The organism is Streptomyces gottesmaniae (assembly GCF_031845845.1).
Lineage (GTDB): Bacteria > Actinomycetota > Actinomycetes > Streptomycetales > Streptomycetaceae > Streptomyces > Streptomyces akebiae.
The window spans coordinates 115,344-172,518 of the sequence record NZ_JAVRFJ010000009.1; the positions used below are offsets into that span (position 1 = coordinate 115,344).

The 57,175-nt window shown below is 70.6% G+C and carries 51 protein-coding genes, 5 tRNA genes and 1 pseudogene (2 of these 57 only partly in view); 14 read left to right on the top strand and 43 right to left on the bottom strand.

The features are described 5' to 3' along the window. From rplS to proS, 7 genes are all read right to left on the bottom strand, one after another. Positions 1–94, bottom strand: partial view of a 50S ribosomal protein L19 gene (rplS, locus tag RM704_RS12765; protein WP_033526928.1) — the 5' end (the start) only. It extends 257 nt beyond the left edge of the window; the window shows 94 of its 351 coding nt (coding positions 1–94); its start codon is at positions 92–94; its stop codon lies beyond the left edge, outside the window. 134 nt (positions 95–228) lie between these two features. Further along, positions 229–1,062 (bottom strand): tRNA (guanosine(37)-N1)-methyltransferase TrmD, encoded by an 834-nt coding sequence (gene trmD / locus RM704_RS12770; protein ID WP_033526927.1) that lies wholly within the window; start codon positions 1,060–1,062, stop codon positions 229–231. Continuing rightward, positions 1,062–1,604 (bottom strand): ribosome maturation factor RimM, encoded by a 543-nt coding sequence (rimM, locus tag RM704_RS12775; RefSeq protein WP_033526926.1) that lies wholly within the window; start codon positions 1,602–1,604, stop codon positions 1,062–1,064. The genes trmD and rimM overlap by 1 nt, the downstream gene beginning before the upstream one ends. A 93-nt stretch (positions 1,605–1,697) precedes the next feature. Further along, positions 1,698–1,937 (bottom strand): RNA-binding protein, encoded by a 240-nt coding sequence (locus RM704_RS12780; RefSeq protein ID WP_033526925.1) that lies wholly within the window; start codon positions 1,935–1,937, stop codon positions 1,698–1,700. Positions 1,938–1,939: 2 nt separating this feature from the next. Then, on the bottom strand, positions 1,940–2,359 hold the full coding sequence (gene rpsP, locus RM704_RS12785) for a 30S ribosomal protein S16 (protein WP_033526924.1): 420 nt from the start codon (positions 2,357–2,359) through the stop codon (positions 1,940–1,942). Positions 2,360–2,770: 411 nt separating this feature from the next. After that, the gene (locus RM704_RS12790) at positions 2,771–3,367 is read right to left on the bottom strand and encodes a hypothetical protein (RefSeq protein WP_033526923.1); all 597 of its coding nucleotides are present in this window, start codon (positions 3,365–3,367) and stop codon (positions 2,771–2,773) included. Between the two features lie 260 nt (positions 3,368–3,627). Next, positions 3,628–5,043: a proline--tRNA ligase gene (gene proS, locus RM704_RS12795; RefSeq protein ID WP_033527025.1), complete on the bottom strand. Its 1,416-nt coding sequence runs from the start codon at positions 5,041–5,043 to the stop codon at positions 3,628–3,630. A 304-nt stretch (positions 5,044–5,347) separates the two neighbouring features. On the opposite strand from proS, the gene RM704_RS12800 reads away from it, so the two are divergent. Further along, a complete protein-coding gene (locus tag RM704_RS12800) occupies positions 5,348–6,106 on the top strand; it encodes a methyltransferase type 11 (RefSeq protein WP_033526922.1) in 759 nt (252 codons plus the stop codon). A gap of 358 nt (positions 6,107–6,464) precedes the next feature. Here RM704_RS12800 and ffh read toward each other — a convergent pair whose 3' ends face one another. The 5 genes from ffh to nsdA all read right to left on the bottom strand — a co-directional run bounded on the left by ffh (position 6,465) and on the right by nsdA (position 14,136). After that, positions 6,465–8,015, bottom strand: coding sequence for a signal recognition particle protein (gene ffh / locus RM704_RS12805; RefSeq protein WP_033526921.1), 1,551 nt, complete (start codon positions 8,013–8,015; stop codon positions 6,465–6,467). Between the two features lie 148 nt (positions 8,016–8,163). Further along, positions 8,164–10,614: a [protein-PII] uridylyltransferase gene (locus tag RM704_RS12810; protein WP_033526920.1), complete on the bottom strand. Its 2,451-nt coding sequence runs from the start codon at positions 10,612–10,614 to the stop codon at positions 8,164–8,166. Between the two features lie 26 nt (positions 10,615–10,640). Then, complete coding sequence (locus tag RM704_RS12815) at positions 10,641–10,979, bottom strand: P-II family nitrogen regulator (RefSeq protein WP_003997576.1); 339 nt, start codon at positions 10,977–10,979, stop codon at positions 10,641–10,643. Beyond that, positions 10,976–12,271: an ammonium transporter gene (locus RM704_RS12820; RefSeq protein WP_033526919.1), complete on the bottom strand. Its 1,296-nt coding sequence runs from the start codon at positions 12,269–12,271 to the stop codon at positions 10,976–10,978. The genes RM704_RS12815 and RM704_RS12820 overlap by 4 nt, the downstream gene beginning before the upstream one ends. Positions 12,272–12,660: 389 nt before the next feature. Further along, entirely contained in the window at positions 12,661–14,136 is a 1,476-nt protein-coding gene (gene nsdA / locus RM704_RS12825) for a transcriptional repressor NsdA (protein ID WP_033526918.1), read from the bottom strand. Positions 14,137–14,562: 426 nt separating this feature from the next. Between nsdA and RM704_RS12830 the strand changes: the two genes are divergently transcribed. After that, a complete protein-coding gene (locus RM704_RS12830) occupies positions 14,563–15,219 on the top strand; it encodes a bifunctional DNA primase/polymerase (RefSeq protein WP_033526917.1) in 657 nt (218 codons plus the stop codon). A gap of 102 nt (positions 15,220–15,321) precedes the next feature. On the opposite strand, the gene ftsY is transcribed toward RM704_RS12830, so the two are convergent. Beyond that, the gene (ftsY, locus tag RM704_RS12835; protein WP_033526916.1) at positions 15,322–16,521 is read right to left on the bottom strand and encodes a signal recognition particle-docking protein FtsY; all 1,200 of its coding nucleotides are present in this window, start codon (positions 16,519–16,521) and stop codon (positions 15,322–15,324) included. Positions 16,522–16,655: 134 nt separating this feature from the next. On the opposite strand from ftsY, the gene RM704_RS12840 reads away from it, so the two are divergent. Then, positions 16,656–17,627, top strand: coding sequence for an LLM class flavin-dependent oxidoreductase (locus RM704_RS12840; protein WP_033526915.1), 972 nt, complete (start codon positions 16,656–16,658; stop codon positions 17,625–17,627). 124 nt (positions 17,628–17,751) lie between these two features. On the opposite strand, the gene RM704_RS12845 is transcribed toward RM704_RS12840, so the two are convergent. From RM704_RS12845 to RM704_RS12860, 4 genes are all read right to left on the bottom strand, one after another. Next, entirely contained in the window at positions 17,752–19,077 is a 1,326-nt protein-coding gene (locus RM704_RS12845) for a sugar porter family MFS transporter (protein ID WP_438828914.1), read from the bottom strand. A gap of 308 nt (positions 19,078–19,385) precedes the next feature. Then, positions 19,386–23,039, bottom strand: a complete 3,654-nt coding sequence (locus tag RM704_RS12850) for an SMC hinge domain-related protein (protein WP_033526913.1) — start codon at positions 23,037–23,039, stop codon at positions 19,386–19,388. 232 nt (positions 23,040–23,271) lie between these two features. Further along, on the bottom strand, positions 23,272–23,472 hold the full coding sequence (locus RM704_RS12855) for a hypothetical protein (protein ID WP_005479841.1): 201 nt from the start codon (positions 23,470–23,472) through the stop codon (positions 23,272–23,274). Between the two features lie 402 nt (positions 23,473–23,874). After that, a complete protein-coding gene (locus RM704_RS12860) occupies positions 23,875–24,156 on the bottom strand; it encodes an acylphosphatase (RefSeq protein WP_033526912.1) in 282 nt (93 codons plus the stop codon). 190 nt (positions 24,157–24,346) lie between these two features. Here RM704_RS12860 and RM704_RS12865 point away from each other — a divergent pair, with 190 nt between their 5' ends. Beyond that, positions 24,347–25,327: a CAP domain-containing protein gene (locus RM704_RS12865; protein WP_033526911.1), complete on the top strand. Its 981-nt coding sequence runs from the start codon at positions 24,347–24,349 to the stop codon at positions 25,325–25,327. Between the two features lie 793 nt (positions 25,328–26,120). On the opposite strand, the gene RM704_RS12870 is transcribed toward RM704_RS12865, so the two are convergent. Further along, a complete protein-coding gene (locus RM704_RS12870) occupies positions 26,121–26,579 on the bottom strand; it encodes a hypothetical protein (RefSeq protein ID WP_157856680.1) in 459 nt (152 codons plus the stop codon). 515 nt (positions 26,580–27,094) lie between these two features. Here RM704_RS12870 and RM704_RS12875 point away from each other — a divergent pair. Then, complete coding sequence (locus RM704_RS12875) at positions 27,095–27,535, top strand: winged helix-turn-helix transcriptional regulator (RefSeq protein ID WP_078937082.1); 441 nt, start codon at positions 27,095–27,097, stop codon at positions 27,533–27,535. Here the strand turns inward: RM704_RS12875 and mutM are convergent. The 8 genes from mutM to RM704_RS12915 form a co-directional block, all read right to left on the bottom strand. Continuing rightward, on the bottom strand, positions 27,508–28,368 hold the full coding sequence (gene mutM, locus RM704_RS12880; RefSeq protein WP_033526910.1) for a bifunctional DNA-formamidopyrimidine glycosylase/DNA-(apurinic or apyrimidinic site) lyase: 861 nt from the start codon (positions 28,366–28,368) through the stop codon (positions 27,508–27,510). The genes RM704_RS12875 and mutM overlap by 28 nt on opposite strands. Positions 28,369–28,512: 144 nt before the next feature. Beyond that, positions 28,513–29,328 (bottom strand): ribonuclease III, encoded by an 816-nt coding sequence (rnc, locus tag RM704_RS12885; protein ID WP_033526909.1) that lies wholly within the window; start codon positions 29,326–29,328, stop codon positions 28,513–28,515. Positions 29,329–29,347: 19 nt separating this feature from the next. Further along, a complete protein-coding gene (gene rpmF / locus RM704_RS12890) occupies positions 29,348–29,521 on the bottom strand; it encodes a 50S ribosomal protein L32 (RefSeq protein WP_007493396.1) in 174 nt (57 codons plus the stop codon). A 2-nt stretch (positions 29,522–29,523) separates the two neighbouring features. Next, positions 29,524–30,168, bottom strand: coding sequence for a YceD family protein (locus RM704_RS12895; RefSeq protein WP_033526908.1), 645 nt, complete (start codon positions 30,166–30,168; stop codon positions 29,524–29,526). A gap of 125 nt (positions 30,169–30,293) precedes the next feature. Then, the gene (locus tag RM704_RS12900) at positions 30,294–31,379 is read right to left on the bottom strand and encodes a cell division initiation protein (RefSeq protein WP_192829642.1); all 1,086 of its coding nucleotides are present in this window, start codon (positions 31,377–31,379) and stop codon (positions 30,294–30,296) included. An 89-nt stretch (positions 31,380–31,468) separates the two neighbouring features. After that, complete coding sequence (gene coaD, locus RM704_RS12905) at positions 31,469–31,948, bottom strand: pantetheine-phosphate adenylyltransferase (protein ID WP_033526906.1); 480 nt, start codon at positions 31,946–31,948, stop codon at positions 31,469–31,471. A gap of 26 nt (positions 31,949–31,974) precedes the next feature. After that, positions 31,975–32,562, bottom strand: a complete 588-nt coding sequence (gene rsmD, locus RM704_RS12910; RefSeq protein ID WP_033526905.1) for a 16S rRNA (guanine(966)-N(2))-methyltransferase RsmD — start codon at positions 32,560–32,562, stop codon at positions 31,975–31,977. Positions 32,563–32,702: 140 nt separating this feature from the next. Further along, positions 32,703–35,933, bottom strand: coding sequence for a helicase-related protein (locus RM704_RS12915; RefSeq protein ID WP_033526904.1), 3,231 nt, complete (start codon positions 35,931–35,933; stop codon positions 32,703–32,705). 191 nt (positions 35,934–36,124) lie between these two features. Between RM704_RS12915 and RM704_RS12920 the strand changes: the two genes are divergently transcribed. Together RM704_RS12920 and RM704_RS12925 are read left to right on the top strand one after the other, a co-directional pair. Continuing rightward, on the top strand, positions 36,125–38,020 hold the full coding sequence (locus RM704_RS12920) for an HSP90 family protein (RefSeq protein WP_192829635.1): 1,896 nt from the start codon (positions 36,125–36,127) through the stop codon (positions 38,018–38,020). Between the two features lie 26 nt (positions 38,021–38,046). Continuing rightward, positions 38,047–40,977: a tetratricopeptide repeat protein gene (locus tag RM704_RS12925; RefSeq protein WP_033527022.1), complete on the top strand. Its 2,931-nt coding sequence runs from the start codon at positions 38,047–38,049 to the stop codon at positions 40,975–40,977. Positions 40,978–41,097: 120 nt separating this feature from the next. Here the strand turns inward: RM704_RS12925 and RM704_RS12930 are convergent, their stop codons facing one another. Next, the gene (locus tag RM704_RS12930) at positions 41,098–42,789 is read right to left on the bottom strand and encodes a DAK2 domain-containing protein (protein ID WP_033526903.1); all 1,692 of its coding nucleotides are present in this window, start codon (positions 42,787–42,789) and stop codon (positions 41,098–41,100) included. 257 nt (positions 42,790–43,046) lie between these two features. Here RM704_RS12930 and rpmB point away from each other — a divergent pair, with 257 nt between their 5' ends. Then, on the top strand, positions 43,047–43,232 hold the full coding sequence (rpmB, locus tag RM704_RS12935; RefSeq protein ID WP_003993230.1) for a 50S ribosomal protein L28: 186 nt from the start codon (positions 43,047–43,049) through the stop codon (positions 43,230–43,232). A 267-nt stretch (positions 43,233–43,499) separates the two neighbouring features. Then, positions 43,500–44,087, top strand: a pseudogene (locus RM704_RS12940) (Rossmann-fold NAD(P)-binding domain-containing protein); the annotation flags it as partial. On the opposite strand, the gene thiD reads toward RM704_RS12940, so the two are convergent. Beyond that, positions 44,062–44,871 (bottom strand): bifunctional hydroxymethylpyrimidine kinase/phosphomethylpyrimidine kinase, encoded by an 810-nt coding sequence (gene thiD, locus RM704_RS12945; RefSeq protein WP_033526902.1) that lies wholly within the window; start codon positions 44,869–44,871, stop codon positions 44,062–44,064. The pseudogene RM704_RS12940 and the gene thiD sit on opposite strands and share 26 nt — an antisense overlap. Before the next feature lie 20 nt (positions 44,872–44,891). Further along, the gene (locus tag RM704_RS12950; protein WP_033526901.1) at positions 44,892–45,857 is read right to left on the bottom strand and encodes a thiamine-phosphate kinase; all 966 of its coding nucleotides are present in this window, start codon (positions 45,855–45,857) and stop codon (positions 44,892–44,894) included. A 227-nt stretch (positions 45,858–46,084) separates the two neighbouring features. Between RM704_RS12950 and RM704_RS12955 the strand changes: the two genes are divergently transcribed. Together RM704_RS12955 and RM704_RS12960 are read left to right on the top strand one after the other, a co-directional pair. Next, positions 46,085–46,318, top strand: a complete 234-nt coding sequence (locus RM704_RS12955; protein WP_033526900.1) for an Lrp/AsnC family transcriptional regulator — start codon at positions 46,085–46,087, stop codon at positions 46,316–46,318. 20 nt (positions 46,319–46,338) lie between these two features. Beyond that, complete coding sequence (locus RM704_RS12960; RefSeq protein WP_033526899.1) at positions 46,339–46,860, top strand: DUF3515 domain-containing protein; 522 nt, start codon at positions 46,339–46,341, stop codon at positions 46,858–46,860. Positions 46,861–46,966: 106 nt separating this feature from the next. Here the strand turns inward: RM704_RS12960 and RM704_RS12965 are convergent, their stop codons facing one another. From RM704_RS12965 to RM704_RS12975, 3 genes are read right to left on the bottom strand one after another with little or no spacing between them, the layout of a single operon-like run. Next, a complete protein-coding gene (locus RM704_RS12965) occupies positions 46,967–48,124 on the bottom strand; it encodes a D-alanine--D-alanine ligase family protein (protein WP_033526898.1) in 1,158 nt (385 codons plus the stop codon). A 59-nt stretch (positions 48,125–48,183) separates the two neighbouring features. Then, positions 48,184–49,194, bottom strand: a complete 1,011-nt coding sequence (locus RM704_RS12970; protein WP_033526897.1) for an NAD(P)H-dependent glycerol-3-phosphate dehydrogenase — start codon at positions 49,192–49,194, stop codon at positions 48,184–48,186. After that, positions 49,191–50,006 carry a lysophospholipid acyltransferase family protein gene (locus RM704_RS12975; RefSeq protein WP_033526896.1) on the bottom strand — a complete coding sequence of 272 codons (816 nt, stop codon included), beginning with the start codon at positions 50,004–50,006 and terminating at the stop codon, positions 49,191–49,193. The genes RM704_RS12970 and RM704_RS12975 overlap by 4 nt, the downstream gene beginning before the upstream one ends. A gap of 165 nt (positions 50,007–50,171) precedes the next feature. Between RM704_RS12975 and cofC the strand changes: the two genes are divergently transcribed. Together cofC and RM704_RS12985 are read left to right on the top strand one after the other, a co-directional pair. Continuing rightward, complete coding sequence (gene cofC, locus RM704_RS12980) at positions 50,172–50,822, top strand: 2-phospho-L-lactate guanylyltransferase (RefSeq protein ID WP_033526895.1); 651 nt, start codon at positions 50,172–50,174, stop codon at positions 50,820–50,822. A 9-nt stretch (positions 50,823–50,831) separates the two neighbouring features. Then, positions 50,832–51,035: a hypothetical protein gene (locus tag RM704_RS12985; protein ID WP_033526894.1), complete on the top strand. Its 204-nt coding sequence runs from the start codon at positions 50,832–50,834 to the stop codon at positions 51,033–51,035. A gap of 121 nt (positions 51,036–51,156) precedes the next feature. Here RM704_RS12985 and RM704_RS12990 read toward each other — a convergent pair whose 3' ends face one another. The 4 genes from RM704_RS12990 to leuC form a co-directional block, all read right to left on the bottom strand. Then, positions 51,157–51,807 carry an HU family DNA-binding protein gene (locus RM704_RS12990; RefSeq protein ID WP_033526893.1) on the bottom strand — a complete coding sequence of 217 codons (651 nt, stop codon included), beginning with the start codon at positions 51,805–51,807 and terminating at the stop codon, positions 51,157–51,159. Positions 51,808–51,946: 139 nt separating this feature from the next. Next, positions 51,947–52,177: an SCO5555 family protein gene (locus RM704_RS12995; RefSeq protein WP_033526892.1), complete on the bottom strand. Its 231-nt coding sequence runs from the start codon at positions 52,175–52,177 to the stop codon at positions 51,947–51,949. Between the two features lie 286 nt (positions 52,178–52,463). Next, positions 52,464–53,057: a 3-isopropylmalate dehydratase small subunit gene (leuD, locus tag RM704_RS13000; protein WP_033526891.1), complete on the bottom strand. Its 594-nt coding sequence runs from the start codon at positions 53,055–53,057 to the stop codon at positions 52,464–52,466. A 6-nt stretch (positions 53,058–53,063) separates the two neighbouring features. Further along, positions 53,064–54,494 (bottom strand): 3-isopropylmalate dehydratase large subunit, encoded by a 1,431-nt coding sequence (gene leuC, locus RM704_RS13005; protein ID WP_033526890.1) that lies wholly within the window; start codon positions 54,492–54,494, stop codon positions 53,064–53,066. 198 nt (positions 54,495–54,692) lie between these two features. On the opposite strand from leuC, the gene ndgR reads away from it, so the two are divergent. Next, entirely contained in the window at positions 54,693–55,409 is a 717-nt protein-coding gene (gene ndgR, locus RM704_RS13010; protein ID WP_020270051.1) for an IclR family transcriptional regulator NdgR, read from the top strand. A gap of 264 nt (positions 55,410–55,673) precedes the next feature. On the opposite strand, the gene RM704_RS13015 is transcribed toward ndgR, so the two are convergent. From RM704_RS13015 to gltX, 7 genes are all read right to left on the bottom strand, one after another. Then, a tRNA-Glu gene (locus tag RM704_RS13015) sits at positions 55,674–55,746 on the bottom strand. A gap of 28 nt (positions 55,747–55,774) precedes the next feature. Further along, a tRNA-Gln gene (locus RM704_RS13020) sits at positions 55,775–55,846 on the bottom strand. Positions 55,847–55,866: 20 nt separating this feature from the next. Continuing rightward, positions 55,867–55,939 (bottom strand) — tRNA-Glu (locus RM704_RS13025). A gap of 62 nt (positions 55,940–56,001) precedes the next feature. Next, a tRNA-Glu gene (locus RM704_RS13030) sits at positions 56,002–56,074 on the bottom strand. A 40-nt stretch (positions 56,075–56,114) separates the two neighbouring features. Continuing rightward, positions 56,115–56,186, bottom strand: a tRNA-Gln gene (locus RM704_RS13035). Positions 56,187–56,276: 90 nt separating this feature from the next. Continuing rightward, positions 56,277–57,008, bottom strand: coding sequence for an HAD family hydrolase (locus RM704_RS13040; RefSeq protein WP_033526889.1), 732 nt, complete (start codon positions 57,006–57,008; stop codon positions 56,277–56,279). A 95-nt stretch (positions 57,009–57,103) separates the two neighbouring features. Beyond that, positions 57,104–57,175: the end of a glutamate--tRNA ligase gene (gene gltX / locus RM704_RS13045; RefSeq protein ID WP_078937079.1), read on the bottom strand. It continues 1,404 nt past the right edge of the window; the window shows 72 of its 1,476 coding nt (coding positions 1,405–1,476); its start codon lies beyond the right edge, outside the window; it ends in the stop codon at positions 57,104–57,106.

A 57,175-nucleotide genomic window follows, 5' to 3' on the forward strand; every position in this document is an offset into this window, starting at 1 on the left:
CGCGGACGTGGACGTTGACGGTGTCACCCGGGCGGAACGCCGGGATGTCGCTCCGCAGCGAGGCGGAGTCGAGGGAGTCGAGCAGGTGAGACATTTCGTCTGCTTTCTTCGCCCATGCCACAGGTCATAGGCGGGAGCTAGGTGTTACGAGAGGATGCTGTCCGGGTCGGGGCGGGCGTCGTGTCCCCCTGTGGCAGGGGCGCGCGCCGGACGACGCACAACAGCGGCCTATTGTTCCACGCCCTCCGGTCGCCGCCAAAATCGGCCGTACGGTTCGCCCTCCGGATCCGGGGTCCAGCCCAGGATGGAGAGCATCTCGCGGTCCTTCTTGTCGAAGACCTTCGGGTCGCAGCGCTCGATGAGGTCGGGCCGGTTGGCGGCCGTCCGCTTCAGCGCCTCGTCCCGCCGCCAGCGCGCGATCTTGCCGTGGTGGCCGCTGAGCAGCACCTCGGGGATCTCCCGGCCGCGCCACTCGGGGGGCTTGGTGTAGACCGGCCCCTCCAGCAGGTTGGCCATGGCGCCGGGCGCGAAGGAGTCGTCGCGGTGGGACTCGGCGTTGCCGAGGACCCCGGGCAGCAGTCGCGCCACGGCCTCGGTGACGACGAGGACGGCCGCCTCGCCGCCGGCGAGCACGTAGTCGCCGATGGACACCTCGTACACCGGCATGCGGGTGGCGTACTCGTCGATCACACGCCGGTCGATGCCCTCGTAGCGCGCCGGCGTGAAGACCAGCCAGGGGCGCTCGGAGAGTTCGACGGCGAGCGCCTGGGTGAAGGGGCGGCCGCTGGGGGTGGGGACGATGAGCGCGGGCCGGGCGGAACCCGTCTCGTACCCCTGGGCCAGCACGTCGTCGAGGGCGTCGCCCCAGGGGTCGGTCTTCATGACCATGCCGGGGCCGCCGCCGTACGGGGTGTCGTCGACCGTGTTGTGCCGGTCGTACGTCCATCCCCGCAGGTCGTGGACGTGTACGTTCAGCTGTCCACGCGCGCGGGCCTTGCCGACGAGGGAGACGTTCAGGGGTTCGAGGTACTCGGGGAAGATCGTGACGACGTCGAGCCGCATCAGGTCTCGTCCCGGGAGGACGCGATCTCCGCCTGGTCGTCGATCAGACCGGGGGGCGGGTCGATGACCGCCTTCTGCTCCTCCAGGTCGATCTCGGTGACGATCTCCCCGACGAACGGGATCATCACCTCGCTCCCGTCGGGCCGTTCGACGATGAACAGGTCCTGGGAGGGCAGATGCGAGATCTCGGTGATCCGGCCGACCTCGACGCCGTCCTTGGTGACCACGTCCAGGTCCATCAGCTGGTGGTCGTAGTACTCGTCCTCTTCTTCCGGCAGTTCCTCCGGGTCCACCTCGGCGATCAGCAGGGTGTTGCGGAGAGCCTCGGCGGCGTTGCGGTCCCGGACGCCCTCGAAGCGCAGAAGCAGCCGGCCGCTGTGGACCCGGCCGGTCTCGATGGTGAGGGGGCCCGTCGAGGCGGGGTCCGTGAGCAGAACGGCGCCGGGGCCGAGCCGGAGTTCCGGTTCGTCGGTGCGGACCTCGACGGTGACCTCGCCCTTGATGCCGTGGGCGCGGCCGATCCGTGCGACTACGAGCTGCACTGTGCTCGATCTCCTGTCATACAACTCATACGACTACGGGCCGGGGACGGCCCAGTGGCCCTCCCCGGCCCGAGCCGGTGCTGCGGATGTTCGTCAGCGGACGTGGTCCACGTCGACGAGGTCGACACGGACACCGCGGCCGCCGATGGCGCCCACGACGGTACGCAGGGCGCGGGCGGTACGGCCGTTGCGGCCGATCACCTTACCGAGGTCGTCGGGGTGGACCCGGACCTCGAGTACGCGCCCCCGGCGCAGGTTGCGGGAAGCGACCTGCACGTCGTCGGGGTAGTCGACGATGCCCTTGACGAGGTGCTCGAGAGCCTCCTCGAGCATGCTCAGGCCTCGGTCGACTCGGACTCGGCGGCAGCCTCGTCCTTCTTCTCGGCCTTCTTCTTCTGGGTGATCGCCTCACCCTTGCCCTCGTCGTCGCCGCCCAGGGCCTCGAACGACGGGCGGGAGGACTTCGGCTGAGCCACGAGGAGCGGCGCCGGAGCGGGCTCGCCCTTGAACTTCTGCCAGTCGCCGGTCTTCTTCAGAATGGCGAGCACGGGCTCGGTCGGCTGCGCGCCGACACCCAGCCAGTACGCGACGCGCTCCTCGTCGACCTCGATGACCGACGGGTGGTACGTCGGGTGGTACTTGCCGATCTCCTCGATCGCACGACCGTCACGACGGGTACGGGAGTCGGCGACGACGATGCGGTAGTGAGGCGAACGGATCTTGCCCAGACGCTTCAGCTTGATCTTGACTGCCACGGGAGTGGGTTCTCCTGGATTTGACGTGGTTGGGCACGGCGAGAGAGCCGCGTGGGGTTGCGGTACCCGAGTGCCCGATGGACGCGTCAGCCGGAGGAGAGAGGGGTCCTGTGCGACTGTCGAGTACAGCTAGCCATTGTGCCACACGCTGGGGTTCACCTCTTACCGGGGCTGCGCGGAGCCATGCCGAAGCGGCACCCGGCGCCAAGGCTTTCACTCACCGGCGCTGACCGGGTGCCGCCTGCGTCCACCCTCCCCCACTCTCGGCTTCGCTCGAGCGGGAGGTGTCCCCATGGCCCCAGCGGCGCGACTGACCGCGGCAAGGACGGACCGCTGACCGACCGCGAGCCCGATACGGCTGCCACGAGCAGCCGTCTGTTCAGCTCGCCGTCTTCTCGGCTCGCCCCCGCCTCACGCCGCGCCCACGACCTCCGGGATCCGGAAGGGCTTGCCGCAGCCGCCGCAGACGATGGGGGCCTGGGCGAGTACGGACGGGACGACGCGGACGTTGCGGCCGCAGTCGCAGACGGCCTTGACGCGGACGCCGCCGCCGGAGGAGCCGTGGCGGGCGGCCGGGCCCCGGAAGCTGCGGGCCGTGTCCGCGGAGGTCGCCGCGGTGTGGGCCTTGAGGGCGCGCTGCAGTCTGTCGATGGTCGGGCGATAGCGCCGCTTGGCCTCGGGGTTGAGCGTGACCAGCGAGAAGCCGCTGCTGGGATGCGGCTCCTCCGGGTGGTCGAGGCCGAGCTCCTCGGCGATCGCGAGGAATCTCCGGTTGTGGTACCGGCCGGCGCGGGAGGTGTCGCGGACCCCGCGCGCGGCGGCGATGCCATGGACTGCCTCATGGAGCAGTCGCTCGAAGGAGAGCTCGTGACCGCATGCGGACGACGACTCTCCGATCAGGGATTCGGGAGCGGCAAGATCCGGCAGCTCGGGGTGGTGCCGTTGGATGTCGGCCCACGCCTGTGCCAGTTCTGCGGCGAGAACAGGTGGTGTCTGTGTCGTGCTCACGTAATGACAACGAGCCTGAGTGCCGCTGTGTTCCGATTCCGGGCCATCCCAAATAATTTGCACGTACCCGTCAGTTGCGACTAGTGCGTCCTGACGAGGGCGGGTGCGCTGATCTGCGGAGAAGCCTCGCAGCTCACCACAAGGCGGTACGTAGTAACACGTACGCCCCGGCGCGTAGACGAGGTCCGCGCGCCGGGGCCCCTGAGTTCGGCAGATGCGCAAGGGACGTTTCGGTCGCTCTCCCGGCGGAACGGAGTGCTCTAGTAAGCGCGCGCCACGACTGCGACGTTACCGGGTGCGTCGTAGGAGTCGGGCACCGACCCGTCCTCGGCGACCAGACACCTTACGGTCACCGCGTGCTCCCCGAGCCTGCTCTCGCCGTCCTCGCCCAGCGTCGACCAGGGGATCCGCGCCCAGCCGCCGGCCGTCGCCGCCTCGATCGCCTCGTCGAGCGTGGACACCTCGGTCGTCCGGGACTCGCGACGCTCGCGTGACTGCCTCAACAGGAGCGCCTGGTCCTCCTCGAGAACGGAGGGGAGCACACGCACGAGCGAGTCGAGGGCGACCGGCTCCTTGCCGCCCGGGATGCGGCGGACGAGCATCGCGGTGCCGTTCTCCAGGTCACGCGGGCCGACCTCGATGCGCACGGGAACACCCTTGAGCTCCCAGTCGACCGCGCGACGGCCGAAGGGGACGTCCGTGCGGTCGTCCACCTGCACCCGCACGCCGGCCGCCTTCAGCTCGGCGCCGATCCGGCGGACCTTGGCCAGAACCGCGTCGTCACCCTTGATCGCGACGACCACGGCCTGGACCTGCGCCAGCCGGGGCGGCACACGCAGGCCGTGGTCGTCTCCGTGCATCATCACCAGGGCGCCGATCATGCGGGTGGTGGAGCCCCAGGAGGTCTGCCAGACGAGCTCCTGCGTGCCGCCCTTCGACAGGTACCGGGTGTTGAAGGCCTGGGCGAAGTTCTGGCCCAGTTCGTGGCTGGTGGCCATCTGCAGGGCCTTGCCGTCACCCATCATGCCTTCGAGGGTGAGGGTGTTGATGGCGCCCGCGAAGCGCTCCTTGACGGTCTTGCGGCCGGGGACGACGTCCATCGCGAGGACGTTCACCATGAAGTCCTCGTAGACCTCCCGGTGGATGTGCGCGGCGAAGTCGCGCGCCTCCTCGTACGTCGCGTGCGCCGTGTGGCCCTCCTGCCAGAGGAACTCGCTCGTGCGGAGGAAGAGGCGGGGACGCAGTTCCCAACGGACCACGTTCGCCCACTGGTTGATCAGCAGCGGCAGGTCGCGGTAGCTCCGCACCCACTTCGAGAAGTACTCGTTGATGATCATCTCGGAGGTCGGGCGGACCACGGCGGGCTCTTCGAGGTCCTTGCCGCCGCCGTGCGTCACCACGGCCAGTTCGGGCGCGAAGCCCTCGACGTGCTCGGCCTCGCGGGCGAGGTACGACTGCGGGATCAGGAGCGGGAAGTAGGCGTTCTGGGTGCCCGTCTCCTTGATCCGGGCGTCCATCTCCTGCTGCATCCGCTCCCAGAGCCCGTACCCGTACGGTCGGATGACCATAGTGCCGCGCACCGGACCGTTGTCGGCCAGCTCGGCCTTGGTGATCAGATCCTGGTACCAGCGCGGGAAGTCGTGTGCGCGCGGCGTGAGTACGGGTGCCTTTGCCATGACGGAATGGTACGGGGGCATATTGCGACGATGTGAATTCTTTTTTCCTTCCCTGGACAGTTCGCAAACCGGTGTCCGAGACCCCTGGACGACTCGCCGGGCACGGAGTTACCTGGCATACGGGGGGAGTGCGAGCGCGCACTGCCACGGGGGCCAGGAAATCCGGCAACGGCAACTCACGGCGGATTGGGGCGCTTTCGATATGACACCTACGCTCGTGCGGCAGCAACTGCCTCGCGCGGGGACCGCACCCCGCGTGGACCGGTGTGCACGCGCGCGTGACTGGGCGGAGATCCAGGAACGGATGCTGGTACCGCTGTACGAGGCCGTGTACCGGCGGCTCGACGTCGGTAGCGGGACGCGGCTGCTCGGCCTCGGCTGCGGGTCGGGGCTCGCGCTGCTGATGGCGGCGGGGCGGGGAGCCGCGGTCACCGGCGTCGAATCGGCGGCGCCGGAGAGAACGGCACTGGCCCGGGAGCGGCTGCGGCCGGAGTCCTGGGGCAGGCGCACGTGCGCCGAGCCCCGGGTCGTCGAAGGCGACCCCGAGGACGTGGTCCGCGCGCCCGGTGAACCGGGCTACAACCTGGTGACCGCCTTCGAGCCGATCGGCTGTATGGCCGGGGACTCCGAAGGGCTCGGCGAACTGCTCGCCGCGGCGACCCCGCAGGCGGAGCGCGGAACCCCCGTGGTCCTCGCCGGCTGGGGCCCGCCGGAGCGCTGCACCACGTCCGCCGTGCTCCGCGTGGCCACGAAGCTCGCCGATCCCCTGCGCAGCGCGGGCAGTTGGCGCCCCGCGCAGCGGGACGACCTGGAGGAGGTCGCTCAGCGGGCCGGCCTGAAGCCGGACGGGTCCGGACGCGTGGCCTGCCCCTTCGGGTACGCCAACGTGGACAACGCTGTTCGGGGGCTGCTGTCGACCGGTCTGTTCGACGCGGCGATCAGGGCCACCGACCAGGACCAGGTGGACAAGGAACTGACCGAGGCACTGCATCCGCACCGCCGCCGCGACGGGACGGTCTGGATGCCGAACGTGTTCCGCTATCTGATCGCGCGGACACCCTGAGGAAGGTCGATGCCCCGAGAAAGGTCGATGCCCTGAGAAGGTCTTCGAGACTTCTTCCGATGCGGGTGTGAATGGTGTGAAGAAAGCGGGCCGGTAGCGCTTTCGCTTGGCCAAGTGCCGCACGGCACCCATAGCCTGGCGCATCGTCCAGGGGAACTACACATCCGCGTACGGGAGTTGGCACCGAGGAGCACGACGAGCGACACCACACCCATGCCGTCCACGCACGGCACCCGGCGCCGCGCGCCCGGCCACACCCCCCGGCCGGTCACGCGGCGTCCGCCGTTCGTCCCCGCAGAGCCGCGGAACCCAGGAACGGCGGAACCGGGAATCGCCGAAGCGCGGCGCGGAAGCGCGGTCAGCCCATGAACTTCTTGAACTCGTCCGGCAGCTCGAAGTCCTGAGCGCCCTGCTGGCCGGGCAGTCCGAGGGCGCCGCCCTGGGCCGCTGCGGCCCGGCGCGCGGCCTCTTCCTGCTCCTGCTGCTTGCGCTTCATCGGGTTGCCCGAGCGCTGCTTGCCCTTGGCCTGCTTGGGCTGCTTCTTGCTCCGGCCGGGGCCGCCACCCATGCCGGGCATCCCCGGCATCCCGGGCATCCCGCCGCCCTGGGCCATGCGGGACATCATCTTGCGGGCCTCGAAGAACCGCTCGACGAGGTTCTTCACCGCGCTGACCTCGACACCGGAGCCCTTGGCGATACGGGCGCGGCGCGAGCCGTTGATGATCGTCGGCTCCTGGCGCTCGGCCGGGGTCATCGACTTGATGATCGCGGCCGTGCGGTCGACGTCGCGCTCGTCGATGTTGTTGATCTGGTCCTTGATCTGCCCCATGCCGGGCAGCATGCCGAGCAGCTTGCTGATGCTGCCCATCTTCCTGACCTGCTCCATCTGGGCCAGGAAGTCGTCGAGCGTGAAGTCCTGCCCCTTCTTGGACGCCAGCTTGGAGGCCATCTTGGCGGCCTCTTCCTGGCTGAAGGTCTTCTCCGCCTGCTCGATCAGGGTGAGCAGGTCACCCATGTCGAGGATGCGGGAGGCCATCCGGTCGGGGTGGAACGCGTCGAACTCGTCGAGCTTCTCGCCGTTCGACGCGAACATGATCGGCTTGCCGGTGACCGAGGCGATCGACAGGGCGGCACCACCGCGGGCGTCACCGTCGAGCTTGGACAGGACCACGCCGTCGAAGCCGACGCCGTCCCGGAAGGCCTCCGCCGTGTTGACGGCGTCCTGACCGATCATCGCGTCGACGACGAAGAGGATCTCGTCCGGGGAGACCGCGTCCCGGATGTCGGCGGCCTGCTGCATCATCTCCTGGTCGATGCCCAGGCGACCCGCGGTGTCGACGACCACGATGTCGTGGACCTTCGACTTCGCGAACTCGATGGAGTCCTTGGCGACCTTGACCGGGTCACCCACGCCGTTGCCCGGCTCGGGGGCGTAGACCGCGACGCCGGCGCGCTCGGCGACGACGCTGAGCTGGTTCACGGCGTTCGGGCGCTGGAGGTCACAGGCGACCAGGAGCGGCGAGTGGCCCTGCTCCTTCAGCCAGCGGCCCAGCTTGCCCGCGAGGGTCGTCTTACCGGCACCCTGGAGACCGGCGAGCATGATCACGGTCGGCGGCTGCTTGGCGAAGCGCAGACGGCGGGTCTCGCCGCCCAGGATGGCGACCAGTTCCTCGTTGACGATCTTGAGGACCTGCTGGGCGGGGTTGAGCGCCTTGGAGACCTCGGCGCCGAGCGCACGCTCCTTGACGTTCTTGATGAAACCCCGGACGACCGGCAGCGCGACGTCCGCCTCCAGGAGCGCGATGCGGATCTCGCGCGCCGTGGCGTCGATGTCCGCCTCGGAAAGGCGCCCCTTGCCGCGCAGGTTCTTGAAAGTCGCTGAGAGGCGATCGGAGAGCGTATCGAACACGGCGGTGTCGGTCCTCGGAGTCGGGGGCAGTGTGGGCTGCCCTCCAGGGTATCTGTCTGGGTGTGGTCGGGTCTCCACCCCTGTGGATAGTCGTGACGGAGCCCGGCCGTGTCGGGTACGGAACCGGACGGCCCCGTACCCGACGCGCTCAGCCGCGCAGGGTCTCCTCCAGCTTGCGCGCCACCGAAGCCGCCTCGTCGCCCGGCAGCGGCGCCCCCTTGGGTCCGGTGACGTAGAAGGCGTCCACGGCGTTGGCGCCCAGCGTGCTGACGTGCGCGCTGCGCATCCGTACGTGCGCGTCCTCCAGAGCCCGTCCGATCCGGTGCAGGAGCCCCGGCGCGTCCTGGGCGCGGACCTCGATGACCGTGGCGTGCCGGGAGGCCGCCGCGGCCACCGTGACCCGCGGCGGGGGCGCGACCACGCCCCGCCGCCGGGGGTAGGCCGCGTCCCGCTCGGCCAGCCGCCCGGCGATGTCCAGGGAGCCGTCCAACGCCCGTACCAGGTCGGCGCGGAGCCGGGCGGCCTGCGGCAGCGAGCCGTACTCGGCGGCCACCCGCCAGTTCAGCAGCAACACCGAGCCCTCGACGCCGTCCGGGAGGTCGAAGGTCCGCAGTTCGGCCGTGCGCACGGTGAGCCGGTGCATGGCGAGCACGCCGGCGACCGCGGGCAGGACGCCCGCCTGGTCGGGCACGGCGATGAGGAGTTCGACCCCGAGCGGCTCGGGGTCGGCCTTCTCGTCCTTCTCCTCGGCGGCGGCCTCCGTCTGCGCGCGCAGCGACAGCACCGGCCCGCCCGTGCGGAACGCCTCGATGGCGAGCCGCTCCTGCTCGGCGCTGGTCTCGCCGGGCTCCGGCTCCTCCGGGGCGTCCCCGGCGAACAGCGCGTCGACCCGTTGGACCAGTTCGGAGACGAGCGAGGCCCGCCACGACGACCAGGCGGCGGGCCCGGTGGCCAGCGCGTCCGCCTCGGTCAGCGCGTGCAGCAGTTCGAGCGTGCCCGGCGATCCGACGGCGTCGGCCACCGAACGGACGGTGGCCGGATCCTCCAGATCGCGCCGGGTGGCGGTGTCGACGAGCAGCAGATGGTGCCGGACGAGGGTGGACAGGACGGCCACGTCGTCACGGTCGAAGCCGATCCTGGCGGCCACGTCCTTGGCGATGATCTCGCCGGCGACGGAGTGGTCGCCGGGCCAGCCCTTGCCGATGTCGTGCAGCAGCGCGGCGACGAGCAGGAGGTCGGGCCGGTGCACCCGGCGGGTCATCTCCGAGGCCTGGACCGCGGTCTCGATGAGGTGCCGGTCGACCGTCCAGATGTGCACGGCGTTGCGCTGCGGCCGGCAGCGCACCCGCTCCCAGTCGGGCAGCAGATGGGTGATCAGACCCTCGGCCTCCAGCGCCTCCCAGACGTCGACGGTCGGACGCCCGGAGCCCAGCAGGGTGACGAGCTGCTCGCGCGCCTCCGCCGGCCAGGGCGTCGGCAGCGGCCGGGCGGTGGCCGCGAGGCGGCGTACGGCGTGCAGGGACAGCGGCAGTCCGGCCTGGGCGGCAGCCGCGGCGGCACGCAGGGGCAGCACCGGGTCCCGCTCCGGCCGGGCGGCGCGCGCGAGCACGACCTCGCCGTCCTGCTCGACGACACCCTCGGCCAACGGCGACCGCTCAGGAGCCGGCTTCCCCCCGCCGAGCATGGCGCGCAGCCGCGGCCGCACGGCGCGCGACCGCAGCACGCGCCCCACTTCGCGCCAGGTCACGTCACTCGCGTACGAGATGACCCGCGCGGCCTCGTACACCTGGCGCAGCAGGGTGTCGGCGTCGAGCAGGCCCAGCTCGGCGGCGACCTGGTCCTGTTCCTGGAGCGCGAGCCGGTCGGTCGCGCGGCCGGTGGCGAGGTGGAGCGCGTCCCTGACGTCGAGGAGGCGCCGCCGGGCCTCGGCGAGCCCCTCGCGCGGGGCGTCGGCGAGCCAGGAGGCGGCGACGGCGCGCAGGGCGGTGGCGTCACGCAACCCGCCGCGCGCCTCCTTGAGGTCGGGTTCCAGCAGGTACTGCAGCTCCCCCTGCCGCTCGGCCCGCTCGGCGCACAGCTCCTGGAGCTCCGGGAGGCGTTTGGGCGCCTGGTTGCGCCAGTCGGCGAGGACGGAGGTCCGCAGCCCGGCGGTCAGGCCCAGGTCACCGGCGATATGGCGGGCGTCCAGCAGCCCGAGTTGCACCTTGAGGTCCTCGCCGGCCGTCTTGCGGGCCTCGGCGGGGGTGCGCACGGAGTGGTCGAGGGCCAGCCCCAGATCCCAGACGGGGTACCAGATGCGGTCGGCCAGCGCGGCCACCGCCTGCTCGTCGGACCCGTCGTGCAGGAGCAGCAGATCCAGGTCGCTGCGGGGCGAGAGTTCGCCCCGCCCGTAGCCTCCGACGGCCACGAGGGAGACCCCGCGTGTCTCGGCGACCCCCGCCCCGAAGAGGCCGGCCAGCCAGTCGTCGGTCAGCTCGGCCAGGGCCGAACGGCGCGGCGGCCCGGACTGCGCCCCCTCCTGGAGGAGGCGCAGCCGGGCCGCCGCATAGCCGCTGGGTCCCGAGTCCTCTGCATCCGTACGTACGTCCGTACTCGTCACCCAGCGACTCCTGTTCTTCTCTTCGGTCAGAGCGCGTCCGGGCCGCGCTCGCCGGTCCGGACCCGTACGGCCGTCTCGACCGGCAGGGACCAGACCTTGCCGTCACCGATCTTGCCGGTGCGGGCGGCCTTGACGATGACGTCGATCAGCTGTTCGGCGTCGTCGTCCTCGGCCAGTACCTCGATCCGGATCTTGGGAACCAGGTCGACCGTGTACTCCGCGCCGCGGTACACCTCGGTGTGTCCCCGCTGCCGACCGTACCCACTGGCCTCGGTCACCGTAAGTCCGTGCACCCCGAAGGCCTGCAGGGCTTCCTTGATCTCGTCGAGCCGGTGCGGCTTGACGACCGCGGTGATCAGCTTCATGCCTCGACCTTCTTGCTCTCAGTGGTGGCAGCGACGCTGCTCGTGGTGCTGGCGGAGATGTGCGAACCGGCGGCCGAGCTGAAGTCGTACGCGGTCTCGGCGTGCAGCGCCTGGTCGACGCCGGTCATCTCGTCCTCCTCGGACGCCCGGAAGCCGATCGTCTTCTGGATGGCGAAGGCGATGATCCAGGTCACCACGAAGGTGTAGCCCATGACGGAGAAGGCACCGGTGGCCTGCTTGCCGAACTGGTCGAGTCCACCGATCCCGTCGGTGGCGAGGAAGCCGACCATCAGGGTGCCGATGACACCACCGACCAGGTGGACACCCACCACGTCGAGGGAGTCGTCGTAGCCGAGCTTGTACTTGAGGCTGACGGCCCAGGAGCAGAGGGCACCGGCGACGACACCGATCAGGATGGCGCCGAAGGCGTTGACGTGACCGCCGGACGGGGTGATCGCGACAAGACCCGCGACAGCGCCGGAGCAGGCACCGAGGGTGGTGAACGCACCGTGGCGGATGCGCTCGTAGATCAGCCAGCCGATGATGGCCGCGGCGGTCGCGATCTGCGTGTTGATGGCCATGCGGGCGGTCGTGCCGTCGACACCGAGCCAGGAACCGGCGTTGAAGCCGAACCAGCCGAACCAGAGCAGGGCGGTGCCGATCAGGACCAGCGGCAGGCTGTGCGGCCGCATCGGGTCCTTCTTGAAGCCGATCCGCTTGCCCACGACGAGAACCGCGGCGAGTGCGCCGATACCGGCGTTGATGTGGACCGCCGTACCACCGGCGAAGTCGATGACGCCCAGCTCGAAGAGCCAGCCGCCCGGCGCCCAGACCCAGTGCGCGACCGGGAAGTACACCAGGGTGACCCAGAGCGTGACGAAGATCATCCAGGCGCCGAACTTGACGCGGTCGGCGAGCGCGCCGCTCATCAGGGCCGGCGTGATGACCGCGAACAGCATCTGGAAGAGGATGAAGGCGAACGCGGCGATCTTGTGCGGTTCGCCGTTCGCGCCGGCGACGAAGCTGTCGACCGTGCTGGCGGCGTCGATGCCCTTGAGGCCGATCGCGTCCAGGTTGCCGATGAAGCCGCCCTGGTCACCGCTGAAGGCGAGCGAGTAGCCGTACAGCACCCACAGGATGCTGACGATGCCCAGCGAGATGAAGGACATCATCAGCATGTTCAGCACGCTCTTGGCACGAACCATGCCGCCGTAGAAGAGCGCCAGGCCCGGCGTCATCACCATGACGAGCGCCGCACTGATCAATACGAATCCGGTATCTGTGCCGTTCAATGCCGGTATCTCCTCGTGGTCGGAACGGCCCGTGCGGATGCGGAAGCTTGGGGAGCTATCGGGAGGGCCGACTGTGCTGAGGAGACTGACGCAGCACCGTTTCGCCGGGAGTTTGGAAATGTTTCCCGGAGGTGACGAAGGCACCCATCACGTTACAGACAGGTGAAACGTGAATCGCTGAGGATTCATCCCCTGTGGGGCCCAGCCTCTGTGGGGCCCTCGGCGGATAACGGTTTCGTATCCGATGGAACTTCCGGCGGGACTTCCCCGAACGGACCGGCCGCGGCAGACCATCCGATGACCTGGCATGGGGGAGCCGAGTCGGGCAGTTCGGGATGGTCGGCCGCGGTCGGCGTGGAAGGGGCCCTGGCGGTTGCGCCGGGCCGGAATCAGACCGCTTCGGCGGCCTCGGGGAGGTGGACGGCGAGCTGGTCGGTGAGCTCGACGACCTCGGCGAGACCGCCGAAATCGCGTACGGCCGTGTCCACCGTCTTGCGGATGCGGGTGTTGACGCGCTCGGAGCGGACCTTGCGGGCGACGTCCATGGCCTCCTTGGCCATGGCGGCACCCTGCTCGGGCTCACGCTGGAGCAGGTGCACGGTGGCCATGCCGATGAGGTTGAGAGCGTACGACCGCTGGTGCTCGGTGTCCGTGGCGAAGAGGTCGACGGCCCGGCGCATCACGGGCTCGGCGAGCGAGGCGTAGGTGGGGCTGCGGCCCGCGACATAGGCGAGATCGCGGTAGGAGTGGCTGTTCTCGCCGTGCAGTTCGGCCTCGTTGAAGAAGCGGATCCAGTCGGGATCCGGGTCGTCCCACTCCTCGGCGTCCGCGAAGACGTCCTCGGCCATCCGTACGGCCCGCTTGCACTTTCCGGGCTGGCCCATGTTGGCGTAGGCCCGGGCCTCCATCGCATACAGCATCGACTGGGTGCGCGGGCCGGCGCAGTCACGGCTGCCGTACTGGGCGAGATGGATCAGTTCGAGCGCGTCGTCGGGGCGGCCGAGGTGGATCATCTGCCGGCTCATGCTGGACAGCACGTACGAACCGAGAGGCTTGTCGCCGGCCTCCTTGGCCGCGTGCAGGGCGAGGACGAAGTACTTCTGCGCGGTGGGCTGGAGGCCGATGTCGTAGCTCATCCAGCCGGCCAGCTCGGCCAGTTCGGCGGCGACCTTGAACAGCCTCCGGGTGGTGGCCTCGGACTGCGGCTCCTGGAGGAGGTCGGTCACCTCGTGCAGCTGGCCGACGACCGCCTTGCGGCGCAGACCGCCTCCGCACTGGGCGTCCCACTGCCGGAACATCACCGTCGTGGATTCGAGGAGGTCCAGCTCCGGCCGGGAGAGCCGGCCGGGGCGGCGGACGGCGGGCGACGGCTCCGACTCCGCCCGCGGGGCCGGGGGCGAGGGAACGAGCCAGCGCTGCATCGGCTCGATGAGGGCCGGACCCGCGGAGAGGGCGAGCGAGCTCCCGAGGAAGCCGCGCCGCGCCAGCATCAGGTCGCTGCGCGAGAACTCGCTGAGCAGCGCCACGGTCTGCGGGCCCGTCCAGGGCAGGTCGACACCGGAGACGGACGGGGCCTGGTGCGCCGCGCGCAGACCCAGGTCCTCCACGGCGACGACACAGCCGAACCGCTCGGAGAACAGCTCGGACAGGATCCGCGGGATCGGCTCGCGCGGGTTCTCCCCGTCGAGCCACCGTCGTACGCGCGAGGTGTCCGTGGAGATGTGGTTGGCGCCGAGCTGACGGGCGCGGCGGTTCACCTGCCGCGCGAGCTCGCCCTTGGACCATCCGCTGCGGACGAACCACGAGCCGAGCAGTTCGTTCGGGCGCTTCTCAGCGTTCGTGCCACTTCCGCCGTTGCCGCCCACTGGAACGCCCCCATCCCTGAAACCACCTGTGCGCTGTGTGCGCCAAGCCCTACCAGAATGCCGGTTACCACGCCGTACGTCCGACCCTCGTCACCCATCGAACGGAAAGACGACTTGCCTCCGGCATACCCACGAGCGCGTACGTCCCCAGACCCCGTGCACTCAAAGTAATCCTACGATCACGCGTCCGGCCACGGCGATTCCAGAAACGCCACCATTCGCCACCCCTTCGAATGAACTAACGGTGACCCGTTCGCGATTCACTTGACGCAGGACGGCCGGGAGTCGGCGGAGCGATGCATTCAGGGGCGCGCATCAGCGACCGCACCACCCGGGGTGCGGTAGTGCGCCGCCCGCACGGAAGCAGAGCGTCGCAATCCGACTCCGTCGCGTAACCACCCGCGCGCTGGACCCGTTGGAGGGGGCATGGGCTTCACGATCGGTGGCATCCGGGAGATGCGATCCGGCACGCGTCGACGCGGCCGTTCCTCGGAGTGCACGGCCGTGGCCGAGTTCACCGGCCTCTGGGGATGGGACGTCGTCCCCGGCGCGCGGGCGGCTTCGGGCGCGTGCTCGTGCGGCAGGTCCACCTGCTCCGAGCCCGGCGCACATCCCCTCGGCTTCGCGACTCCCGTCCCCGCCGGAGCGACGCTCGACGAGGTGACCGAGGCCTGGGCCGAGTTCCCAGGCGCCTCCGTGATGCTGCCGGTGGGCCGCTCGTTCGACGTGATCGAGGTCGCCGAGTCGGCCGGGCGGCACGCGCTGGTCCGCCTGGAACGCATGGGCCTCCCCCTCGGCCCTGTGATCGCCACCCCTGAGGGCCGCGCCCACTTCTTCGTCGCCCCCGGCGCCGCCGCCGAGCTGCCCTCGCTGCTCTACCGCATGGGCTGGGACGACCCCTCGGCCCTGGACCTGCGCGGCCTCGGCCCCGGCACCCACGTCACCGCCCCGCCCTCCGACCGCGGCGGCCTCGGCCCGGTCCGCTGGCTCCGCTCCCCCGCGCTCGACTCGGCGACCAGGCCACCGGCCGCACGGCTGTTGCTGGGCACGCTGGCCTACGTGGCGCACCGGTCCCGGGCCTGACCCGGCCGCCGTACGTACACGGCGAAGCGCCCGACCCCCACCGCGTCCCGGGGGCGGGCGCTTCTTCGTCCACTGGCGAGATGCCGTAAGTGGTCCGCGCGGTCATTCACCGATGAGGGCGTCCACGAACGCCTCCGGCTCGAACGGCGCCAGGTCGTCCGCTCCCTCTCCCAGGCCGACGAGCTTGACGGGCACACCCAGCTCGCGCTGTACGGCGATGACGATGCCGCCCTTGGCGGTGCCGTCGAGCTTGGTGAGGACGATGCCGGTGATGTCGACGACCTCGGCGAAGACCCGCGCCTGGACGAGACCGTTCTGACCGGTGGTGGCGTCGAGGACGAGCAGGATCTCGTCCAGCGGCGCGTGCTTCTCGACGACGCGCTTGACCTTGCCGAGCTCGTCCATGAGGCCGGTCTTGGTGTGCAGTCGGCCGGCGGTGTCGATGAGGACGACGTCGGCGCCCTCCTCGATGCCCTCCTTGACGGCGTCGAAGGCGATCGACGCCGGGTCGCCGCCCTCGGGACCGCGCACGGTACGGGCGCCGACGCGCTCGCCCCAGGTCTGGAGCTGGTCGGCGGCCGCGGCACGGAAGGTGTCGGCGGCGCCGAGGACGACGTTCTTGCCGTCGGCGACGAGGACGCGCGCGAGCTTGCCGGTGGTCGTGGTCTTGCCGGTGCCGTTGACGCCGACGACCATCACGATGCCCGGGGTGTCGAGCGGGGAGTCGGTGTTGACCGCGCGGTCGAACTCCGGGACGAGGATCTTCAGCAGTTCCTCGCGCAGCAGCGTGCGCAGCTCCGCGGGCGTGCGGGTACCGAGGACCCGCACCCGCTCGCGCAGCCGTTCGACCAGTTCCTGGGTGGGCTGGACGCCGACGTCGGCGGTGAGGAGGGTGTCCTCGATCTCCTCCCAGGTGTCGTCGTCGAGGTGCTCGCGCGAGAGCAGCGTGAGCAGCCCCTTGCCCAGCGCGTTCTGTGAGCGGGAGAGCCGGGCGCGCAGCCGTACCAGACGGCCGGCGGTCGGCTCGGGGATCTCGATCGCGGGGGCGGCGGGCGGTTCCTCGACGGCCACGGGCGCCGACGCCGAACCGTCCGGGAGATCCACCTCCTCGATCGTCCGGCGCGGTTCGTCGCGCGGCGTCTCGGCCTCGTCGCCGACATGCGGCTCGGCCGGAGGGGCGGTGATGTCGGGTGTCGTGGGGGGAGCCGGGGGCAGCGGCTTCTTCCTGCGGCTGCCTACGACGAGCCCGCCCAGCACGCCGAGCACGACCACGGCGATGACTACAGCAAGGATGAGTTCCATAACGGGACCAGTATGCGGGACCGGCCCCCGACCCGTTCGATCGCCGTACGGGGGGACACGGCTCTTCCCCACCCCTGGCCACCTGACGCACCGTCAGCTACCGTCCCTCTCCACAGCCGCCCGAAGGGGGTCCCATGCCCGTCACGGTCGTCCGTTTCAACCTGGTCGAGCCCGGCGCCACACCCACCTCGCTCCGGGCCCGCTACCGGGCCGCCGTCGAGATGGCCGCGTACGCCGATGAGCAGGGCGTCAGCACCGTGCAGACGGAGGAGCACCACGGGGTCGAGAACAACTGGCTGCCGTCGCCGTTCGTCTTCGCGGGGGCCGTGTTCGGGGCGACGCGGAGGATCGCGGTCACGGTGTCGGCGGTGATCGGGCCGCTGCACGATCCGCTGCGGCTGGCGGAGGACATCGCCGTACTGGACCTGGTGAGCGGTGGGCGGCTGGTGACCGTCGCCGGGATCGGGTACCGGCCGGAGGAGTACGCGCAGTTCGACGTGGACTGGAAGGGGCGCGGCAAACTCCAGGACGAGGTGCTGCAGACGCTGCTCCGGGCGTGGACGGGTGAGCCGTTCGTGTACCGGGGGCGCACGGTCCGGGTCACCCCGCGGCCGGGCACCGAGCCGCATCCGCTGCTGCTGGTCGGAGGCTCGTCGAAGGCCGCGGCCCGTAGGGCGGCCCGGCTCGGGCTCCCCTTCTTCCCGAGCGCGCATCTGCCGGAGCTGGAGTCGTACTACAAGGAGCGGCTCGTGGAGTACGGCACGGAGGGCTGGACGATGATGCCCGCCGCCGAGACGCCGTTGCTGCACGTGGCGGAGGATCCGGACCGGGCGTGGGCCGAGTACGGCGGGCACTTCCTGCACGAGGCGCGGACGTACGCCTCCTGGCAGTCGGCCGGCATCCGTTCGGCCGTGCGCTCGGGGGCGGCGACGGTGGCGGAACTGCGCGCGGAGGGCGTGTACCGGATCGTCACGCCGGACGAGTGTGTGGCACTCGGCCTGGACAACTACGTCCTGCATCCGCTGGCCGGCGGGATGCCGGTCGAGGAGGGCTGGCGGGGTCTGCGCCTGTTCGCCGAGCGGGTGCTGCCGCGCCTGGCCGACTGACCGTCGCACCCCTGGAAAGCCGCCGTCCCGGCCCGCTCGGTGGTCGGGCCGGGACGGCGGAGGGGTACGAGGAGAAGGTCAGCGGGGACTTGGTCCCTCTCCTCGGACTCGGGTGGCCGCAGGGTCAGCCCATCTCCTCCAGCGACTTGCCCTTCGTCTCCTTCACGAACTTCAGGACGAAGGGGATGGAGAGCGCGGCGAAGACCGTGTAGATCACGTACGTCACGGAGAGGTTCCAGTCGGCCAGGGACGGGAAGCTCGCGGTGATGGCCCAGTTGGCGATCCACTGGGCGGAGGCGGCGACGCCCAGGGCGGCGGCGCGGATCCTGTTGGGGAACATCTCGCCGAGCATGACCCAGACGACGACACCCCAGGAGAGGGCGAAGAAGAGGACGAACACGTGGGCGGCGATCAGGGCGACCCAGCCCTGGGTTGCGGGGAGCTTGCCGTCGACGAGGTCGTAGGAGAAGGCCCAGGCCTCCAGGGCGAGGCCGAGGACCATGCCGACGGAGCCGATGAGGGCGAGCGGCCTGCGGCCGATCCGGTCGACGAAGATCATCGCGATGAGGGTGCCGACGATGTTGATGATCGAGGTCGTGAAGGAGTAGAAGAACGACTCGCTCGGGTCGACGCCCACGGACTGCCACAGCGTCGCGGAGTAGTAGAAGGCGACGTTGATGCCGACGAACTGCTGGAAGACCGACAGACCGATGCCGATCCAGACGATCGGCTTGAAGAGGAAGCTCCCGCCGAGCAGGTCCTTGAAGGTCGACTTGTGCTCGCTGTTCATGGCCGACTCGATCTCCGCCACCCGGGCGTCGAGGTCGACGTCCTCGCCCTCGACCTCGGCGAGCACCTCACGGGCGCGCTCGTCCTTGCCGACGGAGATCAGAAAGCGCGGGGACTCGGGGATCGCGAAGGAGAGCAGGCCGTAGAGGACGGCCGGGACGACCATGACGCCGAGCATGATCTGCCAGGCCTCCAGGCCGAGCAGTTCACCGCGCTGGTCCCCGTCGGCGGCGTTGAGGATGCCCCAGTTGACGAGCTGGGAGACGGCGATGCCGACGACGATCGCGGCCTGCTGGAACGAGCCGAGCCGGCCCCGGTAGGCGGGCGGTGCGACCTCGGCGATGTAGGCGGGGCCGATGACGGACGCCATGCCGATCGCGAAGCCGCCGACGATCCGCCAGAAGGCGAGGTCGTACAGCGCGAAGGGGAGCGCGGAACCGACGGCGCTGACCGTGAAGAGGCCGGCCGCGATCTGCATGCACCGGATGCGGCCGATGCGGTCGGCTATCCGGCCCGCGGTGGCCGCACCGACGGCACAGCCGATGAGCGCGACGGCGATGACCTGCGCCAGGGCTGTGGAGCCGATGTCGTAGCGGTGGCGGATGGCTTCGACGGCGCCGTTGATCACGGCGCTGTCGTAGCCGAAGAGGAAGCCACCCATCGCGGCCGCCGCCGCGATGAAGATCACGTGCGAGAGATGGTCGGGCTGGGCGTCCCGCACTCCTGTCGGGGATGTCTGCGCACTGCTGGTCACGTATGTACTCCTCGGACCACCGGCAACGTCGCCGATGTGGGGGGAACCTTCGACTTGAAGGCAAAAGCAACGCCCCAGAGAATATGCCTTCAACTTTCGAAGTCAAGAGGACCCTGAGGCCTACGAAAGGGCAGTCTTCATCACATCGCGTTCAACTCTTGAAGAAGTGGAAACGGCAGCGGAACCAGCACCCGCCTACCCGCGCGCGAAAACGACTAACGCAATCTCTGGCTGATGACCTTCGAGACGCCGTCTCCCTGCATGGACACGCCGTACAGCGCGTCGGCGACCTCCATGGTCCGCTTCTGGTGGGTGATCACGATCAGCTGCGACGCCTCCTGCAGCTCCTGCATGATCCGGATCAGCCGCTGGAGGTTGGTGTCGTCGAGCGCCGCCTCGACCTCGTCCATCACGTAGAACGGGCTGGGCCGCGCCTTGAAGATCGACACCAGCATGGCGACGGCGGTCAGCGACCGCTCCCCGCCCGAGAGCAGCGACAGCCGCTTGACCTTCTTCCCCGGGGGCCGGGCCTCCACGTCGACACCGGTGGTGAGCATGTTGTCCGGGTCGGTGAGGATCAGCCGTCCCTCACCGCCCGGGAAGAGCCGACCGAACACACCCTCGAACTCCCGGGCGGTGTCCCAGTACGCCTCGGTGAAGACCTGCTCGACCCGCTCGTCGACCTCCTTCACCACCTGCAGCAGATCGGCGCGGGTCTTCTTCAGGTCCTCCAGCTGCTCGCTGAGGAACTTGTGCCGCTCCTCCAGCGCGGCGAACTCCTCCAGCGCCAGCGGATTGACCTTCCCGAGCTGCTGGTACGCCCGCTCGGCCGCCTTGAGCCGCTTCTCCTGCTCGGCGCGGTGGAACGTCTTCGGCTGGTTGCGGGGATGCTCCGGGTCCTCCGGCAGCTCCTCCCCCTCCGCCGGCGGTGACGGCGGCACGAGCTGGTCGGGCCCGTACTCCGCGATCAGCCCCTCCGGCTCGACGCCCAGCTCCTCCAGCGCCTTGGTCTCCAGCTGCTCGATCCGCATCCGCTTCTCGGCGCCGAGCACCTCGCCCCGATGGACGGAGTCGGTCAGCTTGTCCAACTCCGCCTTGAGGCCGCGCCCCTCGTCACGGGCCTGCCCGAGCTCCTGCTCGCGGCGCGCCTTGGCCGCGTCGGCGGCTGTGCGTTCCCGCTCCGCGCGGGCCAGGGAGACCTCGACGTGGCGGAGCAGCTGCCGGGCGCCGGAGGCGACGGCCTCGGCCACGGCGGCCTCGTGCCGCAGCCGCGCCCTGCGCTGTTCGGCCCGCGCCCGCGCCTCGCGCTCGGCACGCGCGGCGCGGTCGAGCGAATCCGCCCGCCCCGCGAGCGCCTTGACCCGCTCCTCGTGCGTCCGCACCTGGAGCCGGGCCTCCATCTCGGTCTGCCGCGCGTTGGCCCCGTCCGCCGCGAGCCGATCCCGTACGAAGGTGTCCGGCTCCTCCTCGACGGGCATCTCCTCGGCCACCGCGAGCCGTTCGGCCAGCTCCTCGGCATCCTGTACCGCCTTGTCGAGCGCCTCCTGGGCGCGTACGGCGGCGGCCGTGGACCGCTCGGCCTCTCCGGCGGCGCCCCGCGCCTGCCCGGCCAGTCGCCCGAGCTGCTGGGCGACCGCGGACTTCTCCCGCTCGCCCGCCCGGCGCCGCTCCCCCAGCTCCTCCACGGTCGCGGCCCGCTCCCGGCGCAGCTCGACCGCGTTCCGCTGGGCCTCGGTCAGCTCCTCGCACCGTACGGCCAGCTCCTCCAGCTCGGCCGCCGCCTCGTCGACGGCGGCCTGCACCTCCAGCAGGCTCGGTGCCCCGGCCGAGCCGCCGTGGGCGAAGTGTGCCCCGAGCAGGTCGCCTTCGGCGGTGACGGCGGTGAGGTCCGGGCGGGCGTAGACAAGGTCCTCGGCGTCTTCGAGGGTGTCCACGACGACGATGTCGCGCAGCAGTCGACGTACGGCCGGCATCAGGTCGGAAGGGCCGCGGACCAGGTCGGTCGCCCGTTGCCCGGTGGGGAGCGGCGGCTCCGCGGGGGAGGCCGTGAAAGGCCGTTGTCCGCCTGCGGGATCGGCGTGGCCGGCCACGCCGATCCCCGTGCCCCGTTGGGCCGGGGCCGCCGCCGGGCGCGGTGTCGGGTCCTCCGGCGCCCCTGCCGACAGCAGGGCCGCCCGGCCCGCGTCCTGCTTGCGCAGCAGGCGGATGGCCTCGGCGGCGGCGGCCGGGCTGGTCACGGCGATCGCGTCGGCAGCCGCGCCGAAGGCCGCCGCCAGGGCGACCTCGTGACCGGGGGTGACCGTCAGGAGCTCGGCGGCCGGACCCAGCATTCCCGCCAGCCGGTCCTTCGCGGTGAGCAGCGCTCCCGTGCCGTCCTTGCGGCGCAGGCCCAGGGCGAGGGCTTCGTGGCGGGCCTGGGTGGCGGCGCGGCGGCGTTCGGCTGCGGTCGTGGCGTCGCGGGCGGTGGCGAGGGCGCTCTCGGCCTCGGCCAGGGCGCGCTTCGCGGCGTCGTGCCGTTCGGCCAGGTCGGAGTCGTCGGCGTCGAGGTGGTCGACCTCGGCCTTGAGTGCCTCGTACTCCTCCTGGGCGGCGGCGGCCCGTTCCCGTGCCTCGTCGCGCGCGGCGGCGAGGCGGTCGATCTCGGACTGGGCGGAGGCGGCCCGGGAGCGGGCGGCGTTGACCTGGCCGCCCAGGCGGGCGAGGCTCTCGCGGCGGTCGGCGATGGAGCGGGCGACGTCCTTCAGCCGACGCTCCTCGACCATCAGTTCGCGCTCCAGTTCGGCGCGGTGCTCGACCGTGTCCTCCAGGGCGCGCTCGGCCGCTTCGAGAGCCGCTTCGAGTTCGGCCTCCTGCTCGCGGACGCGGGCGGCCTCGCGCTCCATGTCCTCCGGATCCCGGACGCGCCGCTCCTCGAGGGGCGCGGAGGTGGCGCTCTTGACCCGGGCGTCGGCCAGGGAGATCGTGCCGCGCACCCGTTCGGCGAGCTGCGACAGTTCGTACCAGGTCTCCTGGGCGCGCTGGAGGCGCGGGGTCAGCCGGCGCACCTCGCCCTCCAGGTGGGCCTCCCGCTGGAGCGCCTTCTTCAGCTCGGTCTCGGCGGCCTCCTTGCGCTGCTTCAGCGCGGCCTCGTCGGCGACCTCCGTGCGGAGCGCCGCGTGGAGACGTACGAGGTCGTCGGCGAGCAGTCGCAGGCGTGCGTCGCGCAGGTCGGCCTGGATGACGGCGGCCCGGCGGGCGACAGCGGCCTGGCGGCCCAGCGGCTTGAGCTGGCGGCGGAGTTCGTCGGTGAGGTCCTGGACACGGGCCAGGTTGGCCTGCATCGCGTCCAGTTTCCGGAGCGCCTTCTCCTTGCGCTTGCGGTGCTTGAGGACCCCGGCGGCCTCCTCGATGAACGCGCGGCGGCCCATGGGGTCGGCGTGCAGGACGGAGTCGAGCTGCCCCTGGCCGACGATGACGTGCATCTCGCGGCCGATGCCGGAGTCGGAGAGCAGGTCCTGGATGTCGAGGAGACGGCAGGTGTCGCCGTTGATCTGGTACTCGCTGCCGCCGTTGCGGAACATGATCCGCGTGATCGTGACCTCGGAGTACTCGATGGGGAGGGCCCCGTCGGAGTTGTCGATGGTCAGGGACACCTCCGCGCGGCCGAGCGGGGGACGGCCGGTGGTGCCGGCGAAGATGACGTCCTCCATCTTGCCGCCGCGCAGCGATTTGGCGCCCTGCTCGCCCATGACCCAGCTGAGCGCGTCCACGACGTTGGACTTGCCCGAACCGTTGGGCCCGACGACGCACGTGATGCCCGGTTCGAACCGGAGTGTGGTCGCCGAGGCGAACGATTTGAACCCACGGAGGGTCAGGGCCTTGAGGTGCACGGCGCTGGACTCTACCTTCCGGCCTTGTCTCACTCCATGAACGCGCGGTTTCGCCCATGAACGTGCAGGGCACATCAGACGTTAAAGAGGGTGAGGTAGGCCGGGGGCCGAGCCGGGGACTCGGGCACAGAAAGAAGGGACGCCTAGAGAAGGCGTCCCTTGCAGATCTGACAACTTAGCGGTTGATACGGGCAGCCCAACCACTGCTGTCTGTCGTGGTGCGATGCAGTGATCAGGTGAGCGCAGGCTCCGCCTGGCGTGCGTCGAGCTCCATGAGCGAGTCGTGAGAAGCGGCAGCCGTCAACGCGTCGTTCTCCGCCTGGATTCGTCCGAGCTCGGATTCCAGGTCCTGGACACGCTGCTGGAGCCGTCGCATCTCGGCGAGGAGTCGCGGGTCGGAGCCGCCGACGTAACCGAGAAGCGCCTTTGCCATGATGGATGGTCCTCCACACTGAGTGACCGACCGAAGCGGTGTGGGTCGTGAGGGAATCGCACCCGTGATGCTTGGCAGTGTTGAGTTTTTGCTGCTGTCTTCATGCCAAACAGCTAAGGTGCGCGGGGTTGCTTTTAGCGTCTCACCAAAAAGTTTGACGGTCAACACGATCACGCCCCGCATCGGCGGGCACCCCGCTGCCGCGCGGCCCCGATCGGGCGACGCTGCGGCGATTCCGGGACCTCTCCTGGCCGGCGGAGCGAGGGGATCATCCTTTCTGCGGAGCCTGCCATGACAAACCCGTCTTGGCAATCACCTGCACGTTTCTGGTTTGTGCATGCTCCTGGCATATGCCGGTGGCGCTCCCCTCCACTCCTGCGCGGCTCGCTCAGCCGAGGGGCGTCAGCGGATGGCGAAGCCCTCGTACCCCCCTCGCGGTGTGTCCCAGATCTCGGTCACGCCCACCACGCGTCCGGGCGTGTCGTCACCCTGGAGCCACTCCAGTAGCTCCTGACACGCCTCACGCGGGCCCTCGGCGACCACCTGGACCCGTCCGTCGGCCAAATTGAGAGCAAAACCACTCAGGCCCCCGATCTCCAGGGCCCTGGCCCGCGTGAACCAGCGGAAACCCACACCTTGCACCCGTCCACGCACCCAGGCGACCAGCCGTACATCCTCGCTCATGCCTGCACGCTAACGGGCCAATGTCTCCTGGGCCTCTCCCTCCTCTGGCGCCATGCTGTACCGTCCCCACCCAATGAATCTCATATGAAACTCACTCCTTCGTGTGAGATTCGTGAAGACGACAGTCACAACGTTGACGAACTCCCCAACGTTGACCGCAGGACACCGCAAGGACGAGGAAGGCCAAGACATGGGACGCCACCGACGCTCCGCCGCCGGCCGCGCCGCCAGGGGGGGCCGCGCCGCCGGGGTCACTGACAGGGGCTTGGTTCCCGAGGAGCCGCACTACGGTCCGGAGAACCTGTACGGGTTCGCGGCGTTCCTGGAGGCCGACGCCCAGGCCGCCTCGCGGGCAGGCGGGTCGCGCCGCCGCAAGAAGAAGACCGTGACGCCTGTGAAGACCGGTCTCCTCGGTGTCTCCGCCGCCGTCGCCCTCGGCACCGTCGCGGTGGCCACCGGCGTACTGCCGGGCGGCGACCAGTACACGGTCAGTGGTGGCAACGCCAACGAGACGGTGGTGCCCGCCGGCTCGCCGACGGGTGCGGCGGCCCAGCAGGGCGGTACGGACGGCGCCGCGCAGGAACAGCGCGAGGACGAGTCCACCAGCCGCGAGGCCTCCCCGTCGAACACCCCGGCCCCCTCGACGCCCCCGGCCGAGGAGAAGCCCGCCGAAGAGGCGGACAAGGGCTCCGGTTCGCAGAAGACCAAGACGCCGTCCGAGAAGCCCCCCAAGGCGCAGGAGAAGGGGAAGGAGAAGGAGAAGGACACCACTTCCCCGGCGGACCTCTCCTCCGCGACCCAGGCCGAGGCCGCGGTCCTCCTGCTGGTCAACGAGGAGCGGGCCAAGGCGGGCTGCCAGCCGGTCGCGGCCAACAGCGACCTGGCGAAGCTGGCCGAGGCGTTCAGCGAGGACATGGCCCTGCGCGGCTTCTTCGACCACACCGACCCCGACGGCTCCGACCCGTGGGACCGGGCGGCCGCCCTCGGCATCACCGGCCTCGGCGGCGAGAACATCGCCCGCGGCCAGGCGACCGCCGAAGCGGTCATGGAGGCCTGGATGAACAGCCCCGGTCACCGGGCGAACATCCTGAACTGCGACTTCAAGACCCTGGGAGTCGGCGTCCACCTGGGCGACGGCGGACCGTGGTGGACGCAGGACTTCGGCTACTGAGGGCATCCCTTGACGCTCCTCTTGGGACTCCGCCGACGTCGATAGGAACCAGCCAGGTACGCAGGGCTACGGCAGGCGAAGGCTAACGGCGACGCGTGTGGAACGAGTCGAGAACGTGCCTGCTCAGAGGTCTTAGGTCACCTGACTTGACCGCCGATGAGGACAATTGTCACCATCACCAGCTGCATAGGGTGATGATGGTGACAATTGTCAACACGCAGTGTGACCGATCGTGCGTTGGTGGAGTCTCGCACGTGGCTTGTCCATTGCTACGGTCCTGGGCATTGAAGCGGATGCCCACCCCGCCGAACAGGTTCCTAGGCGTGTGCGGCGAGGCGGGCGCGAAGCCTTGGAGGCTCAACGTGAGTGTGACTGTTGCCCCGTGGGAGCTGTCAAACCCGATGCCGCGACCGCGCATGGTTGCCGTGATCGTTCTAGTGCTGATTGTCTGTGCTCCGGTTAGGCAAATCGCCAGTGCGTGCGCTGACGCTGTGGCGGTAGTTGGGCTGCTGGTGGCTTGTGGCGGTACAGCAGCGAAGTACAGCAACCGCCCCGACCGAAGGTGACGGCCAAGAACCCTGGCAACCCTTTGGAACAGGGCTGGAGACCTCACAGACCGTCCGGCCCGTAGTTCGCATCGAGGTGCAACGCACGACACCCCCGCTCGGGCCGTCTCTGGGCCGTGCGGGGGTGCTCAACGACCACCAACGCTGACAACCACCGACAGCTAACTCACAGGTCGCAGCGTTGATCGATTACGCGGCCGCAGGTCAACGACCCGGCCCTTCACTTCTCACAGTCCAAGCCGAGGTCGCAGAGCCTTGAGAACGTCCTCCCCGCACCTCATGGCTCTTGCGGCATGGTGTGCCTGCCTCGAAGCAACTATGGCTCGCTGCTCTGCCGAGTCGGTCTCAACTATCACAGAGCGCAACATTAGTTCAGCGTTTCCTGCAAGCCTCCTGAGCAAGCGACGTAGCTTGTAGTCCTCCACCAGGTAAGTCAGCTCCTCGATACGGTAAATGGTGGACGCCAGATCGAAGCGGTTGAACCACTCCTGTTTTTGATAGGCAAACTCAGCGGCGCAGGCCACGTCGCACACTTGGCTGATGAGGTCGAGAAGCTGCGGAGGAGGCCCATACCTGCGACGACGGCTGACCTGGTACTGATTCCATGCAGCCCAAAGTCCGGCAGGACCACCAATAGCCCCCACAATGCCACCGGCAGCAGCAAGCCAATCGGTCGTGTCTGACACTGGACCCTCCCCCCTTGCGCCCTGGCGTGCCCGACCCATGCACCACGGACAACAACGAGCGTGCACAGCGCTCGTCGCGCAGCCGCCGTCTACTTGGGAAGCTACCCGCCGGATGCCGTTCCGATGTGGCCGTGCCTCCTGGCGGATTACGAAGGCCAGAGATGGGACATGGAGAGGGGTGTGTCACCGCAGCGTGGGGTGCGGTCGCATCAGCTGACAGTCCAGCCCAATCCTGGGCCGTCTCTGGGCCGTCCAAAGGTGCTCAACAATGACCAACGATGACAGCCGCCGACAGCTCAGCAGCAGGTCACAGCGTTGATCGGATATCTGGCCGCAGGTCGGAGACCCAGAGCGTCACTTCTTCGGCTACTAAAACCCTTCCGAGGCGAGGCCGAGGGCACCCAGCCCCCGCACAGCTCGCGCGCTCGAGCACCCATTCGTTCGCCCATAACTCACGCTAACCAGCAGTTAGTGCAATCTTCTGGCTAGCGCTGTGCGGGAGTATCCTCGATCGCATGGAATCTGCCGTGCAGACCGGCGTGACGCCCGCGGACGCCGTCACGGGTGCGGACGCCTTGGACGTCGACGAGCTGGCCTTCGACGTGTTCGCCAGGAACTGTCCCTCACGAGGCACGCTGGAGCACGTCACGGGCCGCTGGGGCGTGCTCACCATGGGCGCGCTGCACGAGGGATCGCTCCGCTTCAACGAGCTGCGCCGCCGCGTGGACGGCGTCAGCGAGAAGATGCTCTCCCAGACCCTGCACGCCCTGGAGCGCGACGGTCTCGTCCACCGCGACGCGCGGCCCACCAACCCGCCCCGCGTCGACTACACCCTCACCCCGCTCGGGCGCGAGGTCTCCGAGCGCCTGCTGGCCCTCATCGCCTGTGTGGAGGACCGCATGGAGGAGGTGCTCCGATCCCGCGAGCGCTACGACGCGACGCGCGGCGCCCGCTGACACGTCGGGCAGAAGTAGCTGGACCGGTTCATCCAGGGCCGCCGCCGCATGGGCGTGGCACAGCGGCGGCAGGGCAGCCCCTCACGGCCGTACGCGTCCAGCGACCGGTCGAAGTACCCCGACTCACCGTTCACGTTGACGTAGAGGCTGTCGAAGCTCGTGCCGCCCACCGCGAGGGCCGCGTTCATCACGTCCCGTACGTGGCCCAGGAGTTCGGTGGTGCGGGGGCGGGTGAAACCGGCCGTGGGGCGCTCGTAGTGGATCCTCGCCCGCCAGAGCGCCTCGTCCGCGTAGATGTTGCCGACCCCGCTGATCAACGACTGGTCCAGCAGGGCCCGTTTGATCGTCGTACGCTTCCGCCGCAGCGCCTGGTGGAAGGCCTCGGCGTCGAACTGCGGGTCGAGGGGGTCACGGGCGATGTGCGCGATGACGTCCGGCAGACCGTCGGGGGTGGTGTCGTGCAACGACAGTCCGCCGAAGGTGCGTTGGTCGACGAAGCGCAGTTCGGTGGCGAGGTCGTCCGCGAAGCGGACCCGGATCCTGAGGTGCTTCTCGTCGGCCGCGTCGTGCGGCTGCACGAGCAGTTGGCCGCTCATACCGAGGTGCGCGAGAACGGCGATCCCGGTGTCCTCCACCGGCAGCCACAGGTACTTCCCGCGCCGGCTGGGCTCGCCGATGCGGTGACCCTTGAGCCGGTGCGCGAAGTCCTCCGGACCGGCCAGGTGCCGACGGATCGCCCGGGGGTGGAGCACCTCGACCTCGGCGACCGTCCGATGAGCCACCCAGCGCTCCAGTCCGCGCCGGACGACCTCGACCTCGGGAAGTTCGGGCACAGGTCTCCTCCGGAGAGAGCGGGTGGGTGACGTCGTAGGCCGGCTGCGGGTGAGTGGTGCGACCGCCGACGACCCGCACGCCCCCACGGACCAGCACCGCCCCCGGATCCCCTCGCGGGGGACCGGGGGCGGCTGCCCTCGGCGTCAGGCCGGGGCGGTGTCCGAAGGTGTGTCCGCGGTGTCGGCGGCCGAGGCCGCGGCCTCGGCCGCCGCCTTCGCCCGCTCGTCCGCCGCGGAGCGGATCGCGCGCCAGGCGGACTCGGCCGCCTGCTGCTCCGCTTCCTTCTTGCTGCGGCCGGTGCCGGTGCCGTACGAGACGCCTCCGACGCGGGCGGCAGCGGTGAAGGTCTTCTCGTGGTCGGGGCCGGTCTCCGTGACCAGGTACTCGGGCACGCCGAGTCCTTCGGTCGCGGTGAGCTCCTGGAGACTGGTCTTCCAGTCCAGGCCGGCTCCGAGGTTCGAGGACTTCTCGATCAGCGGGTCGAACAGGCGGTGCACCAGCTCCGCCGCGGAGTCGAGCCCCTGGTCGAGATAGACCGCACCGATCACCGCTTCGAGGGTGTCGGCGAGGATGGATGCCTTGTCCCGGCCACCTGTGCCCTCTTCACCGCGGCCGAGCCGGATGAAGGAGCCGAGGTCGAGCCCGCGGCCCACCTCCGCCAGCGCACGAGAGTTGACCACCGCGGCCCGCAGCTTGGCCAGTTGGCCTTCGGGCAGGTCGGGGTGGGTGCGGTACAGCGTGTCCGTGACCACGAGACCGAGGACGGAGTCCCCGAGGAACTCCAGACGCTCGTTGGTGGGCAGGCCGCCGTTCTCGTACGCGTACGAACGGTGGGTCAGCGCACGCACCAGAAGGGCGGACTCGAGCTGATAGCCGAGCCGCCCTTCCAGAAGCGTGTGGGACGAGGCTGTGTTCTCCGCCTTTTTCTTGGCGTTGGTCTCCGCCTTGGCGTCAGACATAGAGCCTCTCACCAGCCGCTCAGACCTCGAGGACCTGGCGCTTGTTGTAAGTGCCGCAAGACGGGCACGCGATGTGCTGCAGCTTGGGCTCGTGGCAGCGCTCGCACGCAACCAGGGTGGGGACCGCAGCCTTCCACTGCGACCGGCGGTGGCGCGTGTTGCTGCGCGACATCTTCCGCTTCGGAACAGCCACGGCTACTTCTCCTGCTTCTCGTCGACACCGGCTTCGGCGCCGCTCATCTCGTCCTTCTCGCCGTCTTCGAGTGAACCGGCGAGTCCCTGCAGTGCCGCCCAACGGATGTCGACGGCGTCGTGGTGGTGGTCCGGGTCGTCCGCGAGCCTGGCTCCACACTCGGAGCACAGGCCGGGGCAGTCGTCCTGGCACACCGGCTGCATCGGCAGTGCGAGCACCACCGCATCACGCAGCACGGGTTCGAGGTCGAACAGGCCGTCCTCGATGAAGAGCCTGTCCTCGTCTTCCTCGGCGTCGTCGGCCGGTTCCGCCTTGGGGCGGCCCCGGTCGTCGGCGTCAGGGTACGAGAACATCTCCTGGAAGTCCGCTTCGAGCTCCAGCTCAAGCGGCTCCAGACACCTTACGCACTCCCCCTTGGCCCGTGCACGGGCGGTGCCTGTGACAAGCACACCTTCCATGACCGACTCCAGACGGAGCCCGAGCTCCACCGGGGCGCCTTCCGGCACTCCGATCACTCCCTGGATCCCGAGATCCTTGGGAGCGTCGATCTCACGGGTCAGGCGCTGCTGCGCGCCAGGACGCCGCCCCAACTCGTGTGTGTCGAACACGAGAGGGTTGCGGTGGTCGAGGCGGGCGTTCAGGGCCATTCCTGCTTTCGATCTCGAAGCTTGAGGACGCCGCCCTTCGATGTTCCCGGGCAGCGTTGATCGCGGACGTACACGCGACCGAAGAGCCAGGATACTGGACCTTTCGCTCTCGGCCCAATCCGCTGTCAGCGACCCTGCTCGTAGCGGCGCAACTGCTCCGCCGTGATCATGGTGGTGTCGAAGAGGCTGGTCTCGTCGAGCGTGTTCGCCTGCGGCTGCGCGTACCCCTGGTGCCCCTGCTGGTCCTGGTGTCCCTGCGGGTCCGCGTGTCCCTGGTTCGGGTCGTACGCCGGCTGCTGCGGGTAGCCGGCCGCGTACGGGTCGGCCTGCTGGTAGCCGTAGGGATCGGCGGCCTGCTGGGGCTGGGCGGCGTACTGCTGCTGGTAGCCGTACGGGTCCTGCTGGTAGGCCGTCGCCGCGTAGGAGTCCTGCTGCTGGCGATACGACTGCTGCTCCGGTGCGGACGGGGACTGCCGGGCGGGGGTGTCCGAGAGGGCGGCCAGGTCGGCCAGGTAGTCGGCGTCGCTGGTGGGCCGGGGGGAGGTGCCGTCGTCGTTCAGGGCGAGGGCGCCGAGGTCGTCGGTGGCGATGCGGCCGTGGAGCTTCTGGCGGCCGCGCCCGACGGCCTCCAGGGTCTTGGCGAGGACCGCCTCGAAGGCGCCCAGCTTGGCGTCCACGTAGGCGTCGGCGTCGCGGCGCAGGGTCTCGGGGTCGTGACTGCGCTCGGGAGCGTCCTCGTCCTCGTAGCCCTGCTCGTCGACGCCAGGTCCAGTGCCGAGGAGCTTCTCGCGGCCCCGGCCGACCGAGCCGAGGGTCTTGGTGAGGACGACCTCGAAGTTGGCGAGCTTGGAGTCGACGTAGTCGTCGGCCTCGGCGCGGACCTCCTCGGCCTCCTGTCGGGCCTCGCCGAGGATGCGGTCGGCCTCGTTCTGGGAGCGGCGGGCGACCTCGGTGTCGGAGATCAGGGAGCCGCGCTCGGCGTGCGCGTTCTCGATGATCCGCTCGGCCTCCTGACGGGCCCGCTCCACCATGTGGTCGCGGTCGCCGATCAGCTCCCGCGCCTGGGCGAGGGAGTCGGGCAGGGCCGCGCGCAGCTCGTCGAGCAGGGAGAGCAGTTCGGCGCGGTTGACCACGCACGAGGCCGACATGGGCATGGATCGGGCGCCCGAGACCACCGAGACGATCTCGTCGAGCTTCTTCTGCACGTCCACCGTGTGGTCCACCGTGTGCTCGCCACTCTCTACAGCTGTGTTGGAGACGGTCGGGTCGACTGTACGGCCAGCGGGGGACGTTCGTCCGCTCAGTCCCGCTTCAGTCGCTCGGCCAGCGCTTCGAGGACCAGTGGGGGCACCAGGTGGGAGACATCGCCGCCCCAGGTCGCGACTTCCTTGACCAGGGAGGACGACAGGAAGCTGTAGGTGGGGTTGGTGGGGACGAAGAGGGTCTCCACGCCCGACAGGCCGATGTTCATCTGGGCCATCTGCAGCTCGTAGTCGAAGTCGCTGACCGCGCGCAGGCCCTTGACGATCGCCGGGATGTCGCGCTGCTTGCAGAAGTCGACGAGCAGTCCGTGGAAGGCCTCCACCCGTACGTTCGCGTACTCGGCGGTGACCTGGCGGATCAGCTCGATCCGCTCGTCGACCTCGAAGAGGCCCTTCTTCGACTTGTTGATCATCACCGCGACATAGACCTCGTCGTACAACTTGGAGGCGCGGCCAATGATGTCGAGGTGTCCGTTGGTGATGGGGTCGAACGACCCGGGACAGACGGCGCGGCGCACTTGGGATCCCTCGCTCTCCGGTCCGGTCATCGTGCGTCTTCGCACGTAGAGGCGGCGCGACCGTACCAAAACGTTCCCTCGCCGTAGCGACGGGCCCTGATGGCGTCGAAACCGGTCGGCCAGGCGAATTCACCGCCTCTGGTGCTGCGCTCCACGGTGACGAGGGCTTCGTCGCCGAGCCAGCCCCCGGTAAGGAGTGTGAGCAGGATCTCCCGAAGATCGTCGTCCGAGACGGCGTACGGGGGGTCCAGGAAAACGAGGTCGTACGGCTCGTCCGGCGGCGGGCCCTGGATGATCTGCTCCGCTTTGCCCGATCTCACCTCGGCGCCGGGCAGGCCGAGCGATCTGACGTTGTCGCGGACCGTGCGGGCCGCTCGCGCGTCGGCCTCGACGAGGAGGGTGTGGCCGGCGCCTCTGGAGAGGGCCTCCAGACCGACGGCGCCCGAACCGGCGTACAGGTCCAGTACCCGTTCGCCGTCCAGGGGCCCGCCGAGGAGGGACTGCCAGGTGGAGAAGAGGCCTTCGCGTGCGCGGTCGGAGGTGGGCCGCGTTCCGGTCCCCGGCGGGACGGTCAGGCGGCGTCCGCCGGCCGCGCCGGCGATCACGCGAGTCATCGTGGGTCCTTGTTCGAGGGCGTGGTCACGGGCCCAGTCTGGCAGTCCGGGGGTGGGGGTGCGTGAGGGCCGCGGGAGCCCGCCCCTCGGTCGGGGTCGCCCACGCGGTTCCCGCGCACCTTGTTTGACGGGCTGCCCTGTCAGCCCTTGTCCAAGTACTGTTCCCTCTCCTCGTCCAGGAGGGCGTCCAGGGCTGTCCGTAGCGCCGGGAGGCGCTCCAGGTCCGGGTCGGCCGCGACCACCCGCGCCGCCTCCTCCCTCGCCTCCGCGATGATCTCCTCGTCGTCGATGACGGTCAGCATGCGGAGGCTGGTGCGGGCGCCGGACTGGGCCTGGCCGAGGACATCGCCCTCGCGGCGTTGTTCGAGGTCGATGCGGGAGAGCTCGAAGCCGTCGAGGGTGGAGGCGACGGCGCCCAGGCGCTGGCGTGCGGCGCTGGCCTCCGGCATCTCGGTGACCAGGAGGCAGAGCCCGGCGGCGGATCCCCGCCCCACCCGGCCGCGGAGCTGGTGGAGCTGGGAGACGCCGAAGCGGTCGGCGTCCATGATCACCATGGCGGTGGCGTTCGGGACGTTCACGCCGACCTCGATGACCGTGGTGGCGACCAGGACCTGGGTCTCGCCCGCGGCGAAGCGGCGCATGACCGCGTCCTTGTCGTCGGGGTGCATCCTGCCGTGCAGGACTTCCACCCGCAGGCCCTGCAGGGGGCCCTTGGCGAGCTGGTCGGCGACGTCGAGGACGGCGAGGGGCGGGCGCTTCTCGGCCTCGTCCTCCGGGGACTTCTTGCCGGTCTTCTTGGGGTCGCCGGGTTCGTCGACGTCGTCCCCGATGCGGGGGCAGACCACATACGCCTGGTGGCCGTTCGCCACCTCCTCCCGGACGCGTTCCCAGGCGCGGGCGAGGAAGTGGGGCTTGTCGGCGGCCGGGACGACATGGCTGGCGATGGGTGAGCGGCCGGCGGGGAGCTGGTCCAGGACCGAGGTCTCCAGGTCGCCGAAGACGGTCATGGCCACCGTGCGCGGGATGGGCGTGGCCGTCATGACGAGGAGGTGGGGCGGCTGTTTGCCCTTGCCGCGCAGGGCGTCGCGCTGTTCGACGCCGAAGCGGTGCTGCTCGTCCACGACGACCAGGCCCAGGTCGTGGAACTGGACCTTGTCCTCGATCAGCGCGTGCGTGCCGATGACGATCCCGGCCTCGCCGGTGACCAGGTCCAGCAGCGCCTGCCGACGGCCGGCGGCGCCCATGGACCCGGTGAGCAGCACGACCTTGGTGGCGTGCTCGGCGCCGCCCAGCATCCCGCCCTCGGCCAGCTCCCCCATCATCTCGGTCACCGACCGGTGGTGCTGCTGGGCGAGCACCTCGGTGGGCGCGAGCATGGCCGCCTGGCCACCCGCGTCGACGACGGCGAGCATGGCGCGCAGGGCGACCATGGTGTTGTGGGTGACCGTGAAGTTGTCGGTGACGTAGGCATGGCTCGGGTGGGCGACGCTGATGCACTGGACCGGTTTCCGTCCCACGTGCTCGACCGCCCGGATCCCCCGCCGAAAGGTGGCGTGTTCCGGCTGGGGACGCACCTGTTCGGCCTTGCGCGCCGACCTGAAGGGTGCGTACCGGTCGGGCAGGGCCACCGAGACGTCGAAGGCCTCCCGCGTCGGCAGAATCCTGGCGCGGCCTCCCAGCGAGCGCGCCAACCAGGCGACGTCCTCCGCGAGGCTGCGGGAGACCGAGCGGAACGAGGCGCCGAGGCCGTCCGTGGGGACGGTGCCCCCGGTGTCCATGAGTCCTTGGAGCAGTGCGAGTCGGTTCTTGATCGACGTGTTCTTGAACACGTCGGGGACGAAGGTGTCGTGCGACGCCACGCCCCAGAGGTTCTGGTCCCGCAAGGCTTGGATCACCGGGTTGCGAACGCCGCCCGCGAGGTGGGTCGGCTCGATCGTGTGGTCGCCTCGGGATCCCTCCACCGGGACCAGCCGGCATTCAGGGGCCAGGGTCGCCGCCGCCGCGTCCCTGGTCTCGTCGTCGGTCATGGACAGACGCAGGTCCTGCCCGAACGAACCGGCTCCCAGGAGAACGCCGAGCAGGTAGGGATCGAGAGGCAGCCCGAAGTCGCCCCCGAGATCGACCGGAGTCGCTGTCGGGAGATACCACTTCGAAGATCCGTCGGCTTCGAAGGTGTCCCGTCGGATCTCCCGAGTCGTCATGACCTCGGGCGCCCGGCCCCGGTGCCACCCGCTCCTCGTGCCGACGATCCAGAGATGCTCGTCGTCGCACTCGACGGAGCTTCCGTCGGACAGGACCAGGCGCCAGACATCGCGTTCTCCCTGGGGAAAGACACCGTCGATCAGCGCGATCTCTCCGTCCGGCACGACGATCTCGTCGCCCGTCGTCACATCGCCCAGACGACGGAACCCGGAAGGGGTGAGCACCAGCGAGTCGAGAGGCTGGGCCTTGCCCGAGCCCACCTCGCCCTGGAGCAGCCGGTGCATCGGGTGCTCGGTGGCCAGGTCGTCGAAGATCTCCTGGGAGACCTTCCGCTGGCCGTCGGTGAGGGTGAAGGGGAGGCGGGCGTCGAAGGCGGTGAGGAGGCCTTCGGGGGCGGGGCGGCGGGCCACGGCGGGGAGTTGGGCGTCGGCGTGGCGGCGGCGGGCGAGGGCGACCTGGAGGACGAAGGCCTCGTCCCATTTGAGGCGGTCCCGGGCCGACTCGATGTCGGCCTTGGTGTGCGGGCGGTGGATCTTCAGGAGGGCTTCGGGGAGTGCGGCCAGGCCCCGGCCCTCGCGCAGGGAGTCGGGGAGGGGGTCGACGGCTTCCTGGGCGCTCGGGAGGACGGTCTGGACCGCCTTGGCGATCTTCCAGGACTCCAGCTTGGCGGTGGCCGGGTAGATCGGGATGAGGGCGCCGGCCCAGGAGTCGACGGTCTCCGGGTCGTCGTCGCCGCGCAGCAGCTCGTAGGCCGGGTGGGCCAGTTGGAGGCGGCGGTTGAAGACGGAGACCTTGCCCGCGAAGAGGGCACGGGTGCCGGGGAGGAGGTCCTTGTGGGGTTTGTGCACGCCGTTGCCGAAGAAGACGAGCTGGAGGCGGCCGCTGCCGTCGGTGATGGTGACTTCGAGGCGCTGGCCCTTGCCCCGGGGGGCCTTGGCGGAGGCGAAGGTGTGCAGGCGGGCGTCGGCGACCTGGGCGACCACCGTGACGTGCTCGTCCATCGGCAGGTCGGCGAGGTGGGTGAGCTGGCCGCGCTCCTCGTATCTACGGGGATAGTGGTGCAGCAGATCGCCGACGGTGTGCAGGCCGAGGTGCTCGGCCATCACCTTGGCGGTGGCGGCGCCGAGCGTGTTCTTGAGCGGTTCTTCGAGCGCGGACACGAGATCCATTGCACACCACGCCACTGACAATCCCGTATACGTCCTTGAAATCCGCTGGTCAGGCGGGTCGTTCGCGCCTAGGATGACGCACTCCCGGGCCCAGCAGTCGGGCCCTGCCGCCTCCGTCCGCGGTCACCGTCCGACGGGACCGCCCGACCCCGCCGCCGTCGCCAGAATCCCCTCCCACCGGCGCTGCGACGATGGATTCAATGACCTCACAGTCATCCCAGGCACCCCAGTCTCCTCAGGCACCTCAGTCGCCTCATACGTTCCAGGTCGATCTGCGTGGCCTGGTGGATCTGCTCTCGCACCACCTGTACTCCAGTCCGAAGGTCTATCTGCGCGAGCTGCTGCAGAACGCGGTGGACGCGATCACCGCGCGCCGCGCCGAGCAGCCCGACGCTCCGGCCCGGGTACGGCTGTTCGCCGAGAACGGCACACTGCGGGTCGAGGACTCGGGCATCGGGCTCACCGAGGCCGATGTGCACGACCTGCTCGCCACCATCGGCCGCAGTTCCAAGCGCGACGACGGGGGCATCCAGGAGGTCCGCTCGGACTTCCTGGGGCAGTTCGGCATCGGGCTGCTCGCCTGCTTCGTGGTCGCCGAGCGCATCCGTGTGGTCAGCCGCAGCGCCCGTACCCCGGACGCGTCGCCCGTGGAGTGGACGGCGGCCGACGACGGCTCGTACACCGTGCGGACGCTGCCCGACGAGGCGCGCCCGGAGCCGGGCACGACCGTGCACCTGGTCGCGCGGCCCGGGGCGGCCGAATGGCTCTCCCCCGCGCGCGTGCTGACGCTGGCGCGGGACTTCGGATCACTGCTGCCGTACGACGTCCGGGTGGGCGAGGAGGCGGTCACCGATCTGCCGGCGCCCTGGGACCGGGCGTACCCCTCCCCCGCCGGCCGACGGGTGGCCCTGGCCCGCCACTGTCACGACCTGTTCGGGTTCACGCCGCTGGACTCGATTGAGCTGGACGTACCGCTGGCCGGCATCCGGGGCGTCGCGTACGTCGTGCCGACCGCGGTCAGCCCGGCCCAGCGGGCGAGTCACCGGGTGCATCTGAAGGGCATGCTGCTCACCGAGCGGGCCGAACAGCTGCTGCCGGACTGGGCGTTCTTCGTGCGCTGCGTCCTCGACACCGACAGCCTGCGGCCCACGGCGTCGCGGGAGTCGCTGTACGAGGACGAGACGCTGGCCGCCGTGCGGGAGGCGCTCGGCGAGCGGATCCGGAGCTGGCTCACGGGGCTCGCCGCGGGCGATCCGGAGCGGCTGGCGGCGTTCCTCTCGGTGCACTACCTGGGCGTGAAGTCGCTGGCGCGGCACGACAGGGAGATGCTGCGCACGATGCTGCCGTGGCTCCCCTTCGAGACGACCGACGGACGGCTGTCCCTGGAGGAGTTCGCGCAGCGGCACCCGGTGGTGCACTTCACGCGGACGGTCGAGGAGTACCGGCAGGTGGCGCCGATCGCGTCCGCGCAGGGCGTCGGGGTGGTCAACGGCGGCTACACGTACGACAGCGAGCTGGTCGAGGCGCTGCCGTCGGTGCGTCCAGGGACGGTGGTCGCCGAACTGGACGCCGACACGGTGACCGCGCACCTGGACGTGCTGGACCCGGACGAGGAGCTGGCGCTGGCGGGCTTCCTGTCGGCCGCACGGGCGAAGCTCGACCCCCTGGGCTGCGACGTGGTGCTGCGGGCGTTCCATCCGCTGTCGGTCCCCGCGCTGCACCTGGACGACCGCTCCTCCCGGCACGAGCAGGCCCGTGCGGAGGCGGAGGAGCAGGCCGACGATCTGTGGGCGGGCATCCTCGGTTCGCTGCGGGGCAGCGCCCCGCGCGCGCGGCTGGTGCTCAACCATCTCAACCCGCTGATCCGACGGATCAGTTCCCTGACCGACCGGGAGCTGATCGGCACGGCCACGGAGTCCCTGTACGGGCAGGCCCTGCTGATGGCCCAGCGCCCGCTCAGGCCCGCGGACTCGGCGCTCCTGAACCGCGCCTTCATCGGCCTGCTGGAGTGGGCCACGCACACCGATCCGGGTTCCGGTCCGGGCCACGGATCCGGTCCGGGCCACGGGGAGGGCGGTCGCCGATGAGTGACGTCGTGGATTCGATGGACTCCATGGACTTCGACGAGCTCCGTCGGGCCATGGCGGAGAACTATGAGCAGCCGGAGGGGCCCGCGCGCAACGCGCGCGCGGAGCGGCTGCTCGCCGAGGCGGAGAAGCTGAACGTGCCGCTCGCCGTGATCGAGGCGCTCGGGCACCAGCTGAAGGTCTACAACTACAGCTCCGAGAAGGCCAAGATGTTCGTCCCCTTCGCGCGTCTGCTGCGCATGTGGGACGAACGGCCGGAGGACTTCGACGAGTACGAGATCCACTCCCTGCACTGGGTGTTCAAGTGGATGTCGGCCGGCATGCTGAACCAGCCGCACATCCCGCTGGCCTCCATCGAGAAGTGGCTCGGCGAGATGGAGCACCGCTACCGGCTCGCCGGGCACTCGGAGCGGGCCGTGCGCAGCGCCGAGTTCAGTGTGGCCGCGCACATCGGCGACCTGGACCGGGCCGAGCGGGCCTACGGGGCGTGGCTGGCCGCCGACCGGGACACGATGGCCGACTGCCACGCGTGCGAACTGCACGGACAGGGCTGGTGGCGGGCGCGGCGGCGCGAGGACGCCGAGGCGCTGGAGCTGTGGGCGCCGGTCCTGGAGGGCGAGTACAGCTGTGCCCACGAGCCGCACACCGTTCTGGCGTCCTCGCTGAAGCCGCTGCTGCGCCTGGGGCGTGCCGACGAGGCGCGGGCGCACCATCTGCGGGGTTTCCGGCTGGTGCGGGCCATGGAGAGCATGCGGGGCGCGTACGCGGACCACGTGGAGTTCTGTGCCCTGACCGGCAACGAGGCGCGCGGCCTGGAGCTGCTGGCCGAGCGTCCGGCGTACTTCACCGATTCCGGGGACCCGCGCAGCAAGCTGGACTTCATGAGCGTGGTGGCCCTGCTCATGGACAGCCTCACGGCGCGCGGGCTGGGCGAACAGACCGTCCCCGGCCCCGCCGGCCGTACGTGGACCGCCGGCGAACTGGCCTCCCACGCGCGCGAGGAGGCCCTTTCGCTGGCCGCGCTCTTCGACGCGCGCAACGGCACGGCGTACGTCAGCACCCATGTCCGGGAGCGGATGGACCAGCCTCCCCTGCTGGACCGGCTGCCGCTGGGCGTGCGCGCGAAGCGGACCACCGTGCCGGTGCCCGCGCCCCGTCGGCCTGCCGCCGTCGAGAAGGCGGACACCGCAGCGGCCGGCGAGGGCCTGCCCGCCCTCCTCGCCGAGGCACGGCGACTCTCCGCGTCCCTGCATCCCGGTTCCGTCGAGGCCTGGGCCGCCGTGGCGCGTGCCGCCGACACCGAGGGCGCCGAGCTGGACGCCTGGGACCGCGCGGAAATAGTCGACCACGAGGCGATCGGCCTCGGTCCGGAGGGCCTCCCCCTCTTCGAACGCGCCGCCGACATGTACGAGGCGGCCGGCGACCCCGGCGAGGCACTGGCGGCACGCGCGCGCGGGGCGAACGTCCACGCCCTCACGGGCCACGCGGATGCCGCCATGGACCTGATCGCGGAGCCGTACGAACGGATCCTCGCCCTCTGGTCGACCGGCGGGACGGGGGCGCGGCAGACGGCGTCCGTGCTGGTGGGTAGGGCCCGAATACTCGTGCAGCGGATGCACGAGATCGAGGACGCCGACGCGGTGGCCCTGGCCGAGGACGCCGTGCGCGAGCTGGCGGATTTCGTCGAGCCGCGCCGCGCGGAGGACGTACGGCTGGCCTCGCGGGCCGCGGAGGCGCGGGGGATGCTCGGGGAGCTGGCCGCGCGTGGCGGGGACGCGGAGGCGGCCGCCGAGCTGTTCGCGGAGGCCGCGGAACGGTATGTGGCGGCCGGGCTGCCGTGGTTCGCGGTGCAGTACGAGGCGCGGCTCGCCGGAGTGGCGCAGCACCTGGGAGACCTGGAGACCGCGGAGCGGGCGGCCCGCGCGGCCCTGGAGCACGGCGGGACGGAGCTGGAGCCGGTGGGCCACGCCCAGCTGCACCTCCAGCTGGCGGAACTGCTGGGCGCCGGGGAACGGGTCGAGGAGGCCGCCGAGCACGCCCTGGAGGCGGCGCACTGGGCCGACGAGGCGGGCGAGGGTCCGACGCTCGGCACCTGGGCCCGGCATCTGCTCGGCGGGTTCCTGCTGCGGCTGGGGCGGTGGGCGGAGGCGGCCGAGGTACTGGAGTCGGCGCTCCCGGATCTCACGGCCGAGACCCACGGGGACGGGGCGGTCGCGCAGACCCTGTGGTGGCTCGGCGACTGCCACACCGAGCTGGGCGAGCACCGCGAGGCGGCGGAACGGTGGCTGCGGGCCGCCGACATCGCCCGGCACTGGCCCGAGCAGCGCGACCACGCCATGCTCGCCCATCTCGCCGCCGAGGCGCTCGCGCGCGCGGGGCTGCCCGCCGACGCCGACCGGGCGTACGCGCGCGCGGTCGACCTCTGGGGCGAACTGGGCAACGTCCACGGGTACGTCCGCGCGCTGCGGGCGCGGGCGTGGTACGCGGCGCGGGAGAACCGTGAGGGGGCGGGGCCCGCCACCCTGGACGAGGCCCGGGAGCTGATGGGGGACGCGGTGGTGGGGTGCGAGGCGGCCCTGTCCGACGTGACCGGCGAGGAGAACCGGCGGCGGATCGTCGCGGAGCTCGGCGAGACCTACCGCCAGTTCGGCGACCTCCTCGCCCGGTCCGTGGCCGAGGACGCGGAACTCGCCTCGTTCGGGCCGGTCTTCGAGGAGGCGCTGGGGTTCGTCGAGCGAGCGGTGTCGGTGTACGACTCCCTGGGGCCGGACTTCCTCGACGCGCGTACCGCCGCGGAACTGGCGGCGGGCTGGTTGGAGGCGGATCTTCGACGGGCCGGAGCCGCTGCCGGTCGGGCCCGGCGTGTGCTGTCCGAGTTCGCCGACGGCGACGACGAGACGGCGGTCGCCCGACGGGCGGAGGCGGGGCGGCTGTTGGAGGCGACGGAGCGCCCCTGAAGGGGCGCGGGGAACTGCACGAGACCCCCACCGGCCGCGGTCGACCACCGACCGGGCGGGGTCGAAGGGGCGCAGCCCCTGGGGACGGAACGGGTAGGGGCGGCGGGGGCGAAAAGCTTTCTACTCCACGCCGATCAGCAGCAACGCCCCCTGCCGCCCACCCCGATACACCACCGTGTCCACCGCCAGATACCCCTCACGCACCCTGGCCTCCACCCGCTCCACCACATCCGCCGGCGCCTCGTCCCCCAGCACCAGCGTGACCATCTCCCCACCGGCCGCCAGCATCCGGTCCACCACCGCCGCCGCGGTCACCGTGACATCCGACCCGATGACGGCGACGTCCCCGTCGACGAGACCGAGGACGTCGCCGGCCTGGCAGATGCCCGCCATGGTCCAGGACTGGCGCTCGGCGATGACGACCTCGGCGTAACGGGTGGCGCCCGCGGCGGAGGTCATGGAGACGACGTCCTCGTCGAAACGGCGTTCGGGCTCGTGGACGGCGAGGGCGGCGATGCCCTGGACGGCCGAGCGGGTGGGGATGAGGGCGACCCGGACGCCCTCGGCGCGGGCCTGCTCGGCGGCGGCTGCCGCCGTGTGCCGCAGGTCCGCGTCGTTGGGCAGCAGCACCACCTCGCGCGCGTGGGCGCGCCGCACGGCCTCCACGAGCTCCCCGCTGGCGGGCGGCTCCCCGGGCCGGGCCAGCACCGTGGTGGCGCCGGCCTCGGCGTAGAGCCGGGCCAGCCCCTCCCCCGGCACGACGGCCACGACGGCCCGCCCGGCGCGCTCGCGCGGCTGCCTCGCGGCCTCGCCGGTCATGTGGGCGTCCTCGGCCCCGAAGTGGGTGATCCGGATCCGGTACGGCCGCCCGGCCTCGACCCCGGCCTCCACGGCGGCCCCCGCGTCGTCGACGTGCACATGGACGTTCCACAGTCCGTCCCCGCCGACCACGACGAGGGAGTCCCCCAGTTCGTCCAGGCGCCGCCGTAGGCGCGCCACCGCCGTGTCGTCCGCCTCCAGGAGGTAGATCACCTCGAAGGCCGGGCCGCCCGTCTCGGGCCGGTCGTCCGCTTCGCACACCTCCGCCGCGGCTTCGGCGACAGCCACGCGCGCGTGCACGGCGGGAACGGCCATCGCTCTCGGCGCCTCTCCCGTGAACGTCTCCACCAGCGCCGCCAGCACCGCCACCAGACCCCGTCCGCCCGCGTCCACGACACCGGCGCGAGCCAGGGCGGCCAGCTGGGCGGGGGTCGCCGCGAGGGCCCTGCCCGCGCCCTCGTAGGCGGCACGGGCGACGGTCCCGCAGTCGTCCTCGGCGTCACCGGCCGCGTCGGCGGCGGCGGAGGCGACGGTGAGGACGGTGCCCTCGACGGGGTGCGCCACGGCGTCACGGGCGGAGTCGGCGGCGTGCCGCAGCGCGAGCCGCAGGCCCCGGCCGTCGGTGCGGGGCGCCCCACCGTCGTCGGCGAGGACCTGGGCCATGCCCCGCAGGAGCTGGGCGAGGATCGTCCCGGAGTTCCCCCGGGCGCCGATCAGCGCGCCGTGCGCCATGGCCCGCGCGGCCTCGGCGAGCGTGGGCTGCCCCGCTCCGGCCGGCCGGCCGGCCGTCTCGTGGCCCGCGAACACCGCCTCGACCGCCGCCACGGCCGACTCCATCGTCAGGTACAGGTTGGTCCCGGTGTCGCCGTCGGCCACCGGGTACACGTTGATGGCGTCGATCTCCTCGCGTGCGCGTCCCAGCGCCGCCAGCGCGAGTCCGCACCAGGTGCGCACCGCGAGAGCATCGAAGAATGTCTGCGGCACCTGCGGCACCTGCGCCTCCTTGAGCTGCTGGGACTGGCACGCAGAGTAGACCTTGGAGGGGTGTCCGCCGGAAGGGGGCGGGACAGGGCTGCTGCGCGGCCATGGTAGTTTCGTTGTACTGGCGCGGTCGTAGTATGCTGCTCCGGTTGCCCGATCCACATCGGGCCATTCCCCCTGGCAACGCCACTCAGATCTCTGATCCTGCGATCTCGATCCCGGCCTGCCGGGATCATCCGTAAGTGCATCTGAAGTCTTTGGAGTGACCCGTGGCTGCCAACTGCGACGTCTGCGGCAAGGGGCCGGGCTTCGGCAACAACATCTCGCACTCGCACCGCCGTACGTCCCGTCGCTGGAACCCCAACATCCAGCGCGTCCGTACCGTGGTCGGCGGGACGCCGAAGCGCGTGAACGCCTGCACCTCGTGCATCAAGGCCGGCAAGGTCTCGCGCTGACGCACAGCTAAGCGCGCGGCCACTGCTGGTTCGCTGCATCGAGCCGGTCCACCTGAGGTGGACCGGCTTCTTGCTGTTCCCTGACGACGCCGTGCCCACGAACGCCGTACGCGAGGGCACGCGCGGGCCGGGGAGCCCGGTCGCGGAGGCCAGGGAGCGGTTGTTGGGTGCCCTGGAGGAGCGTGAGCCGCTGCTCGTGCTCGACCACTGCGAGCACCTGGTCGAGGAGGCCGCCCCGTTCGTCGGACTCGTGCTCGGCGGCTGTCCGGCCGGGCGATCGCCCTCGGCAACTACGGCGACGACCCGGACCTCGCGGTCGCCCTGCTGGTCTTCCGTTCCGAGCGGCTGTCGTACGACCGTCAGGACGTCGCCGCGCAGAAGCGCATCCTCGCCGAGCGGTTCGCGGGTACGGGCCGGCAGGGGCCGTCCGTCCTCAAGGCGCTGGAAGCGGCCGACGAGCTGTACTTCGACCCGATCGCCCAGATCCATGTCGACCGGCTCACCGAGGGCCGGGTGGCGCTGCTCGGCGACGCGGGATACGGCGCCACGATGGGCGGCACGGGCACCGGGGTGGCGATCGTCGGCGCGTACGTCCTGGCCGGTGAACTCGCCCTGGCGGGTGGCGAGCACCGTACGGCGTTCGCCGCGTACGAGAGCCGGATCCGGGACTTCGCCAAGGGGTGTCAGAAGACCTCGGGGAACGCGGGCCCGTTCTTCGCGCCGCCCACCGGGCGACGGATCCGCAGCCGGGACCGGATGTACCGGCTCCTCGCCTCCCGCCCGTCGGCGGCCTTCTTCAAGCGCGTCACCGAGAAGTCGGCGACGAACATCAAGCTGCCGGAGTACCCCGCCTGAGAGCCCACCCGTGGTCCACCGGCCCGATCCCCCCGCCGAGCGCGAACCCGGCGGCGATCGCGCCCGTGACGTACTCCTTGGCCGCCGCGACGGCGTCCGGCACGGTCCGCCCCCCGGCGAGGTGTGCGGCGATCGCGGAGGCGAGGGTGCAGCCCGTGCCATGGGTGTGCCGGTTGTCGTACCTGGGGGCGCGGAGCCAGTGCTCCTCGGAGCCGTCGGTGAGCAGATCGACGGCTTCCCCCGGGAGATGGCCGCCCTTGATCAGTGCCCACCGCGGCCCGTACGCCAGCACGGCCTCGGCCGCCTCGCGCAGCCCGGCCTCCGACTCGACCCGGACACCGGTGAGTTGGGTCACCTCGTCGAGGTTCGGCGTCGCCACGGTGGCCACCGGCAGCAGCCGCGTCCGTACCGAGTCCAGCGCGGAGGCGGCGAGGAGGGGGTCGCCGTGCTTGGAGACGCCGACCGGGTCGACGACGACCGGGGCGTCGGTGGCGGCCAGCAACTCGGCGACGGCCTCGACGAGTTCGGCGGAGGCGAGCATGCCGGTCTTGACGGCCTGGACACCGATGTCGTCGACGACGCTGCGGTACTGGGCGCGCACCGCCGCCACGGGCAGCTCCCAAGCGCCCTGCACACCGAGGGAGTTCTGCGCGGTGACGGCGGTGACGACACTCATGCCGTGCACCCCGAGCGCGAGCATCGTCTTCAAGTCGGCCTGGATGCCGGCCCCGCCGCCGGAGTCGGACCCGGCCACGGTGAGGACCCTCGGCGGCGCCGCGTTCATGGCCGAACTCATGGCCGAGCTCATGACTCGATGTCCCCGAAGTGGTCCCAGCCGCCCTTGCTGGTCCAGGGCGCCCCGTCGACGGTCACCTGGGGCAGGGCGGAGGGGTTGAGGACCTCGCCGATCACCTTCCACCGCGCGGGCAGCTTCACGTCCTGCGGGAAGGTGGCCACGATCGCGTGGTCCTCACCCCCGGTGAGCACCCACTGGAGGGGGTCGACACCGACGGCCTGGCCGATGTCGTGCATCTGGGTGGGGATATCGATGGCGCCGGAGCGGACGTCGATCCGGCACTTGCTCGCCTCGGCGATGTGCCCCAGGTCCGCGATCAGCCCGTCGCTGACGTCGCACATCGCGGTCGCGCCGAGGGCGGCGGCGGCCGGGCCCGCGTGGTACGGCGGCTCGGGACGCCGGTGGGCCTCCACGAAGGCGCGCGGCGAGCGGAAGCCCCGGGAGAGCACCGCGTGCCCGGCGGCGGACCAGCCGAGCCAGCCGGTGACGGCGACGACGTCACCGGGCTGGGCCCCGCCCCTGGTCACGGGCTCGTGGTTGCGCAGATCACCGAGGGCGGTGATCGAGATCATGATCGTGTCGCCGCGGACGACGTCACCGCCGACCACGGCCGCGCCGGCCACCTGGCACTCGTCGCGCAGGCCGTCCATCAGCTCGGTGGCCCAGGTGACCGGGAGTTCGGCGGGCGCGACCAGACCGAGGAGCAGGGCGGTGGGCACGGCACCCATGGCGGCGATGTCCGCGAGGTTCTGCGCGGCGGCCTTGCGCCCCACGTCGTACGCCGTGGACCAGTCACGCCGGAAGTGCCGCCCCTCCAGGAGGAGGTCGGTGCTCGCCACGACCCTGCGGTCCGGCGCCGCCACCACGGCGGCGTCGTCGCCGGGGCCGACCCGGACCGCCGGGGTGGTGGTGAGCCGGGAGGTGAGCTCCCTGATGAGCCCGAACTCCCCCAGCTCTCCCACGGTGCCCTTCATCGTCGTATCGCCCCTTCTCGTGCCGCTTCCAGTGTCACTCGCGCCCGGTCGCGGGCCGTTGTCGTCCTCGGTACGGTCGAGTGGACCGTCAACTTCCGTCGCCGCCGCACCCCGGTGCGCGCGGCGCGGCCTCCAGGGGTCTCCCCCTGGCGCTCGGCGACGCGATACCGTGGCGTTCCTTTTCCCGACATGATCCACATGATCCTCGTGGCCGCCCTGGAGGTTCCGTGGTACAGGCGTACATCCTGATCCAGACGGAGGTCGGCAAAGCGTCGACCGTCGCCGACACGATCAGCAAGCTCCCTGGGGTGATCCAGGCCGAGGACGTGACGGGCCCGTACGACGTCATCGTGCGCGCCCAGGCCGACACCGTCGACGACCTCGGCCGGCTGGTGGTCGCCAAGGTCCAGCAAGTGGACGGGATCACCCGCACCCTGACCTGCCCGGTCGTTCACCTGTAGCCCCCGTCTACCCTTGCCCGGTGAACCCGTTCCGTCACCGGCGCCCCGCTCGTCTCGGGCTGCCCGTCCTGGCCGTGTCGTTGATCGTTGTCGCGGGCTGCTCCTCAGCAGACGACAGCGGCTCGGCGGCGGTTCCCAGCCCGGGGGCCGCCGCGACGAAACTGTGCCGGAACCTGGACGAGGTGCTGCCGCGGAAGGTGGACGGTCTCGGCCGCCGGGATCCTCAGCCCGCCTCCTCGCTGACGGCTGGCTGGGGCGACGCGGTGATCATACTGCGCTGCGGGGTGCCCCAGCCGCCCAAGATGGTCGACCCCGGGGTGGCCGAGGGGCGGGACGCCGACGCGGTGGCCGGGGCCGTCGACGGGGTGGACTGGCTGATGGAGAAGCGGGACGGTGGCGCCTACCGCTTCACCACGGCCAATCGTTCCGCGTACGTGGAGGTGTCGGTGGCGGCCGAGCGGGCCGCCGAGGACACGTCGCCGATCCTGGTGGGGCTGGCGCCCGCGATCAAGAAGGCGATACCTGAGGGGGTCGCCTCCTGAGGGGTGCCTCAGGAGGCGGTCGAGAGGCCGCGGGCCGGTTCGTGACCGGTCGCGCGGCTCCCCGCGCCCGCCCTCCGTGGGGCCTTCGGCCTCGCCGGGGTCGCTCTCAGCGCAGGCCTGTCGGCCGGTGCAGCGCGGCCTGGATCAGGCGGTCCACCAGTTCCGGGTATGCGATGCCGCTCGCCTTCCACATCGCCGGGTACATCGAGATCGGTGTGAAGCCGGGGAGCGTGTTGATCTCGTTGATGACGAAGTCGCCGTCCTCCGTGAGGAAGAAGTCGGCGCGGACCAGGCCCTCGCAGGAGGCCGCCTCGAAGGCGTCGACCGCGAGCCGCTGGACCTCGGCCGTCTCCTGCGGGGTCAGCGGGGCCGGGACGAGGCCGGGCGTCGAGTCGATGTACTTGGCCTCGAAGTCGTAGTACGCGTGGGCCTCGGGCGGCGGGATCTCGGCGGGCACGGAGGCGCGCGGACCGTCCTCGAACTCCAGGACGCCGCATTCGATCTCACGGCCACGCAGGGCCGCCTCGACCAGGATCTTCGGATCGTGGCGCTGGGCCTCGGCGATCGCCTCGTCGAGGCCGTCCAGGTCGTCGACCTTGGTGATGCCGATGGAGGAACCCGCGCGGGCGGGCTTCACGAACAGGGGCCAGCCGTGCTCACCGGCGAGGTCGATGATCTTCTTGCGGGCGGCGGCCTCGTCGAGCTGCCACTCGCGCGGCCGGATCACCACGTACGGACCGACCTTGAGTCCGAAGGAGGTGAACACCCGCTTCATGTACTCCTTGTCCTGGCCGACGGCCGAGGCGAGGACACCCGAGCCGACGTACGGGACACCGGAGAGTTCCAGGAGTCCCTGGAGGGTGCCGTCCTCACCGTAGGGGCCGTGCAGGACGGGGAAGACGACGTCGACCTCGCCGAGGGCCTTGGGCACCGAACCGGGCTCGCTGTAGACGACTTCGCGGTTGGCGGGGTCGACGGGCAGGATCACGCCGCCCTCCCGGGACTCGGCGAGTTCCTCGACGCTCGGCGTACGGCGTTCGGTGATCGCCATCCGGTCCGGTTCGTCGGCGGTGAGCGCCCAACGGCCGTCCCGCGTGATGCCGATCGGCAGGACGTCGTACTTCGTCCGGTCGATGGCACGCAGTACGGCGCCGGCCGTGACCACGGAGATCCCGTGTTCCGAGCTGCGGCCGCCGAAGACGACGGCCACGCGCGGCTTGCGGGACGGCTGCTCAGGGCTCTGGGGGAGGTTCTCGCTGCTCATATCGCGTCGAGAGTACCCGGTGGTAGGGCGCGAGTCAGTGCCCGAACGGTCGCTTTCGCTCAGCGTCGCTCCGGCTTGGCGCTGCGCGACATCATCTCCTTGAGGGCGACGACCGGCGGCTTGCCGTCGTGGACGATGTCGACGACCGTCTCGGTGATGGGCATGTCGACGCCGTGCCGACGGGCCAAGTCCAGTACGGATTCGCAGGACTTGACGCCCTCGGCGGTCTGCTTGGTGACCGCGATGGTCTCCTGGAGGGTCATGCCCCTGCCGAGGTTGGTGCCGAAGGTGTGGTTGCGGGAGAGCGGCGAGGAACAGGTCGCCACCAGGTCGCCCAGACCCGCGAGTCCGGCGAAGGTGAGCGGGTCGGCGCCCATCGCGAGACCGAGCCGGGTCGTCTCCGCGAGACCGCGGGTGATGAGCGATCCCTTGGCGTTGTCGCCGAGGCCCATGCCGTCCGCGATGCCGACGGCGAGACCGATGACGTTCTTCACCGCGCCGCCCAGTTCGCAGCCGACGACGTCGGTGTTGGTGTACGGGCGGAAGTACGGCGTGTGGCAGGCGGCCTGGAGCTTCTGGGCGACCGCCTCGTCGGTGCAGGCGACCACGGAGGCAGCCGGCATGCGGGAGGCGATCTCACGGGCCAGGTTGGGCCCGGTGACGACGGCGACGCGGTCCTGGCCCACCTTGGCCACGTCCTCGATCACCTCGCTCATCCGCATGGCGGAACCGAGTTCGACGCCTTTCATCAGCGAGACGAGGACGGTGCCGGGGGCCAGCAGACCGGTCCAGTCGGCAAGGTTCGCGCGCAGGGTCTGGGAGGGGACGGCGAGGACGGTGAAGTCGGCGTCCGCGGCGGCCTCGGCGGCGTCCGAGGTGGCCCGCAGGTTCTCCGGGAGCTCCACGCCGGGAAGGTAGTCCGGGTTGGTCCGGGTGGAGTTGACCGCGTCCGCGAGTTCCGGACGCCGTCCCCACAGAACGGTGTCGCATCCCGCGTCGGCGAGCACCATGCCGAAGGCCGTGCCCCACGAACCGGTGCCGAAGACGGCCGCCTTGACCGGCTTGCTCACTTGCCCTGCCCCTCTTCCTGATGTTCCTGGGCCCGCTGGACCGTGCTGTGCTGTTGCCGCTTCCCATTGTCGAGGACCGCGCGGGCACTCCTGCGCCGCTGCTCGATCCGCTCCCGCTTGGGGTCGTACGGCGTCGCGGGGGCCTTCTCGCCGCGGATCTCCTCCAGCTGGTGGGTGATGGCGGCCATGATGACCTCCGTCGCGTCCTTCAGCAGGTCGGGGCTCATCTCCCGGCCGTAGAAACGCGAGAGGTCGACGGGCGGGCCCGCGAGGACGTGGTGGGTCTTGCGCGGCAGGAGGTGCGGTCTCCTGGCGTACGGCGGCAGGAGTTCGTTGGCGCCCCACTGCGCGACGGGGATCACCGGGCACCTGGTCTGCAGGGCGACCCGCGCGGCACCGGTCTTGCCGGTCATGGGCCAGCCGTCCGGGTCGCGGGTGAGGGTGCCCTCGGGGTAGAAGGCGACGCACTCGCCGCGCTCCACGGCGTCGATCGCGGCCCGGAAGGCGCTCAGCGCGTCGGTGCTCTCGCGATAGACGGGAATCTGCCCGGTGCCGCGCATCACGGCGCCGATGAATCCCTTGCCGAAGAGACCGCTCTTCGCGAGAAATCGCGGAACCCGGCCGCTGTTGTACTGATAATGGGCGTACGCAAAGGGATCTACATGCGAATTGTGGTTCACGGCAGTGATAAATCCACCCTCGGCCGGAATGTTCTCCATTCCGCGCCAGTCCCGCTTGATCAGCACCACCAGGGGTGGTTTGGCGATCACCGCGGCGAGGCGGTACCAGAAGCCGATTCTCCGGCGGGGCACGCGGACACCTTCCTCTAGGACTTCCCAGGGCCTGTTCCGGGGGCCCGGAGCCGCACAAGTGTCGCCCCGGGCTGCCGGTCTGTCGAGAACACCGTACGCCCCGCCCTGCGGCCGTCCATGGCCCCCAGGTGACAATGGCCGCGACGAGAGAGGGACGGAACGCCCGTGCAGTGGACCCTGGTCGTACCCCTGAAGCCCCTGGCGCGGGCCAAGAGCAGGCTCGCGGACACCGCCGACGACGGGGTGCGCCCCGGCCTGGCTCTCGCCTTCGCGCAGGACACGGTGGCCGCGGCCCTGGCCGCGACAGCGGTCCGGGGTGTGGTGGTGGTCACGGACGACCCGCTGGCCGCGCGCGAGCTCGCGGCCCTGGGCGCCCGCACCGTCCCCGAGGATCCCCGCGAAGGCTCCCGGGGCGGCCTGAACGGCGCTCTGCGGCATGCGGTGGCCGTCGTACGCGATGTACGCCCGCAAATGCCCCTGGCGGCCCTGAACGCGGATCTCCCCGCCCTGCGACCGGGGGAATTGACCCGGGTACTGAACGCGGCCGCCGAATTCCCCCGCGCTTTCCTCCCCGACGCGGCCGGCACCGGTACGACCCTGCTCGCCGCGACCCCCGGCCATGACCTCTCCCCCGTCTTCGGCCCCGACTCCCGTCGGCGCCACCGCCACTCCGGCGCCGTGGAGCTCGCGCTCACCGAGGTGGACTCCGTGCGCCAGGACGTCGACACCGGCGACGACCTCCGCACGGCCCTCGGCCTCGGCGTCGGTCCCCGTACGGCCGCCGCGGCCGCGCGCCTGCTGATCCCCGGCCAGTAGGCTGCGGCCATGCAGGCCACCGCGTACACCTACGACCCCGCCACCCGCACCGGCCAGGTCCTCCTCGACGACGGCACCCCGCTCCCCTTCGACACCCCGGCCTTCGACGCGGGCGCCCTGCGCCTTCTGCGCCCGGGTCAGCGCGTCCGCATCGAGACGGAGGGCGAGGGCGAGGCCCTGCGCATCACCTTGATCACCCTGCAGACGTTCTGAGCGCGCCGTCCCGCGAGTCCCTCACGGCAGGCAGGCGCTCGGAACTCCCCCGCAGAACACGCCGCGGGCCGGGCTCCCCACAGGAACCCGGCCCGGCGCGTGTGTGTGAGTACCCGACGGCCTAGGCCTGACGCGCGGCGGTCTTCTTCGCGGTCGTCTTGCGAGCCGTCGACTTCTTGGCCGGCGCCTTCTTCGCGGTGGCCTTCTTGGCCGGGGCGTTCTTCGCCGCGGTCTTCTTCGCCGCGGCCGTCGTCTTCTTGGCGGTCGTCTTCTGCGCCGCCGTCTTCGAGGGCGCCTTCTTGGCGGTCGTCTTCTTCGCCGTGGTCTTCTTCGCGGCGGCCGTCGTCTTCTTGGCGGCGGCCGTGGTCTTGCGGGCGGTCGTCTTCTTCGCGGTGGTCTTCTTCGCCGCCGCCTTCTTGACCGTCGCCGAAGCCCCACCGCTCAGGCTGCCCTTGGGCGCCTTCTTGACCGCGACCTCGCCACCACGGGGAAGCTTCTTCGAGCCGCTCACCAGGTCCTTGAAGCCCTGGCCCGCGCGGAACCGCGGCACGGAGGTCTTCTTGACCCGAACCCGCTCACCCGTCTGCGGGTTGCGGGCGTAACGGGCCGGCCGGTCGACCTTCTCGAACGAACCGAAGCCGGTGACCGACACCCGGTCCCCGCCGACGACCGCGCGGACGATGGCGTCCAGAACAGCGTCGACCGCGTCGGCGGCCTGCTGACGCCCGCCGACCTTGTCCGCAATCGCTTCTACGAGCTGCGCCTTGTTCACGTCTTCCCCTTCGGAGACATCGCCCGAACGATAGTGTTCAAGCTTTTTCGCACGTTAGGCAGATATATACCGCAAATCAAACACGAAACGGGCTTATCACCCTTGTGCCGCAACGAACTCGGACCGTCATGGAGTTCCTTCAGCGTTCCTCTACGGGCATTCGCCCCTCGTCGAGGTCCGTCGTGAAGCTCTCCAGACGCCTTGCCGCGTCGGCGAGATCGTGCTTGGCCACGGCCGTAATGACCAGCAGCTTCCGGGTCAGCGCCATGCGTACGCCCTCCGGGACTTGCAGTGCGCGCACTCTTGCGTGCGCTTCCTTGAGTTGGCCCGCGACCGCCGCATAGAGCTCGAGTTGGCCGTCGTGTTCCATGCACAGATTGTGCCATCTGGGGCGAGTTGTCGCCTGCGCAGGGGGCAACTGCCGTCTCCCCGGGGCCCGTGGAGCACCCCGGACCGATGCCACACCATGATGCGCGTACCCCGGCAATCACCTTTGTAACTAGGGGAGTTGAAACCTTTCTGCACATGACTTCGAAGGTCCCCGGACCCGGACATGGAGGTACCCCCAACCGTGCACGATTGGGGGTACCTGGGGGTGTCGCGGTGGCTGGATTCCGTCTTGCGCGGCCCGCCCGAAGGGGGTCCGGGCCGACGGATCAGACCTTCAGCGTCCTCGGCTTGTACGACGGCCGCTTGGCCTCGTACGCGGAGATGTCGGCCTCGTTCTGGAGGGTGATGGAGATGTCGTCCAGCCCGTTCAGCAGCCGCCAGCGGGAGTTCTCGTCCAGCTCGAAGGAGGCGGTGATGCCCTCGGCGCGCACCTCGCGGGCCTGGAGGTCGACCGTGATCTCGGCCTGCGGGTCGTTCTCCGTGAGCTGCTGCAGCGCGTCCACGATCTTCTGCTCCAGGACGACCGTGAGCAGGCCGTTCTTGAGCGAGTTGCCGCGGAAGATGTCGGCGAAGCGCGAGGAGATGACAGCCTTGAAGCCGTAGTTCTGCAGCGCCCACACCGCGTGCTCACGGGAGGAGCCGGTGCCGAAGTCGGGGCCGGCGACCAGGACGGTGGCGCCCTGGCGCTCGGGCTGGTTGAGGACGAAGGTCTCGTCCTTGCGCCAGGCCTCGAACAGCCCGTCCTCGAAGCCGTCCCTGGTCACCTTCTTGAGCCAGTGGGCGGGGATGATCTGGTCGGTGTCGACGTTGCTGCGGCGCAGCGGGACGGCCCGGCCGGTGTGCGTGGTGAATGCTTCCATGGCTGTTCAGACTCCAGCGGGCGCGGGGGTGTCGGCGTCGGACAGGTCGGCGGGGGACGCCAGGTGGCCGAGGACGGCCGTCGCGGCGGCTACCTGCGGCGAGACCAGGTGAGTACGGCCGCCCTTGCCCTGCCTGCCCTCGAAGTTGCGGTTGGAGGTGGACGCGGAGCGCTCACCGGGGGCCAGCTGGTCGGGGTTCATGCCCAGACACATCGAGCAGCCCGCGTGCCGCCACTCGGCGCCGGCCTCCTTGAAGACCACGTCCAGCCCCTCGGAGACGGCCTGCAGACCGACCCGCGCGGAGCCGGGGACGACCAGCATCCGTACGCCGTCGGCGACTTTGCGGCCCTTGACCAGTTCGGCGGCGGCACGCAGGTCCTCGATGCGGCCGTTGGTGCACGAACCTACGAAGACGGTGTCCACGGTGATGGACTTCAGCGGCTGGCCGGCCTCCAACCCCATGTACTCCAGGGCCTTTTCGGCGGCGAGGCGCTCCGAAGCGTCCTCGTACGAAGCCGGGTCGGGGACCGAGGCCGAAAGCGGCGCGCCCTGGCCGGGGTTGGTGCCCCACGTGACGAACGGCGACAGAGAGGCAGCGTCGATGATCACCTCGGCGTCGAACTCGGCGTCCTCGTCCGTCTTCAGCGTCTTCCAGTACGCGACGGCCGCGTCCCAGTCCTCGCCCTCGGGGGCGTGGGGACGGCCCTTGAGGTAGTCGAAGGTGGTCTCGTCGGGGGCGATCATGCCCGCGCGGGCACCGGCCTCGATCGACATGTTGCAGATGGTCATGCGGGCCTCCATCGAGAGCTTCTCGATGGCGGGGCCCCGGTACTCCAGGACGTAGCCCTGGCCGCCGCCCGTACCGATCTTGGCGATGATCGCCAGGATCAGGTCCTTGGCGGTGACCCCTTCGGCCAGCTCGCCCTCGACCGTGATCGCCATGGTCTTGGGACGGACCAGCGGCAGGGTCTGCGTGGCCAGCACGTGCTCCACCTGGGAGGTGCCGATACCGAACGCCAGACCGCCGAAGGCGCCGTGCGTCGAGGTGTGGGAGTCACCGCAGACGACCGTCATACCGGGCTGGGTCAGTCCCAGCTGCGGTCCGACGACGTGCACGACACCCTGCTCGACGTCGCCCAGCGGGTGCAGACGCACACCGAACTCGGCGGCGTTCGCGCGCAGCGTCTCCAGCTGGACGCGGGAGACCGGGTCCGCGATGGGCTTGTCGATGTCGAGGGTGGGGGTGTTGTGGTCCTCGGTCGCGATGGTCAGGTCGAGCCGGCGCACCTTGCGCCCGCTCTTGCGGAGACCGTCGAAGGCCTGGGGGCTGGTCACCTCGTGCAGCAGGTGCAGATCGATGAAGAGGAGGTCGGGCTCGCCCTCGGCGCGCCGGACGACGTGGTCGTCCCAGACCTTCTCCGCGAGTGTCCTACCCATCGCTTTCCCTCCGGCCGACGCGGCAGCGTGTCGGCCCAACTAGAGATATCGGAGGTGGCGAGCGCGCGAATCCCCTCGTGGCGCGCGCCGGCCGCCAGGCTCGTCGGTCCGCGAGCCGTTGTTGTTCTGCTTCCAGAGTGGCAAGGTCCACGCGAAATTGAACTTGCGTTTCACAGAGTGAGACGCGAGTATCGTTGCATGGACAACAGTAGCGGCGTCGGCGTTCTGGACAAGGCGGCCCTGGTCCTGAGCGCTCTGGAGTCCGGTCCGGCCACCCTCGCGGGTCTGGTCGGCGCCACCGGACTCGCACGGCCCACGGCCCACCGCCTGGCCGTGGCTCTGGAACACCACCGCATGGTGGCACGCGACATGCAGGGCCGTTTCATCCTCGGCCCCCGGCTGGCCGAGCTGGCCGCGGCCGCCGGCGAGGACCGCCTCCTCGCGACGGCGGGCCCGGTGCTCACCCATCTACGGGATGTGACGGGCGAGAGCGCTCAGCTCTATCGCCGCCAGGGCGACATGCGCATCTGCGTCGCCGCGGCGGAGCGTCTGTCCGGACTGCGGGACACGGTCCCGGTCGGGTCGACCCTGACGATGAAGGCCGGTTCCTCGGCACAGATCCTGATGGCCTGGGAGGAGCCCGAGCGCCTGCACCGGGGCCTTCAGGGCGCCCGCTTCACGGCCACCGCCCTCTCGGGCGTACGGCGCCGGGGGTGGGCCCAGTCCATCGGCGAGCGCGAGCCGGGCGTGGCCTCGGTCTCCGCCCCCGTACGCGGGCCGTCGAACCGAGTGGTCGCCGCGGTCTCCGTCTCCGGCCCCATCGAGCGGCTCACCCGCCACCCCGGCCGTATGCACGCCCAAGCGGTGATCGACGCCGCGGGCCGCCTCTCGGAGGCCCTGCGCCGCACGGGCTGACCCCTCGAAGCTCCCGTCCCACCATGAAGAAGGCCTGCCTCAACGCCGCGGCAGGCCTTTTCTCATGCCGTCCACCCCGACGCGGCCCCACCTCGCGCCGGTGATGCTGCGGCTCGGCTCTCCGTGCGACGCCGAACGCATGGGCCCGTGAGCCGAGTTGACGCACCAGGCCGCCGGTCGGGCCGGGCGCCCCGGCCCTCGCGATCGAGGAGTCGGAGCACATGACGAAGGCCCTCCACCGAAGTGGAGGGCCTTCGTGAAACGTACCCCCGACCGGATTCGAACCGGCGCTACCGCCTTGAGAGGGCGGCGTGCTAGGCCGCTACACAACGGGGGCGTGGAGCCTGCGTTTCCGCAGGTCCGAGCTGGTCTACCTGGACTCGAACCAAGACTAACTGAACCAGAATCAGTCGTGCTGCCAATTACACCATAGACCAATGTGGTTTAGACCAGTCAGTACCCCCGACCGGATTCGAACCGGCGCTACCGCCTTGAGAGGGCGGCGTGCTAGGCCGCTACACAACGGGGGCCCTAGCGATCCTGCATCGAAGTGAGGGGGTGCGACCCGAACTCTCCTCGCGGGAAGGATCTGTACCCCCGACCGGATTCGAACCGGCGCTACTGCCTTGAGAGGGCAGCGTGCTAGGCCGCTACACAACGGGGGCTTCGCGGAATTGATCTCCGCCTGCAGATGAGCTCTGCGAGCTGGCCTACCTGGACTCGAACCAAGACTAACTGAACCAGAATCAGTCGTGCTGCCAATTACACCATAGGCCACTGGAACGCAAGCCCCTGAAGGGATCTTGTTCTAGTTTGCTCCGTCGGTTCCGGCCTTTCGGCCCGCTCCCCGGCGGCGCAGAAAGAACATTACCCGAAGGTGGACGGCGCTCCAAAACGGGTATCGGAGCCGAGGATCGCGGGGAGTTCGGTGAGGGTGGCGATCCGGTGCGGTCCGACCGGCGGGTCGACGGTCGCATGGAGACCGTCGCGATCGATCCAGACGGACAGCAGACCGGCGTCGGCGGCGCCCCGGCCGTCGATCTCCGGGTGGTCACCGACGTACGCGACCTCGTGCGGAGGCAGTTCCAGGGCCTCACAGGCGACGTGGAACGCCTCGGCGGCCGGCTTGTGGACGCCCAGTTGCTCGGCGCACAGCACCGTCTCGAAGCGGTCCCACACGCCGAGGGCGCGCAGCTTGCGCTCCTGGACGGGGAGGCTGGAGTTGGAGAGCACCGCGTGCCGGTGGCTCGCGGCGAGGGCGTCCAGGACGGGCAGGACGTCGGGGAAGAGGGCCCAGGCGCGCTCGTAGTGGGCTACGTACCGCTCGAACCAGGCGTCCGCCTCCGGGTCGGTCAGCGGTTCACCGAGGAAGTCCCGGACGCGGTCGCGCCGGGTCGCCTCCCAGTCGCCCTCACCGGCCGCGTAGCGCCGCCAGTGCAGGCTGGTGAGCTCTTTCCAACGCGTGATCGCCTGATCCACGGAGTCGTAGCCGTGGAGCAGTCCCTCGACGCCCAAGTGGGCGCGCATCCCGGCGCGGTCGGCCGCGGTGTAGTCGAAGAGGGTGTCGTCCACGTCCCAGAGCACGGCCTTGATGTTCATGGAACCGACCGTAGCCCGAGGTCGGCCGCCCTGTCCGGGGGATGCCGAAGGGGCGGCACCCGGTACTCCGGGTGCCGCCCCTCACGCACCGTGCGTCACGCCGCGAGCTTCGCCAGCGCCGCGTCGATCCGTGCCAGCGTCTTCTCCTTGCCCAGGATCTCCAGGGA

Coding starts and splice junctions, on each gene's coding strand:
- trmD (WP_033526927.1), bottom strand. CDS start 1,062: ATGCGGCTCGACGTCGTCACGATCTTCCCCGAGTACCTCGAACCCCTG.
- RM704_RS12780 (WP_033526925.1), bottom strand. CDS start 1,937: ATGCTCGAGGAGGCTCTCGAGCACCTCGTCAAGGGCATCGTCGACTAC.
- proS (WP_033527025.1), bottom strand. CDS start 5,043: ATGGCAAAGGCACCCGTACTCACGCCGCGCGCACACGACTTCCCGCGC.
- RM704_RS12800 (WP_033526922.1), top strand. CDS start 5,348: ATGCTGGTACCGCTGTACGAGGCCGTGTACCGGCGGCTCGACGTCGGT.
- RM704_RS12815 (WP_003997576.1), bottom strand. CDS start 10,979: ATGAAGCTGATCACCGCGGTCGTCAAGCCGCACCGGCTCGACGAGATC.
- RM704_RS12830 (WP_033526917.1), top strand. CDS start 14,563: ATGGGCTTCACGATCGGTGGCATCCGGGAGATGCGATCCGGCACGCGT.
- ftsY (WP_033526916.1), bottom strand. CDS start 16,521: ATGGAACTCATCCTTGCTGTAGTCATCGCCGTGGTCGTGCTCGGCGTG.
- RM704_RS12840 (WP_033526915.1), top strand. CDS start 16,656: ATGCCCGTCACGGTCGTCCGTTTCAACCTGGTCGAGCCCGGCGCCACA.
- RM704_RS12845 (WP_438828914.1), bottom strand. CDS start 19,077: ATGGGTGGCTTCCTCTTCGGCTACGACAGCGCCGTGATCAACGGCGCC.
- RM704_RS12855 (WP_005479841.1), bottom strand. CDS start 23,472: ATGGCAAAGGCGCTTCTCGGTTACGTCGGCGGCTCCGACCCGCGACTC.
- RM704_RS12860 (WP_033526912.1), bottom strand. CDS start 24,156: ATGAGCGAGGATGTACGGCTGGTCGCCTGGGTGCGTGGACGGGTGCAA.
- RM704_RS12865 (WP_033526911.1), top strand. CDS start 24,347: ATGGGACGCCACCGACGCTCCGCCGCCGGCCGCGCCGCCAGGGGGGGC.
- RM704_RS12875 (WP_078937082.1), top strand. CDS start 27,095: ATGGAATCTGCCGTGCAGACCGGCGTGACGCCCGCGGACGCCGTCACG.
- rnc (WP_033526909.1), bottom strand. CDS start 29,328: ATGTCTGACGCCAAGGCGGAGACCAACGCCAAGAAAAAGGCGGAGAAC.
- RM704_RS12895 (WP_033526908.1), bottom strand. CDS start 30,168: ATGGCCCTGAACGCCCGCCTCGACCACCGCAACCCTCTCGTGTTCGAC.
- rsmD (WP_033526905.1), bottom strand. CDS start 32,562: ATGACTCGCGTGATCGCCGGCGCGGCCGGCGGACGCCGCCTGACCGTC.
- RM704_RS12915 (WP_033526904.1), bottom strand. CDS start 35,933: ATGGATCTCGTGTCCGCGCTCGAAGAACCGCTCAAGAACACGCTCGGC.
- RM704_RS12920 (WP_192829635.1), top strand. CDS start 36,125: ATGGATTCAATGACCTCACAGTCATCCCAGGCACCCCAGTCTCCTCAG.
- RM704_RS12925 (WP_033527022.1), top strand. CDS start 38,047: ATGGACTTCGACGAGCTCCGTCGGGCCATGGCGGAGAACTATGAGCAG.
- thiD (WP_033526902.1), bottom strand. CDS start 44,871: ATGAACGCGGCGCCGCCGAGGGTCCTCACCGTGGCCGGGTCCGACTCC.
- RM704_RS12950 (WP_033526901.1), bottom strand. CDS start 45,857: ATGAAGGGCACCGTGGGAGAGCTGGGGGAGTTCGGGCTCATCAGGGAG.
- RM704_RS12965 (WP_033526898.1), bottom strand. CDS start 48,124: ATGAGCAGCGAGAACCTCCCCCAGAGCCCTGAGCAGCCGTCCCGCAAG.
- RM704_RS12985 (WP_033526894.1), top strand. CDS start 50,832: ATGCAGGCCACCGCGTACACCTACGACCCCGCCACCCGCACCGGCCAG.
- RM704_RS12995 (WP_033526892.1), bottom strand. CDS start 52,177: ATGGAACACGACGGCCAACTCGAGCTCTATGCGGCGGTCGCGGGCCAA.
- leuD (WP_033526891.1), bottom strand. CDS start 53,057: ATGGAAGCATTCACCACGCACACCGGCCGGGCCGTCCCGCTGCGCCGC.
- leuC (WP_033526890.1), bottom strand. CDS start 54,494: ATGGGTAGGACACTCGCGGAGAAGGTCTGGGACGACCACGTCGTCCGG.
- ndgR (WP_020270051.1), top strand. CDS start 54,693: ATGGACAACAGTAGCGGCGTCGGCGTTCTGGACAAGGCGGCCCTGGTC.
- RM704_RS13040 (WP_033526889.1), bottom strand. CDS start 57,008: ATGAACATCAAGGCCGTGCTCTGGGACGTGGACGACACCCTCTTCGAC.